56 protein-coding genes and 1 pseudogene (2 of these 57 cut by a window edge) are annotated in these 55,873 nt (G+C 60.1%); 27 read left to right on the top strand and 30 right to left on the bottom strand.

Annotated features, from left to right (window positions below):
• From BLU71_RS06010 to BLU71_RS05980, 7 genes are all read right to left on the bottom strand, one after another.
• Positions 1–32: the beginning of a T6SS phospholipase effector Tle1-like catalytic domain-containing protein gene (locus BLU71_RS06010; RefSeq protein WP_083352544.1), read on the bottom strand. 1,510 nt of this gene lie to the left of the window's left edge; only the first 32 of its 1,542 coding nucleotides appear in the window; the start codon lies at positions 30–32; its stop codon lies off the left edge, out of view.
• A gap of 356 nt (positions 33–388) precedes the next feature.
• Positions 389–910 (bottom strand): GNAT family N-acetyltransferase, encoded by a 522-nt coding sequence (locus BLU71_RS06005; RefSeq protein WP_064363497.1) that lies wholly within the window; start codon positions 908–910, stop codon positions 389–391.
• Positions 911–1,068: 158 nt separating this feature from the next.
• On the bottom strand, positions 1,069–1,980 hold the full coding sequence (locus BLU71_RS06000; RefSeq protein ID WP_083352543.1) for an SEL1-like repeat protein: 912 nt from the start codon (positions 1,978–1,980) through the stop codon (positions 1,069–1,071).
• A 181-nt stretch (positions 1,981–2,161) separates the two neighbouring features.
• A complete protein-coding gene (gene arsH / locus BLU71_RS05995) occupies positions 2,162–2,860 on the bottom strand; it encodes an arsenical resistance protein ArsH (RefSeq protein WP_083352542.1) in 699 nt (232 codons plus the stop codon).
• A gap of 9 nt (positions 2,861–2,869) precedes the next feature.
• Positions 2,870–3,340: an arsenate reductase ArsC gene (locus tag BLU71_RS05990; RefSeq protein ID WP_064363500.1), complete on the bottom strand. Its 471-nt coding sequence runs from the start codon at positions 3,338–3,340 to the stop codon at positions 2,870–2,872.
• A gap of 26 nt (positions 3,341–3,366) precedes the next feature.
• On the bottom strand, positions 3,367–3,714 hold the full coding sequence (locus tag BLU71_RS05985; protein ID WP_042606695.1) for a metalloregulator ArsR/SmtB family transcription factor: 348 nt from the start codon (positions 3,712–3,714) through the stop codon (positions 3,367–3,369).
• A 185-nt stretch (positions 3,715–3,899) separates the two neighbouring features.
• Entirely contained in the window at positions 3,900–4,784 is an 885-nt protein-coding gene (locus BLU71_RS05980) for a LysR family transcriptional regulator (RefSeq protein ID WP_083352541.1), read from the bottom strand.
• 133 nt (positions 4,785–4,917) lie between these two features.
• Between BLU71_RS05980 and BLU71_RS05975 the strand changes: the two genes are divergently transcribed.
• Positions 4,918–6,570 carry a GMC family oxidoreductase gene (locus BLU71_RS05975; RefSeq protein WP_083352540.1) on the top strand — a complete coding sequence of 551 codons (1,653 nt, stop codon included), beginning with the start codon at positions 4,918–4,920 and terminating at the stop codon, positions 6,568–6,570.
• A gap of 129 nt (positions 6,571–6,699) precedes the next feature.
• Complete coding sequence (locus BLU71_RS05970) at positions 6,700–8,322, top strand: MFS transporter (protein WP_042609387.1); 1,623 nt, start codon at positions 6,700–6,702, stop codon at positions 8,320–8,322.
• 57 nt (positions 8,323–8,379) lie between these two features.
• Here the strand turns inward: BLU71_RS05970 and BLU71_RS05965 are convergent, their stop codons facing one another.
• Complete coding sequence (locus BLU71_RS05965; RefSeq protein WP_042609386.1) at positions 8,380–8,742, bottom strand: DUF427 domain-containing protein; 363 nt, start codon at positions 8,740–8,742, stop codon at positions 8,380–8,382.
• 192 nt (positions 8,743–8,934) lie between these two features.
• On the opposite strand from BLU71_RS05965, the gene BLU71_RS05960 reads away from it, so the two are divergent.
• Both BLU71_RS05960 and BLU71_RS05955 read left to right on the top strand, forming a co-directional pair.
• Complete coding sequence (locus BLU71_RS05960) at positions 8,935–10,878, top strand: DNA topoisomerase III (protein ID WP_083352539.1); 1,944 nt, start codon at positions 8,935–8,937, stop codon at positions 10,876–10,878.
• A 543-nt stretch (positions 10,879–11,421) separates the two neighbouring features.
• Positions 11,422–11,751, top strand: coding sequence for a hypothetical protein (locus tag BLU71_RS05955; protein WP_042609383.1), 330 nt, complete (start codon positions 11,422–11,424; stop codon positions 11,749–11,751).
• Between the two features lie 189 nt (positions 11,752–11,940).
• Here the strand turns inward: BLU71_RS05955 and cynR are convergent, their stop codons facing one another.
• Positions 11,941–12,813, bottom strand: a complete 873-nt coding sequence (cynR, locus tag BLU71_RS05950; RefSeq protein WP_083352538.1) for a transcriptional regulator CynR — start codon at positions 12,811–12,813, stop codon at positions 11,941–11,943.
• Between the two features lie 121 nt (positions 12,814–12,934).
• Here cynR and cynS point away from each other — a divergent pair, with 121 nt between their 5' ends.
• Both cynS and BLU71_RS05940 read left to right on the top strand, forming a co-directional pair.
• Positions 12,935–13,402, top strand: a complete 468-nt coding sequence (cynS, locus tag BLU71_RS05945) for a cyanase (protein WP_064363505.1) — start codon at positions 12,935–12,937, stop codon at positions 13,400–13,402.
• A 56-nt stretch (positions 13,403–13,458) separates the two neighbouring features.
• Positions 13,459–14,118, top strand: a complete 660-nt coding sequence (locus tag BLU71_RS05940; RefSeq protein WP_083352537.1) for a carbonic anhydrase — start codon at positions 13,459–13,461, stop codon at positions 14,116–14,118.
• 111 nt (positions 14,119–14,229) lie between these two features.
• Here the strand turns inward: BLU71_RS05940 and BLU71_RS05935 are convergent, their stop codons facing one another.
• Both BLU71_RS05935 and glsB read right to left on the bottom strand, forming a co-directional pair.
• Entirely contained in the window at positions 14,230–15,732 is a 1,503-nt protein-coding gene (locus tag BLU71_RS05935; RefSeq protein WP_083352536.1) for an aldehyde dehydrogenase family protein, read from the bottom strand.
• Positions 15,733–15,924: 192 nt separating this feature from the next.
• On the bottom strand, positions 15,925–16,833 hold the full coding sequence (gene glsB / locus BLU71_RS05930) for a glutaminase B (RefSeq protein WP_042609378.1): 909 nt from the start codon (positions 16,831–16,833) through the stop codon (positions 15,925–15,927).
• A gap of 139 nt (positions 16,834–16,972) precedes the next feature.
• On the opposite strand from glsB, the gene BLU71_RS05925 reads away from it, so the two are divergent.
• Positions 16,973–17,461 (top strand): GFA family protein, encoded by a 489-nt coding sequence (locus BLU71_RS05925; protein WP_065616126.1) that lies wholly within the window; start codon positions 16,973–16,975, stop codon positions 17,459–17,461.
• Positions 17,462–17,584: 123 nt separating this feature from the next.
• On the opposite strand, the gene BLU71_RS05920 is transcribed toward BLU71_RS05925, so the two are convergent.
• The 3 genes from BLU71_RS05920 to BLU71_RS05910 all read right to left on the bottom strand — a co-directional run bounded on the left by BLU71_RS05920 (position 17,585) and on the right by BLU71_RS05910 (position 20,364).
• The gene (locus BLU71_RS05920) at positions 17,585–18,871 is read right to left on the bottom strand and encodes an ATP-binding protein (RefSeq protein WP_083352535.1); all 1,287 of its coding nucleotides are present in this window, start codon (positions 18,869–18,871) and stop codon (positions 17,585–17,587) included.
• Entirely contained in the window at positions 18,872–19,579 is a 708-nt protein-coding gene (locus BLU71_RS05915; protein ID WP_065616125.1) for a response regulator, read from the bottom strand.
• Between the two features lie 176 nt (positions 19,580–19,755).
• Positions 19,756–20,364, bottom strand: a complete 609-nt coding sequence (locus BLU71_RS05910; RefSeq protein ID WP_083352534.1) for a tRNA-(ms[2]io[6]A)-hydroxylase — start codon at positions 20,362–20,364, stop codon at positions 19,756–19,758.
• 159 nt (positions 20,365–20,523) lie between these two features.
• Here BLU71_RS05910 and BLU71_RS05905 point away from each other — a divergent pair, with 159 nt between their 5' ends.
• Positions 20,524–21,387, top strand: coding sequence for a universal stress protein (locus BLU71_RS05905; protein WP_042609373.1), 864 nt, complete (start codon positions 20,524–20,526; stop codon positions 21,385–21,387).
• A 103-nt stretch (positions 21,388–21,490) separates the two neighbouring features.
• Here BLU71_RS05905 and BLU71_RS05900 read toward each other — a convergent pair whose 3' ends face one another.
• Positions 21,491–21,961 (bottom strand): DUF1289 domain-containing protein, encoded by a 471-nt coding sequence (locus BLU71_RS05900; RefSeq protein ID WP_042609372.1) that lies wholly within the window; start codon positions 21,959–21,961, stop codon positions 21,491–21,493.
• 467 nt (positions 21,962–22,428) lie between these two features.
• Here BLU71_RS05900 and acnB point away from each other — a divergent pair, with 467 nt between their 5' ends.
• A complete protein-coding gene (acnB, locus tag BLU71_RS05895; protein WP_039763151.1) occupies positions 22,429–25,038 on the top strand; it encodes a bifunctional aconitate hydratase 2/2-methylisocitrate dehydratase in 2,610 nt (869 codons plus the stop codon).
• Positions 25,039–25,172: 134 nt separating this feature from the next.
• Here acnB and BLU71_RS05890 read toward each other — a convergent pair whose 3' ends face one another.
• The 3 genes from BLU71_RS05890 to BLU71_RS05885 form a co-directional block, all read right to left on the bottom strand.
• The gene (locus tag BLU71_RS05890; protein WP_083352533.1) at positions 25,173–26,453 is read right to left on the bottom strand and encodes an HAAAP family serine/threonine permease; all 1,281 of its coding nucleotides are present in this window, start codon (positions 26,451–26,453) and stop codon (positions 25,173–25,175) included.
• 249 nt (positions 26,454–26,702) lie between these two features.
• Entirely contained in the window at positions 26,703–26,873 is a 171-nt protein-coding gene (locus BLU71_RS27455) for a hypothetical protein (protein ID WP_173867313.1), read from the bottom strand.
• A 113-nt stretch (positions 26,874–26,986) separates the two neighbouring features.
• Positions 26,987–27,121, bottom strand: coding sequence for a hypothetical protein (locus BLU71_RS05885; RefSeq protein ID WP_419198355.1), 135 nt, complete (start codon positions 27,119–27,121; stop codon positions 26,987–26,989).
• Positions 27,122–27,347: 226 nt separating this feature from the next.
• Here BLU71_RS05885 and BLU71_RS05880 point away from each other — a divergent pair, with 226 nt between their 5' ends.
• From BLU71_RS05880 to BLU71_RS05855, 6 genes are all read left to right on the top strand, one after another.
• On the top strand, positions 27,348–27,731 hold the full coding sequence (locus BLU71_RS05880) for a tautomerase family protein (RefSeq protein WP_083352532.1): 384 nt from the start codon (positions 27,348–27,350) through the stop codon (positions 27,729–27,731).
• Between the two features lie 330 nt (positions 27,732–28,061).
• Positions 28,062–28,544 carry a DUF4822 domain-containing protein gene (locus tag BLU71_RS05875; protein ID WP_083352531.1) on the top strand — a complete coding sequence of 161 codons (483 nt, stop codon included), beginning with the start codon at positions 28,062–28,064 and terminating at the stop codon, positions 28,542–28,544.
• A gap of 16 nt (positions 28,545–28,560) precedes the next feature.
• A complete protein-coding gene (locus tag BLU71_RS05870; protein ID WP_064363515.1) occupies positions 28,561–28,983 on the top strand; it encodes a hypothetical protein in 423 nt (140 codons plus the stop codon).
• 169 nt (positions 28,984–29,152) lie between these two features.
• Positions 29,153–30,121: a 2-hydroxyacid dehydrogenase gene (locus BLU71_RS05865; protein WP_083352530.1), complete on the top strand. Its 969-nt coding sequence runs from the start codon at positions 29,153–29,155 to the stop codon at positions 30,119–30,121.
• 198 nt (positions 30,122–30,319) lie between these two features.
• A complete protein-coding gene (locus tag BLU71_RS05860; protein ID WP_083352529.1) occupies positions 30,320–31,387 on the top strand; it encodes a phosphotransferase family protein in 1,068 nt (355 codons plus the stop codon).
• Between the two features lie 37 nt (positions 31,388–31,424).
• On the top strand, positions 31,425–32,192 hold the full coding sequence (locus tag BLU71_RS05855) for an SDR family oxidoreductase (RefSeq protein ID WP_024013283.1): 768 nt from the start codon (positions 31,425–31,427) through the stop codon (positions 32,190–32,192).
• Between the two features lie 1,097 nt (positions 32,193–33,289).
• On the opposite strand, the gene BLU71_RS05850 is transcribed toward BLU71_RS05855, so the two are convergent.
• The 4 genes from BLU71_RS05850 to BLU71_RS05835 all read right to left on the bottom strand — a co-directional run bounded on the left by BLU71_RS05850 (position 33,290) and on the right by BLU71_RS05835 (position 36,764).
• Entirely contained in the window at positions 33,290–33,547 is a 258-nt protein-coding gene (locus BLU71_RS05850; protein WP_042609364.1) for a DUF1652 domain-containing protein, read from the bottom strand.
• 139 nt (positions 33,548–33,686) lie between these two features.
• Positions 33,687–35,183, bottom strand: a complete 1,497-nt coding sequence (locus BLU71_RS05845; protein ID WP_083352528.1) for a helix-turn-helix transcriptional regulator — start codon at positions 35,181–35,183, stop codon at positions 33,687–33,689.
• A 124-nt stretch (positions 35,184–35,307) separates the two neighbouring features.
• Positions 35,308–35,679 (bottom strand): DUF1428 domain-containing protein, encoded by a 372-nt coding sequence (locus BLU71_RS05840; RefSeq protein WP_083352527.1) that lies wholly within the window; start codon positions 35,677–35,679, stop codon positions 35,308–35,310.
• A gap of 2 nt (positions 35,680–35,681) precedes the next feature.
• Positions 35,682–36,764, bottom strand: coding sequence for a hypothetical protein (locus BLU71_RS05835; protein WP_083352526.1), 1,083 nt, complete (start codon positions 36,762–36,764; stop codon positions 35,682–35,684).
• 277 nt (positions 36,765–37,041) lie between these two features.
• On the opposite strand from BLU71_RS05835, the gene BLU71_RS05830 reads away from it, so the two are divergent.
• Positions 37,042–37,317, top strand: a complete 276-nt coding sequence (locus tag BLU71_RS05830) for a hypothetical protein (RefSeq protein ID WP_065616116.1) — start codon at positions 37,042–37,044, stop codon at positions 37,315–37,317.
• Positions 37,318–37,415: 98 nt separating this feature from the next.
• Here BLU71_RS05830 and BLU71_RS05825 read toward each other — a convergent pair whose 3' ends face one another.
• Both BLU71_RS05825 and BLU71_RS05820 read right to left on the bottom strand, forming a co-directional pair.
• Positions 37,416–38,480, bottom strand: a complete 1,065-nt coding sequence (locus BLU71_RS05825; RefSeq protein ID WP_042609359.1) for a hypothetical protein — start codon at positions 38,478–38,480, stop codon at positions 37,416–37,418.
• Positions 38,481–38,584: 104 nt separating this feature from the next.
• Positions 38,585–38,791 carry a hypothetical protein gene (locus BLU71_RS05820; protein WP_083352525.1) on the bottom strand — a complete coding sequence of 69 codons (207 nt, stop codon included), beginning with the start codon at positions 38,789–38,791 and terminating at the stop codon, positions 38,585–38,587.
• Between the two features lie 243 nt (positions 38,792–39,034).
• On the opposite strand from BLU71_RS05820, the gene BLU71_RS05815 reads away from it, so the two are divergent.
• The 4 genes from BLU71_RS05815 (at position 39,035) to paoC (ending at position 44,848) form a co-directional block, all read left to right on the top strand.
• On the top strand, positions 39,035–40,789 hold the full coding sequence (locus BLU71_RS05815; RefSeq protein ID WP_083352524.1) for an L-lactate permease: 1,755 nt from the start codon (positions 39,035–39,037) through the stop codon (positions 40,787–40,789).
• Between the two features lie 287 nt (positions 40,790–41,076).
• Positions 41,077–41,700 (top strand): aldehyde dehydrogenase iron-sulfur subunit PaoA, encoded by a 624-nt coding sequence (gene paoA, locus BLU71_RS05810; protein WP_016775137.1) that lies wholly within the window; start codon positions 41,077–41,079, stop codon positions 41,698–41,700.
• Positions 41,697–42,653 (top strand): FAD binding domain-containing protein, encoded by a 957-nt coding sequence (locus BLU71_RS05805; protein ID WP_065616112.1) that lies wholly within the window; start codon positions 41,697–41,699, stop codon positions 42,651–42,653. The genes paoA and BLU71_RS05805 overlap by 4 nt, the downstream gene beginning before the upstream one ends.
• A complete protein-coding gene (gene paoC / locus BLU71_RS05800) occupies positions 42,650–44,848 on the top strand; it encodes an aldehyde oxidoreductase molybdenum-binding subunit PaoC (protein WP_083352523.1) in 2,199 nt (732 codons plus the stop codon). The genes BLU71_RS05805 and paoC overlap by 4 nt, the downstream gene beginning before the upstream one ends.
• 63 nt (positions 44,849–44,911) lie before the next feature.
• Here paoC and BLU71_RS05795 read toward each other — a convergent pair whose 3' ends face one another.
• Entirely contained in the window at positions 44,912–45,388 is a 477-nt protein-coding gene (locus BLU71_RS05795) for a cupin domain-containing protein (protein ID WP_083352522.1), read from the bottom strand.
• A 97-nt stretch (positions 45,389–45,485) separates the two neighbouring features.
• Between BLU71_RS05795 and BLU71_RS05790 the strand changes: the two genes are divergently transcribed.
• Positions 45,486–46,379, top strand: coding sequence for a LysR family transcriptional regulator (locus BLU71_RS05790; protein WP_083352521.1), 894 nt, complete (start codon positions 45,486–45,488; stop codon positions 46,377–46,379).
• 6 nt (positions 46,380–46,385) lie between these two features.
• Here the strand turns inward: BLU71_RS05790 and BLU71_RS05785 are convergent, their stop codons facing one another.
• On the bottom strand, positions 46,386–47,345 hold the full coding sequence (locus BLU71_RS05785; RefSeq protein ID WP_173867311.1) for an aldo/keto reductase: 960 nt from the start codon (positions 47,343–47,345) through the stop codon (positions 46,386–46,388).
• A 111-nt stretch (positions 47,346–47,456) separates the two neighbouring features.
• On the opposite strand from BLU71_RS05785, the gene BLU71_RS05780 reads away from it, so the two are divergent.
• A complete protein-coding gene (locus BLU71_RS05780) occupies positions 47,457–48,227 on the top strand; it encodes an alpha/beta hydrolase (protein WP_083352520.1) in 771 nt (256 codons plus the stop codon).
• A 133-nt stretch (positions 48,228–48,360) separates the two neighbouring features.
• Here the strand turns inward: BLU71_RS05780 and BLU71_RS05775 are convergent, their stop codons facing one another.
• A complete protein-coding gene (locus tag BLU71_RS05775) occupies positions 48,361–49,170 on the bottom strand; it encodes an OBAP family protein (RefSeq protein WP_064363527.1) in 810 nt (269 codons plus the stop codon).
• 440 nt (positions 49,171–49,610) lie between these two features.
• Here BLU71_RS05775 and BLU71_RS05765 point away from each other — a divergent pair, with 440 nt between their 5' ends.
• Positions 49,611–50,039, top strand: a complete 429-nt coding sequence (locus BLU71_RS05765) for a nuclear transport factor 2 family protein (protein ID WP_083352519.1) — start codon at positions 49,611–49,613, stop codon at positions 50,037–50,039.
• A gap of 90 nt (positions 50,040–50,129) precedes the next feature.
• Here the strand turns inward: BLU71_RS05765 and mqo are convergent, their stop codons facing one another.
• The gene (gene mqo, locus BLU71_RS05760) at positions 50,130–51,776 is read right to left on the bottom strand and encodes a malate dehydrogenase (quinone) (protein ID WP_064363529.1); all 1,647 of its coding nucleotides are present in this window, start codon (positions 51,774–51,776) and stop codon (positions 50,130–50,132) included.
• Between the two features lie 529 nt (positions 51,777–52,305).
• Here mqo and BLU71_RS05755 point away from each other — a divergent pair.
• The gene (locus BLU71_RS05755; RefSeq protein WP_064363530.1) at positions 52,306–52,737 is read left to right on the top strand and encodes a nuclear transport factor 2 family protein; all 432 of its coding nucleotides are present in this window, start codon (positions 52,306–52,308) and stop codon (positions 52,735–52,737) included.
• Positions 52,738–52,910: 173 nt separating this feature from the next.
• Here BLU71_RS05755 and BLU71_RS28085 read toward each other — a convergent pair whose 3' ends face one another.
• Together BLU71_RS28085 and BLU71_RS28080 are read right to left on the bottom strand one after the other, a co-directional pair.
• Complete coding sequence (locus BLU71_RS28085) at positions 52,911–53,636, bottom strand: methyl-accepting chemotaxis protein (RefSeq protein ID WP_419198350.1); 726 nt, start codon at positions 53,634–53,636, stop codon at positions 52,911–52,913.
• Between the two features lie 132 nt (positions 53,637–53,768).
• Positions 53,769–54,587 (bottom strand): annotated as a pseudogene (locus tag BLU71_RS28080) (HAMP domain-containing protein); the annotation flags it as partial.
• A 180-nt stretch (positions 54,588–54,767) separates the two neighbouring features.
• On the opposite strand from BLU71_RS28080, the gene sodC reads away from it, so the two are divergent.
• From sodC to BLU71_RS05735, 3 genes are all read left to right on the top strand, one after another.
• Entirely contained in the window at positions 54,768–55,289 is a 522-nt protein-coding gene (gene sodC, locus BLU71_RS05745; RefSeq protein WP_083352517.1) for a superoxide dismutase family protein, read from the top strand.
• 126 nt (positions 55,290–55,415) lie between these two features.
• Positions 55,416–55,730, top strand: a complete 315-nt coding sequence (locus tag BLU71_RS05740) for a DUF2388 domain-containing protein (protein ID WP_016775151.1) — start codon at positions 55,416–55,418, stop codon at positions 55,728–55,730.
• Between the two features lie 80 nt (positions 55,731–55,810).
• A protein-coding gene (locus BLU71_RS05735) for a hypothetical protein (RefSeq protein ID WP_173867309.1) crosses the window boundary here: on the top strand, positions 55,811–55,873 show its 5' portion. 339 nt of this gene lie beyond the right edge of the window; the window shows 63 of its 402 coding nt (coding positions 1–63); it begins with the start codon at positions 55,811–55,813; its stop codon lies off the right edge, out of view.

Raw genomic sequence — 55,873 nt, 5'->3', positions numbered from 1 at the left:
TTTTTCGGGGGGTTGGGTACGTAGCCACTCATCCGTGATTCCTGGTTCTGATCCTTGAGAACGGCCCGAAGGGTGACAGCCGAGACTGGGAGACGCAAGCTGTGGCCGTGTGCCAGCCAGGGTGTGCCCCCTCGTCGGGGTGGGGGTTAGCTGGCGATTTCGCCGAGCACCTTCGCCACCAACGAAGGTGGTGGCCATACGCGGGTGGGTAGACCTGTAACTAGGACCCGCCTCCCCCGAAGGTGTACTGCGCATGAGGGGTGACTGGGCGGACGCTTTCGCGAGCAAGCTCGCTCCCACAGTTTTTTTGTCTGGTTTAGATAGAGGGTGATTGGGCTGGCGTCATCGCGAGCAGGCTCACTCCTACAGGTTTGCGTCTGGCTTTGGATCAGGCGTCTTGTCGTTGGATACGGAATACGAGGCTTGGGGCTTTGCCGGGGACGTCGTCGAGATCGCCGAAGCGGTGCATGCCGATCTTTTCCAGTACGCGAATTGAGGCGACATGGTCGGGCCTGACCAGTCCGAATACTTCAGGTAAACCGAGGTAGTGGAACGCGTGGGTCAGCGCGGTTTGGGCGGCTTCTGTTGCGTAACCGTGACCCCAGGCTTCGACGGCGAAGCGGTAGCCGAGGTTGATGACCGGTTTGCCCAAATAGTCATGGGTAGCGATGCCGGCGAATCCGAGGATGTTGTCGGGGGCCTGGGTGCTGCTGATTGCCCACCATCCGTAGCCGTGGGTTGCCCAATGTTGCAGCCAGCGACTCAGTAGGGCTTGGGCTTGGGCGATGTCGGTCATTGGACCGGCGGGATTGAACTGGTTGGTTTTGGGGTCGCCGAAAATCGCGAACACGCTGGGCAGGTCTGCTGGTTGTGGGCGTCTGTAGATCAGGCGTGGTGGCATGTCTGACATGATCAGAACCTTTGAAAGGTGGCAAAACCGGGCTGGAGCACGAATCAGCATTCAAAAATAATACAAGAACAGCTTTCGTTCGCCTTGAAGAAAGCTGCCGATCGTTTTGCCATCGTCGGCAGCCGGCCCGGCTCGTCCGGTTTGCGCAGGGAGAAGGCTTACTTTTTTCTGCTCTCGTTGAGCCTCTGCAGTGGGCTCTTGCCGTCTGTCCTGACGACCGGGATCGCCTGATAACTCTTTTGGCCCGGGGGCATGATCGGGTCGCCGGGGAAGCGATAGTCGCTAAAGGCTTGCATGACTCTCTGATCGAGGGCGGAATCGCCTGAGCTTTGTAGTATCGAAAGCACCGGTGCCAACGCGCCGGGGGTGTACTCCAGCTGCACTTGCACCGGTTTGCTCGCAGACGTCGAACTGACGTTGCTCTCCAGAGACTTCTCTATGACTTCAACGCGTTTTCTGAGGCCGCTCTGCACACTGGCGACAAAAATTTTATTGTAGCGCTGTTGCTGCTCGATCGTCAGAGTCAAGCCTTTACCGCGCAGGCGTTCGATGCCTTGCCATGAGGCATCGCCGAGGTACCGCGTTGCATTGAAGTAGTGCGTCAGCGCGCCTTGCAGATCCTGCGGGCCGCCTCGCCCTTCCTCCATGTATTTGGCCAGTTTAGCTTCACTGCGATGCTGTTCGGGTTTGCTCACAGCACGCTGATAAAACTGCCGTGCATCAAAGTCATTGACCGGCCCGCCGATGCCTTCTTCGGCCATCCGCCCAAGTTGGCCGTAGGCGCCGGGGTCTTTATCGGCTACGGACTGATACAGGGCTTTGGCTTTGGTAGTGTCCTGAGGCACACCGCGCCCTTTCTCGTACAGGTCGCCCAGCATGATCGTGCACGGCAGGTTACCGCTCTTGCTCATATCGCGGATGTAGCTGACTTCCAGCGAGCTAATGGATTTATCGTCCCAGTAAGCGAAGCAGCGCAGATTGGAGAGATCTGCGGTCTGGGTATCGGAACTGCTGCTTTTGCAGCCAGCAACGAGTGCAGTAAGCACCAGTACAGCAACAACCTTGTTCATGGATGGCATCCGTTGAAATCGTGCAGATTTCATCGGCAGGCAGGTGCGAAACCTGAAGTGTCGGTTATTCGAAAACACCAGAAAAACTCGTCGACACCATCGCCACGCAGCATTCGTCAGCTGCAGGCGGAATAAGCCTGTTGGCAACTTGAACGCAGCCGTTACTCGCCGCGGGACGAGGTCAGATCGATCGCTGATTCACCCGCGCCATCAACTGTTCAGCACTCTCCTTGCGCTCGGAATAGCGATCCACCAGATGCGCCTGCTGGCCGCGCAGCAGCACGGTGAATTTCACCAATTCCTCCATCACATCCACCACGCGATCGTAGAACGGCGAGGGTTTCATCCGCCCGGCGTCGTCGAATTCCATGTAGGCCTTCGGCACCGAGGATTGGTTGGGGATGGTGAACATGCGCATCCAGCGGCCGAGGACGCGTAGTTGGTTGACCACGTTGAACGACTGCGAGCCGCCGCAGACTTGCATCACCGCGAGGGTTTTGCCTTGGGTCGGGCGGACGGCGCCGAGTTCGAGGGGGATCCAGTCGATCTGTGCTTTGAACACCGCGGACATGGCGCCGTGGCGTTCTGGCGAGCACCAGACCTGGCCTTCCGACCACAGCACCAGATCGCGCAGCTCCTGAACCTTCGGGTGGTCGACCGGGACGTCGTCGGGCAGTGGCATGCCGGACGGATTGAACACGCGGGTTTCGGCGCCGAAATGTTCGAGCAGGCGTGCGGCCTCCTCGACCAGCAAGCGACTGAAAGAACGTTCACGGGTCGAGCCGTAGAGCAAGAGGATGCGCGGTTTGTGTTCGCCCATTAACGATGGCTCGTCTGCGTCGAACAAGGTTGCGTCGAGGTTGGGCAGATGATCTGACATGGGGCCTCCTTACAGCGCGCCGATGCGGTCGAGTTCAGCCTTCAGTTGTTCGCGAGTGAGCGAGTGAAACGGCAGATCGAGGAAGGCCTGACAGCGTTCGCCGATGCGCATGAGGGTGGCCTGGAACGCCGCGTCGATTGCAGCTTCGTCGCCCTGCACTTCGGACGGATCTTCCAGCCCCCAATGTGCTTTCAATGCCGGGCCGAAATACACCGGGCAGGTTTCCCCGGCGGCTTTGTCGCAGACGGTGATGACAATATCCGGTGGATCATTTTCGAAAGCGTCGTTGCCTTTGCTGTGCAACCCGTCGGTGGCGATACCGTACTTTTGCAACGTCGTCAGGCTGCGGGGCAGCACTTGGCCTTTGGGGAAACTGCCAGCACTCACCGCTGTGAAGCTGCCGGTCGCCAAGTGATTGAACATGCCTTCGGAAAGAATGCTGCGGCAGCTGTTGGCCGTGCACATGAACAGGACTCGCATCGATGCGCTCCGTAAAAGTTGAAGATTCAGCAGCAGGCGCGTTCGCGCACGGGACGGCCATCCATGTACTGCAGGCGCGCGGCGTTGTCCTTGAGCCACTCGACATTGGCTTTCGCGGTCACCTGGAGGATTTCGCCGATCCATGCCGGCAGCTCAGGGTTCAGCCGGTAATACACCCACTGGCCCTGACGGCGGTCGAGCAACAAACCATTGCTGCGCAGTTGCGCGAGGTGGCGGCTGATTTTCGGCTGGCTGTCGTCCAGCGCACACATCAGCTCGCAAACGCAGAGTTCACCTTGCTCGGCGATGAGCAGAATGGCGCGGACGCGGGTCTCGTCAGCGAGGCTTTTGAAGACTTCGGTGGGGGTGATCATGGTGATCGGCTCGCCATATGCGGGAAACCGAATATACGGATATCCATATATTTATCAACTTGAAATGCGATTCCTTGTAGGAGAGAGCCTGCTCGCGATAGCGGTGTATGAGTCAAAGCTAGCTTCATAGACACACCGCTATCGCGAGCAGGCTCACTCCTACAGGAGATTTGTGTGATGCAGGACTAACCGCGCAATAGACCCTGCTCTGCTTCGCACAATCCCACTACATAATCCCAGACCACCCGCAGCCGCACCGATTTGTGCAACTCCCGCCGCGTGCTGATCCAGTAGCTGCGCTCGATGCTTTCATCCGGCAGCAGCGCCACCAGATCCGGGTCGGACGCGGCCATGTAACACGGCAGCACGGCGATGCCCAATCCCGAGCGCGCCGCTTCCTGCTGAGCGATGACGCTGGTGCTGTGAAACACCACGCGCGGGCTGCGGCAGAAGCTGTTGAGGAACATCAGTTCCTGGCTGAACAACAGATCGTCGACGTAGCCGATCCACGCGTGTCGACCCAGATCTTCGCGGCTGTGCAGCGGCGGTGCCTTGTCGAGGTAGCTTTGGCTGGCGTAAAGCGCCAACCGATAATCAGTGAGTTTGCGCGTGACCAGCATGTCAGCGGACGGTCGTTCGAGGTGGATGCTGATTTCCGCTTCACGGTTGAGGATGCTGACGAAGCGCGGCACCGCGACCAGTTCCACCTCAAGGCCGGGGTAGCGCTCGAACAGACCGATCATGCGACTGGCAAGAAATTTGATGCCGAGGCCTTCGGTGACGCCAACGCGGATCTTGCCCAGCGGCGCCGTGGACTGGGTAATTTCCTCCTGCGCCAGCAGCGCGACATTTTCCATCGCTTCGGCGTGCTTGAGCAGCGCCTCCCCCGACGGGGTCATTTCATAGCCTTGGGCATGCTGAACGAACAGCGCAGTGCCGAGGCTTTTCTCGATCGATTCGATATGCCGTGCCACGGTGGCGTGGGTGGTGTTGAGCCGGCGCGCGGCGGTGAGCAAGCGGCCGCTGCGTTGCAATTCGAGAAAAAAACGCAGGTCGTTCCAGTCGAACATGGCGGGTCCTTGTCGGCTATCGTCGCTGAACGCTGTTTGAAAACGCACAGCGGCTGCGCAAAAACTAACATTCTTTTAACGAAAGCTAACAACTAGAGTGTCCGACAATAAAAACAAAAAGCGAGGTCAGGGCATGCAGACGTCCCTCGATGAATTCGACTACATCGTGGTCGGCGCCGGCCCCGCCGGGTGCCTGCTGGCCAACCGGCTATCCGCAGACCCTCAGCATCGGGTGTTGCTGCTCGAAGCCGGCGGACGCGACAACTACGCCTGGATTCACATTCCTGTGGGTTACCTGTTCTGCATCGGTAATCCGCGCACCGACTGGTGCTTCAAAACCGAAGAGCAACCGGGTCTCAATGGCCGTGCGCTGAGTTATCCGCGCGGCAAGGTGCTGGGCGGCTGTTCATCGATCAACGGCATGATCTACATGCGCGGCCAGGCCAGCGACTATGACGGTTGGGCGGCGGCCGGCAATCCGGGCTGGGCGTGGAAGGAGGTGCTGCCGCTGTTCAAGCAGAGCGAAAACCACTTTGCCGGCGGCGCCGAGTTTCATGGCGATCAGGGTGAGTGGCGGGTCGAACAGCAGCGCCTGTCGTGGCCGATTCTGGATGCCTTTCGCAGCGCTGCCGAGCAAAGCGGCATCGCCAGCATCAATGACTTCAACCAGGGCGACAACGAAGGCTGCGGCTACTTTCAGGTCAACCAGAGAGCCGGGGTGCGCTGGAACGCGGCCAAGGCCTTTTTGAAACCGCTGCGAGGCCGGGCGAACCTGACTGTGCTGACCGGCGTAGAAGTTGATCGTGTCTTGCTGGAGGATGGCCGCGCGACGAAAGTCAGCGCGCGTCATGAGGGCCAGATCAAACGATTCAAGGCGCGCAAGGAGATTGTCCTGTGCGCGGGTTCGATCGGCTCACCGATTATTCTGCAGCGCTCCGGGATCGGTCCGCGGCCGCTGCTCGAGCGTTTGGGTATCGGCGTGATTCATGAGCTGCCGGGGGTTGGCGGCAACCTGCAGGATCACCTGCAACTGCGCCTGATCTACAAGCTGGAAAACGCCCGAACCCTGAACCAGATCGCCGGCAGCATGTGGGGCAGGATGGGCATGGGTCTGCGTTATCTGTACGACCGCAGCGGCCCGCTGTCGATGGCGCCGAGTCAGTTGGGCGCGTTTGCGCGATCCGGTCCCGAGCAGACTTCGGCGAACCTGCAATATCACGTGCAACCGCTGTCGCTGGAGCGCTTTGGCGAACCGTTGCACAGTTTCCCGGCGTTCACCGCTTCGGTGTGCGACCTGCGCCCGCAGAGCCGTGGGCGCGTCGAGATTCGCTCGGCCGATGCACAAGCGGCGCCGCTGATTCAGCCCAATTACCTCAGCCATCCGCAAGACCTGCGTGTCGCCGCCGATGCGATTCGCCTGACCCGACGCATCGTCAGCGCCCCTGCCCTGCAGGCCTTCAAACCGGTGGAATACCTGCCCGGCGCCAACCTGCAAAGCGAAGAACAACTGCACGAAGCGGCGGCGAAAATCGGCACGACGATTTTCCATCCGGTCGGCACGTGCCGCATGGGCAACGACGGCGACGCGGTAGTCGATGCGCAACTGCGCGTGCACGGCGTGCCGGGGTTGCGGGTTGCCGACGCCTCGATCATGCCGAAAATCACCTCGGGCAACACCTGTTCGCCTACGCTGATGATTGCCGAGAAGGCGGCACAACTCATGCTCAAACGTAATGTTGTAAACACCGACCCTGTAGGAGTGAGCCTGCTCGCGATGACGGAGTAACATTCGACATTTTCGTTGGCTGACACACCGCCATCGCGAGCAGGCTCACTCCTACAAGGGACCGCGTTTGATTCAAGGACATCGAGCACCAGTGGAACAACAAAAACAATCACTGTGAGGGATACCGATATGTCAGACCACGCTCAGCCGCTGGACGCTGCGGGCAGCGCCGAGACCAGCAACGCAACGCAGAAAGTCATCTTCGCCTCATCACTCGGGACAGTGTTCGAGTGGTATGACTTCTTCCTCTACGGCGCCCTCGCGGCGGTGATCAGCAAGCAGTTTTTTGCCGGGGTCAACGACACCACGGCGTTCATCTTCGCGCTGATGGCGTTCGCCGCCGGCTTCATTGTGCGGCCGTTCGGCGCGCTGGTGTTCGGCCGATTGGGCGACATGATCGGGCGCAAATACACCTTTCTCGCAACGATCATTCTGATGGGCGTGGCGACGTTCTGCGTGGGCCTGCTGCCGACTTACGCCAGCATCGGCATCGCCGCACCGATCATTCTGGTGGTGCTGCGCATGCTCCAGGGCTTGGCGCTCGGTGGGGAGTATGGCGGTGCGGCAACTTACGTGGCCGAGCACGCGCCGATCGGCAAACGCGGTTTCCACACCAGTTGGATTCAATCCACCGCCACCCTTGGCCTGTTGCTGTCGCTGCTGGTGGTGCTCGGTTGCCGCTATTTTACCGGCGATCAGTTTGAGGTGTGGGGGTGGCGCATTCCGTTCCTGCTGTCGATCGTGCTGCTGGGCATCTCCACCTGGATTCGCCTGAGCCTGCACGAGTCACCGGCCTACCTGAAAATGAAGGAAGAAGGCAAAACCTCAAAGGCGCCGATCCGCGAATCGTTCGGCAAGTGGGAAAACCTCAAAGTCGTGCTGATCGCCCTGTTCAGCATCAACGCCGGGCAAGCGGTGACGTTCTACGCCGCGCAGTTCTACGTGCTGTTCTTCCTCACCCAGTTCCTGAAAATGGACCCGGCGGTGGCCAACAGTCTGTTGATCATCAGCGTGGTGATCGGCGCGCCGTTCTTCATCTTTTTCGGCTGGCTGTCGGACAAGGTCGGGCGCAAACCGGTGCTGATGCTCGGCCTGCTGCTGGCGACAGCGCTGTACTTTCCGATCTTCAAATCCCTGGCCCACTACGCCAACCCCGCGATCGATCTGGCCAGCCGCCAGGCACCGATTACCGTCCTCGCCGATCCGGCCACTTGCACCTTCCAGTTCGATCCAGTGGGCAAGGCCAAATTCGACAGCCCGTGCGACAAGGTCAAAACCTTTCTGGTCAAGCAAGGCCTGCCCTACACCAGCGTCGCTGCGCCTGCGGGTAGCGCCGTGCAAGTGAGTGTCGGCGACGTGAAACTGGACGGTTTCGATGAGGCGGCACTGCGCGGCGCAATCACCCTCGCCGGTTATCCGCAACAGGCCGATATGCAGCAGATCAACAAACCGATGATCGTCGCCCTGATCGTTGCGCTGATCATTATCTCGGCCATGTGCTACGGCCCGCTGGCGGCGCTGATGGTCGAACTGTTCCCGACGCGCATTCGCTACACCTCCATGTCGCTGCCGTATCACATCGGCAACGGCTGGTTTGGTGGCTTCCTGCCAACCGTGTCGTTTGCGCTGGTGGTGTATACCGGGGACATTTTCTATGGGCTGTGGTATCCGGTGCTGATCACCGGAGTGAGTCTGGTGGTGGGAATGATCTGCTTGCGTGAGACGAAGAATATCGATCTCGACAAGAACTGAACCCTGGACAACGCTGTTTCTGTGGCGAGTGAGCTTGCTCCCTCGCCACAGTTATATTCAGACATCTCCTTTGATCACTTCGAATTTCACCTGGTCCGGATAAAACGCCACGTAGTCGCGGATCGGTGCGACGGAGACCTTTGGATTTTCGTACGTCCATACCGCGTTCGCGCCCTCATGTCCGGGCACCTGAAGGCTGAAGTAATTGGCGTCGCCCTTGTATGGGCAATAGCTGGTGTGGTCGGTACGGGCGAAATATTTCTCGTCGATGTCTTCGCGGGGAATGTAGTAGACCGGCGGGTAGTTGGCCTCCTGGAGGATCAGCGCGTGGGAGGACGCAGCGACCTGGATGCCGTGGAATTTCACCAGCAGGCAGCCCGGCAGTTGTTCGAGGCTGATTACGGGACTGGGGCTTTTCATGAGGTTCTCCTGAACACAGCGAAGAGACCGGTTCAGGTATAGCTGATGGGCCCGGGCACGGCCGGCCGTGCAGCCGAACGGTACAAACCTTCAGCAACGCTTTATCTGTATATCCATACAGATAAAAGTTGCCGCGGCCGCAAACTCCGGCCATCCTGTGCCCACTCCACACACCAACCAGCGATGGCAGATATGCGGCTGTACCTCTGTGAAAAACCTTCCCAGGCCAAAGACATTGCGGCCGTGCTCGGCGCCAGGCGTCGTGGCGACGGCTGCTGGCTGGGGACAGACGTCACAGTGACCTGGTGCATCGGCCACTTGCTCGAAACCGCGCCGCCGGACGCCTACGACGCGCGCTACAAACGCTGGGTACTGGCGGATCTGCCGATCATTCCCGAAAAATGGAAAATGACCGTCAAGCCGCGCACCGCCAGCCAGTACAAAGCGGTGAAGCGCCTGCTCGGCGAAGCCAGCGAACTGATCATTGCCACCGACGCTGACCGTGAGGGCGAGATGATCGCCCGGGAACTGGTCGAACACTGCCGCTATCGCGGGCCGATCCGCCGCTTGTGGCTGTCGGCACTCGACGAGGCGTCGATTCGCAAGGCGCTGGCAGCGCTGAAGCCGGGAGCCGAAACGTTCAGCCTGTATCACTCGGCGCTGGGACGTTCGCGGGCGGACTGGCTGATCGGCATGAACATGAGTCGACTGTTCACCCTGCTCGGGCGTCAATCCGGTTATCAGGGCGTGTTGCCGGTAGGTCGAGTACAGACGCCGACGCTGCGACTGGTAGTCGACCGCGACCGCAGCATCGCCGACTTCGTGCCGGTGCCGTTCTGGGCGATCGACGTGGAACTGCTGCACGACGGCACAGCGTTTACCGCGCAATGGCGCGCCCCGGCGGACGTTTGTGATGATCAGGATCGCTGCCTGAATCAGGCGTTGGCCCAACAGGCAGCAGCGGCGATCAACAGTGCCGCCAGCGCCCAAGTCATCAAGCTGAAAACCGAGCGCATGCGCGAAGTGGCGCCCCTGCCCTTCGACCTCGGCACCTTGCAGGAAGTCTGCTCGAAGAAGCTCGGCCTCGGCGCCCAGGAAACCCTCGATATTGCCCAGGCGCTCTACGAAACCTACAAAGTCATCACCTACCCGCGCAGTGATTGTGGCTTCCTCCCCTCGAGCCAGCACAGCGAGGCACCGGCGATTCTCGCAGCGTTGCGTCAAGCCGATCCGAGCCTTGAAGCCTTGCAGGGTTTTCTCGAACCACAGCGGCGCTCGCGGGCGTGGAATGATGCCAAAGTCAGCGCTCACCACGGCATCATCCCCACCATCGCCGCGAAGAACCTCGAACGCCTGACCGGCAAGCATCGCGCGGTGTACACGCTGATTCGCGCGCGCTACCTGGCGCAGTTCCTGCTCAATCACGAGTACGATCGCACCCAGGCTGATTTCGATTGCAACGGGCAGGCGTTACGCGCAGTGGGCAAGCAGATCATCGAACCGGGCTGGAAGCGCGCACTGCCCGAGGCATTGGCCCCAGCGAAAGGCCGCGAAGCGCCCGCGCCGCAAACCTTGCCGGCCCTGAGCCAGGGCGTCGAATGCGCGGTGTCGCGGGTAAATCTCAAGGATCTGTGGACGCAACCACCCAAACCCTACACCGAAGGCGATCTGATCAAGGCCATGAAGAACGTTGCCAAACTGGTCGAGGATCCGCTGCTCAAACAGAAACTCAAGGACACCACCGGCATCGGCACCGAAGCCACCCGCGCGTCGATCATCCAAGGCTTGCTTGATCGCGGGTATCTGGTGAAGAACGGCAAGGCACTGGCGGCGACACCTGCCGCGTTCAGCCTGATCGACGCGGTGCCACGCGCAATCGCCGATCCTGGCACCACAGCGATCTGGGAGCAGGCGCTCGACATGGTGCAAAGCGGCGAGATGAGTCTGGAAGAGTTCGTCACCAAACAGGCCGCGTGGATGAGCAAGCAAGTCACCCGCTGCTCTGCCCTCAGTCTGACCATCAGCGGCCCGCCTCCCGCCGGCAAAGCCGCAGCGCCGTGGAAGAAAAAACGCAAATCCACTGCCAGCAAAACCACTGGCACGCGTAAACGCACGGCGCGGCCAGCGACCCGCTGAATCCATCGCGGTTCCTGTCTCTACGTTGCTTGAACGGTTGTTTTCTCATTCCAAAATGGCTTTGTCCGACAATATGTAGTGCTTGAAAATAATCACTACAAAACCGTTGACGGCATCGTTTTGCTTTTGCATGATGAAGACGTTCCCCGATCGGGAGCACTGGTAACACGCTTGAGCAAACTCGTCTGACCGCCGAGTTGTTTTTTCCGGATACACGCTGCCCACAAGGCAGATTGAAGAAGCTGACCTGGCCTGAACGTCCAGTACAAGGACGAGAAGCGCTGGCGAAAATTCTCAAGACGCTTGTGGCCGACACTGGATATGTCGTCAAGGAGCCTCCCGGTTTTCGCTGCTTCTCCTCGTTGTGACGCTATTGCGTAGCAGTTATTCAACACGACTACATGCAACAGATGCACGACCCCGTACTCCACACGGGCGAGCGCTGACGTCCTGGTTTCGGTGCCAGGGATCAACTAACCGATGGGCTACCTGTATTAGCGAATCAACTTTGAAAGATCACCAGACTGGTCAAGGGGCATAACAATGAATCTGAACAATCAACCCACCATCGAAGAACTGGCTCGTATGTTCGCGGCGCAGAAAGACAGCCACGACAGCCATATTCTCTGGATCAGCAAATCGGGCCAGGTGCACATCGACTGCCTGTCGCCCCACGCTGGCGAAGAAGAATTCGACCGCAACCACCAGAACCTGCTGGCCCGCCTGAAGATGTACCGCCGCGGCCATGGTTATGTCGGCAAGAAGGCTGCGGCCGACAAGGACTTCATTGGCAATGTACTGCAGACGCTGAAACAGGCGTGGGACTCGATGCAGAACAACAATGAAGTTCGGGTGATTGATCGGTTTTATTGAGTTGTAGATTATTTGACTGAAGGGCCTGCTTCCGATTTGGAGCAGGCCCTTTTTTACATCCCGAATTCAGCGCATAGCCCTGTAGGAGTGAGCCTGCTCGCGATAGCGGTTATTCAGACACGCCTTCTAACTGACACACCGCTATCGCGAGCAGGCTCACTCCTACAGGGATAGCGTTGCCTTGTGCCCCTATAGTTCCAGCACCAATTCCACAAACGCCAGCGCCGCCGCACTGTGGTAATTATTCCTGCGCCGCAACAACGCCGCGCCCCGCTGTGGCGCCTCCCCTTCGACACGCAACCGGCGCAGTGCGCGGTCTTCGCTGGCAATCGCTTCCGGCAACATCGTGGCCAGCGGGGAATGCCGCACCACTTCCAGCAAAGTACTCACCGAATTCACCTCGATCCGCACCTGCGGCGTAATCCCGTGCTGATGGAAATACTCATCCACCGATAACCGCGTGATGAAGCCCGGGGCCAGCAAGGCGAAATCCAGTGAAGCGACGTCCGTCGGCGTCATCGCCGAAGGGCTGTCGTACAGCGGATGCCCAGGCCCGACCATGATCCCCAGCGTCTCGGTAAATGCCGGCAGGCATTCAATCTCGGCATTGCGCACCGGCGTAAACGCGATCGCGACATCCAGCGAGTCATCGGCGAGGCCGGCCTCGATGTCATCCATCGACAGTTCGAAGATTTCCAGATGAATTCCGGGAAACCGTGCCCGGTAATCACGCACCAACGGCCCGACCAGATACGCCATGAACGTCGGCGTCATCGCCAGGCGCAGGGTGCCCCGGGACAAATCCTTCACATCGTGCAACGCGCGCTGCCCAGCCTCCAGCTCCACCATCACGCGCCGCGCGCATTCGATGTAGGCCGCACCGGCATCCGTCGGCTTCACTGTGCGCGAGGTGCGATCGAACAGACTCACCCCGAGGGTCTCTTCCAATTGGCGTATCTGCTGCGACAGCGTCGGCTGCGAGACATGCAGCGCTTCGGCGGCGCGGGTGAAACCACCGTGATCGGCTACTGCCAGCAGATAACGCAAATGTCGCAACAGCATGGGCACACCATCTATAGGCAGGGCTTATGCGCAGCATTGTATATGGGTCTTGGACGCTATGGATGGGCCGGCGCAAGATTGCCCCCACACAGCAAGCCAACCCCTTGAAAGGAGTGACACCATGCAACAGTCCCACGCCTACAACGACAACAGCCTGGCCCTGACTACTCGCGTTCTCGACGCCAAGGCGAAAAAAGATCTGTCGTGGCAGGATCTCGCCGACGACACCGGCCTCAGCCTGGCCTACGTCACAGCGGCCCTCCTCGGTCAGCATCCGCTGCCGCAAAGCGCTGCCCAAGTGGTGGGTGACAAGCTCGAACTGACCGCTGATGACATTGCCGCTCTGCAGATCATTCCTCTGCGTGGCAGCCTCAGCGGCGTGCCCACCGACCCGACCATCTACCGTTTTTACGAGATGATCCAGATCTACGGCACCACGCTCAAGGCGCTGGTGCATGAGCAATTCGGCGACGGCATCATCAGCGCGATCAACTTCAAACTGGACATCAAGAAAGTCGAAGACCCGGAAGGCGGCTCCCGCGCCGTGGTCACCCTCGACGGCAAGTTCCTGCCACTGCGTCCGTTCTGACGCGCCCGGCCCGCACCTTGTGCGGGCCATCCGATTTCTGCCAAGAGGACACGCCCATGAAAGCCCTGATCGACGGCTTCCTGAAATTCCAGAACGAAGCTTTCCCGCAACGCAGCGAACTGTTCAAACACCTGGCGACCACGCAACAACCCGGCACGCTGTTCATCACCTGTTCCGACAGCCGTGTGGTGCCGGAGCTGCTGACCCAGCAAGAGCCCGGCGAACTGTTCGTGATCCGCAACGCCGGCAATATCGTGCCCTCCTACAGCCCGCACCCAGGCGGCGTCTCGGCGACGGTGGAGTATGCAGTGGCGGTGCTGGGTGTGAGCGATATCGTGATTTGCGGCCACTCCGATTGCGGCGCAATGACGGCGATTGCCCAGTGCAAATGCATGGATCACCTGCCCGCCGTCAGCGGTTGGTTGCAGCATGCCGAGTCGGCGAAGGTAATGAACGAAGCGCGCACGCATGGCAGCGATGCGGCGAAGTTGAGTTCGATGGTGCGCGAGAACGTCATCGCGCAACTGGCGAACATCCAGACCCATCCGAGCGTGCGCCTGGCCCAGGAGCAAGGTCGGCTGAATCTGCATGGCTGGGTGTATGACATCGAGACCGGTTCGATTGACGCATTGACATCGGATCGCCGCACCTTTGTGCCGCTGGCGGAGCAACCCACGACTTGCGCGATCAGCGCGCAAGCCAGCCACGCTGCCTGACCCGCCCCTGTAGGAGCTGCCGAAGGCTGCGATCCTTTGATCTTGATTTCTACCCAAAATCAAAAGATCGCAACCTTCGGCAGCTCCTACACGGCGCGGTCCGGATTTCAGTCAGCGTTTCACCGTGAGATCAATCTGAGTCATCCGGCTGCGCACTGTAAACACGCCATCACCGGAAAGAATCGCACTGCGCGCAAACAGCCTGCCGCTCTCCCAATTCGAAAGGCCCAGTTCCGGCTTGTTCAGTGCGTACTGGCCATCCACCCAACGAGTGATGCCGTTGCCCACGAACGGCGCGTTCACTGCGTTGTAGAAGCGTTCCTGAACCGCCGCATCCTCGCTGATCAAGGACACGGTGAATTGCGGGCTGTAGCGGTTGAACAGCGTAATGGCCTGATTCAGATCCTCGACGATCATCAGGCTGACCTCCGGAGTTTCTTCCCATTCCCACTCACGGCCCAGGTCCGATTCAGGCAAGGATTCGGCCAGTGCCTCGGTCCGGTAACCCTCGGCGCGATAAACCTCGACCGTCGCGTTTTGCCATTCGCCTCGCAAGCAGCTTTCACTGCCCTCGACGATGTGCAACTTGCAGCCTTGACCGCGCGCAGTGCCGGCATCTTTCAAGGCATCGAGAAACAGCGGCACCAGTTCGGCGGCACGTTCACGCTGGATCAGGCAGACGTTCAAGGTGTTGCAGACCTTGCGGTCCAGCGAGTTGCGCACCACTGCCGCGAAGCGCGTGGCGTCGGCATCACGGTCGGCAATCAGCCATGCACCGCCGGTGCCGTGCAGGCTGACGGCGGTGCCGGCCTGCTGGGCGATGCTGCCCAACTGACTGACCGCCCGGCCCGAACCGCGCGCCACGGCCAACGACAGACGCCGATCGGCGAACATCGCCCAACCGGCGGCATGATTGACGCTTTCCACCAATGACACCGCGCCAACCGGTAAGCCGGCTTCGGCCAGTGCTGGATTCAGCGCGTGAGTGACGATGGCTTGTGCAGTGCCCAATGCATCGCTGCCGATGCGCAGTACTGCGGTGTTGCCGGTGCGCAGCACCCCGGCGGCGTCGGCAAATACGTTGGGCCGGCCTTCGAAGACAAACGCGACGATGCCCAGCGGCGAGACCACCTGTTCGACCTTCCAGCCGTCATGTTCGACGCTGCTGATCACCTTGCCGCGCGTCGGTGGCGCATCACGCCAGGCGCGCAGGCCGGCGATCATGTCGCGGCGCATCCGCTCATCAGCGAGCAAGCGAGTGGTCGAGCGACCGCGTGCCTTGGCCCGTTCGATGTCGGCGCGATTGGCGGCTTCGATCTGCGTCCAGCACTCAGGATTTTCCAGGCGCTGGGCAAACAGGTCGAAAAACTGGCTGATGGCTTCATCGGACACCGCCGACAACGCAGTGAATGCCGCTGCCGCACGCTCGATTGCCACAGAAGCGGCCTGTTGATCGGCCACGGGGATCAGCAACAACTCGCCACTCACCTGCTCGACCAGCAAATGGTCACCGGGCTGAAACCGCGCAGCCAGTTCGGGGCTGACCACGGTGACGCGGTTACCAGCGAAAGGGATCGGCGTGCCAGCGACTAGACGTTCGAGCGCAAGAGACATGAAGCGGATTCACCATGCAGAGGGCGGCCGGAAAATGTAGCGGATTACTGGCTGAAATACACCTCTTCAATCCACCGAAAAAACCTTGTAGGAGTGAGCCTGCTCGCGATAGCGGTAGACAAGTCGACATTATTTTGTCTGGCATACCGCTATCGCGAGCAGGCTCACTCCTACAAGGGGACTGTGTGAGTTTCAGAAGACGGACCAGCCAATCCTTGAGCTCAGCAACTCCAGCGCCGCCATCCCCGCCAGCGAATTGCCGGCCGCATTCAATTCCGGCGACCACACGCATACCGTAAATTGCCCCGGCACTACCGCGACGATCCCGCCGCCCACCCCGCTCTTGCCCGGCAGACCGACGCGATAGGCGAAGTTGCCCGCTTCGTCATACAAACCGCTGGTAGCCATGATCGAGTTGACCTGCTGGGTCTGGCGGCGCGTGAGGATCTGCTCGCCGCTGTGTTTGCAGAAACCGTCATTGGCCAGAAAGCAGAACGCCCGGGCCAGATCGATGCAATTCATCCGCAGCGCGCAGTGGCTGAAATAGCTGCGCAACACCGCTTCGACGTCGTTGTGAAAATTGCCGAACGACTGCATCAGATAGGCCATCGCCGCATTGCGCGCGCGGTGCTGGTATTCGGAGTCGGCGACCTTGCCGTCGATCATGATTTGCGGATTGCCGGACAGACGCCGGACAAAATCACGCATCGACAACGTCGGCGCGGCGAAGCGCGACTGATTGATGTCGCAGATCACCAGCGCCCCGGCATTGATGAACGGATTGCGCGGGCGGCCGCGCTCGAATTCCAGTTGCACCAGCGAGTTGAACGGCTGGCCGGAAGGCTCATGACCAAGCCGTTCCCAGATCGCCTCGCCGGAATGATCGATGGCCTGCACCAGGCTGAAGACCTTGGAAATACTCTGCACCGAGAACGGCGTTTCAGCGTCCCCAGCAAAGTACATTTCGCCGTCATTGCCGTACACGGCGATGCCCAATTGGTTGGCCGGCACCGTGCCGAGGGCGGGAATATAGTCAGCGACCTTGCCCTGCCCGATCAGGGGCCGGACGGCGTCAAGGATCTCGTTCAACAGCGCTTGCATGCCGGGTTCCGAAAGTCTCGCCCCATGGGATCGCGGGGACACTGGGGCTAGACGCTGCGCCCGCCGGTCGCATCACACCGGCAAGCGCTGCGCAAAGTGTTCTAGGCTGAACCGGACCATTCAGACACGGGAGAGCACCATGCACCTCGAAGGCTCCTGCCATTGCGGCGAAGTCACGTTCAGCCTCGACAGCGTCCACCCCTACCCTTATCAACGCTGCTACTGCTCGATCTGCCGCAAGACCCAGGGCGGCGGCGGTTATGCGATCAACCTCGGCGGCGACGCGACCAGCCTCAAGGTTCGCGGGCGCAAAAACATCAGCATCTATCACGCGAAGATGAAAGCCGAAGGCGACAACCGCGCCCATCGCAGCAGCGCCGAGCGCCACTTCTGTTCGCTGTGCGGCAGCGGTTTGTGGCTGTTCAGTCCGGAATGGCCAGAGTTGATTCATCCATTCGCCTCGGCGATCGATACGCCGCTGCCGGTGCCGCCGGAACACACGCACCTGATGCTTGGTTCGAAAGCGCCATGGGTTGAGGTCGAGGCCAAGGCTAAGGATCAGCAGTTCGATGAGTATCCCGAAGAGTCCATTGCCCAGTGGCATGAGCGGCTCGGCCTGACTAGCTGAACACCGCCCCTTGTAGGAGTGAGCCTGCTCGCGATAGCGTTGTGTCAGTCGACTCATCATTGAATGACCTAGCGCTATCGCGAGCAGGCTCACTCCTACAAGGGGCCAGCTCAGGCACATCACTCAATCCGGATGCGCCCAGGTCATCCTGAACAACGCCCCACCCCACGCCGAGTCACCCACCTCAACCTGCCCGCCATGGGACTGCGACACCCGCCGCACCAAGGCCAGGCCCAAGCCAAATCCACCCGTACGTCGATCCCGGCTGGCATCCAGACGCGAAAACGGTTCGAAGATTTTCTCCCGCCCTTGCAGCGGCACGCCCGGCCCGTCATCGCTGACCCGCACTTCATAGTCATCGCCGTTCCGCAGCAGGGACACCTCTACGCGCTGCTCGGCGTAGCGGATGGCGTTGCGCAGCAGGTTGATCACCGCCCGCGCCATGAACCGCGGTTCGATGCTCACGGTGTCGACCCGGCAATCGCCGATCGACAACTGCACCCCCGCCGCTTCGGCCTCCAGCGCCACACTGCCGACAACGCTGTCGAGCCAGTCGGCCGCGTGAACATTCTCCCGTTTGATCACCGTCGCGCCGTGTTCCAGGCTGGCGTAGGTCAGCAACTCCGAGACCATTTCCTCCAGTTCACCGAGGTCGGCATACATGTCGGCGATCAGTTCGCGATTCTGGCTCGCGCCCGGTTGCTGTTTGAGCTGATCGAGTTCGAACGACAGCCGCGCGATCGGTGTGCGTAATTCGTGGGAAACGGCATTGGTCAGTTCGCGCTGATTGGCGATCAGCCCCTCGATGCGCGCCGCCATCAAATTGAAGTGCTCGGCCAGATCACGGATATTCGAGCGCCGCGATAACTGGATGCGCACCGACAGGTCGTTGTCGCCGAAACGCTCGGCGGCCAGCCGCAGCTTTTCCAGATCGCGCCAGTGCGGCCGCACCCAGAAAAACAGCACGATGCCGATCAACACCGCCAGCATCATGTACGCCGCCGTGATATAGAACGGCATCAGACTCGGCTCGGGCGGCAACTTGATGCTGAGCAACTGCGAGCCGCCATCGATGTTGCTGATGAACTGCGTGTAATCGTCGCGGATCACCAACAGATTCCGCGCCAGTTCGGCTTTTTCCTGCGGCGTCAGGGCCAGTTGATCGGCCTCGACCAGACTCAGCGACAGACCGTAATGGGCGCGCAATGAATCGAGTTTCTGCTCACGCTCGGCACCCTGGCGGCCTTGCAGATGATCCACCAGCGACCACGCCTGACCGCGCACGGCTTCACGGTTGTAGTCCTGCATCTGGCTGTCGAGCAACGCGTTGAAGGTGTGTTCGACGGTCTGCAAAGCCAGTACCAGCCCCACCGTCATTACCAGAAACAGTCCGAGGAACAAGCGCAGCATCTACAACTCCCACGCGAACGGATTGAACAGATAGCCTTTGCCCCACACGGTCTTGATGCACACGGGCTCGCGGGGATTGTCCTTGAGTTTGTTGCGCAATTTGCTGATGTAGACGTCGACGCTGCGATTGAGGCCGTCGAAAGCGATGCCGCGCATGCGGTTGAGAATGTCATCGCGCGAGAGAATCTTGCCCGCCGCGCTGGCGAGCAACCAGAGCAATTCGAACTCCATGGTCGTCAGTTCGATCAGCTCACCGGCCAGGCGCACTTCACGGCAACTGCGGTCAATGCCCAATTGCCCGAACTCAAGAAAACTGACCACGCTGGTGTCCGGCATCTGCCGCCGTTGCAACGCACGCAGCCGGGCGAGCAGTACCGGCGGTTTGATCGGTTTGATCAGGTAATCATCGGCACCGGACTCCAGCCCGAGGATATGATCAAGGTCGTCTTCCTTGGCGGTGAGCATCACGATCGGCGTCTCCGACACACTGCGAATTTCGCGGCACACCTGCAAACCACTCTGCCCCGGCAACATCAGGTCGAGCACCACTACCTTCGGCTTGAATTCGAGGAACGCGGCCACGGCCAGATCGCCGCGATGCACCGTGCGCACCTCGTAGCCGTGTTGTTCAAGAAAGTGCGCGATCAGTGCGGCCAGACGCTCATCGTCTTCGACCAGCAGGACTTTGCCAAAACCCAGGTTATCCATAACGACCGTTGCCAAGCCAAACGTGGAAGGGCCGATATTATGCGGGCAATCGTCGTTCAGGCGATGACGCCAGACAGCAAAAACCGGCCACGCGGGCCGGTTTTCGGTGATGTTTCATACTCTTAAGAATTTTTTACAATCAGACGATGATGGCCGTTTTCGTAGGAGCTGCCCGGTCATGCGGCGACCGGCACACCGCTGTGGAAGCGGAATTCCTCGTCCGGTGACTCTATCAGTGCTTGCTCGGCTGCACGGACGCGCTCGATCACCTGCGCGACATCCTTGGCATCACCATACTGACAGGCCAGTTTCAGATAACCCTGAAAATGCCGCGCCTCGCTTTTCAGCAGACCGAAATAGAACTTGCCCAGCTCTTCGTCCAGATGCGGCACCAGGGCTTCGAAGCGTTCGCAACTGCGTGCTTCGATGAACGCGCCGACCACCAGCGTGTCGACCAGTTTCACCGGCTCGTGACTGCGCACCACTTTGCGCAGGCCCGAGGCGTAACGGCCGGCGTGCAGCTGACGCAGCTCGATCTTGCGCCGCTTCATGATGCGCATGACTTGCTCGTGGTGCACCAGTTCTTCCCGGGCCAGGCGCGACATCATGTTGATCAGGTCGACGTGGGCGTGGTACTTGGCAATCAGGCTCAGCGCAGTGCTGGCGGCCTTGAACTCGCAGTTCTTGTGGTCGATCAGCAGGATGTCCTGATTGGCCAGTGCCGCCTGGACCCAGGCGTCGGGCGTGCGGCAGCCAAGGAATTCGTGGATTTCGGGAAGGATCATGGGGCTCACGGTAAAAGGTGTTCGAGCGAAGGGCGCCGATTATACCGGCCTGCCCGCAGACCACCAGCGGCGGCTGTTGATATGCATCAAGTCGCAGACGTTCGGACAGCAACTATAGTTGTGCAACGCCGTGCCTTTTCTTTGCTGGAGACTCCGCTCATGCAAGCCATTCGCAGCATTCTGGTGGTCATTGAACCTGAACATGCAGAGAGCCTGGCGCTCAAGCGCGCCAAGCTGATCGCCGGTGTGACCCAGGCCCATCTGCATCTATTGGTGTGCGACAAGAAGCATGACCACGCCGGCCTGCTCAGCGTGCTCAAGGCTGCGTTGCTCGCCGAAGGTTACAGCGTGACCACCGAACAGGCATGGAACGAGAGCCTGCATGAAACCATCATCGATGTGCAGCAGGCCGAGGGTTGCGGCCTGGTGATCAAGCAGCATTTCCCCGACAGCTCGCTGAAAAAAGCCCTGCTGACCCCGGCCGACTGGAAGCTGCTGCGCCACTGCCCTACCCCGGTGCTGCTGGTCAAAACCGCCGGTACGTGGAAGGACAAAGTGATTCTCGCCGCCGTCGATGTCGGCAATGCCGACGGTGAGCACCGGCATTTGCACAGCACCATCATTGATCACGGCTACGACATCGCCAGCCTGGCCAAGGCGCATTTGCATGTGATCACCGCGCACCCGTCGCCGATGCTCTCGGCGGCAGATCCGACGTTTCAGCTCAAATCCACCATAGAAGCCAGATATCGCGAGCAATGCCGGGCGTTTCAGGCGGAGTTCGATGTCGATGATGAGCACCTGCACGTCGAGGAAGGCCCGGCAGATGTGCTGATTCCGTTCATGGCGCACAAGCTGCAGGCAGCGGTAACGGTGATTGGCACGGTGGCGCGCAGTGGCTTGTCAGGTGCGTTGATCGGCAATACCGCTGAAGCAGTGCTGGATACGCTGGAAAGCGATGTGCTGGTGCTCAAGCCGCAGGAGGTTGAGGATCATCTGGTGGAGTTGGCGGTGAAACACTAAACATTTGCAATGCGGCCCCTTGTAGGAGTGAGCCTGCTCGCGATAGCGGTGGATCATTGAAAATGCGTTGACTGACACAACGCCATCGCGAGCAGGCTAACTCCTACAATTGAAAGGCGTCTTTGAGAAAGCCGGGGGCGATATAGCGCTGATAATGCGCTTCCGACAGCAGGAAGAATTCCCGATCGATGGCATCGCGCAGTTCCGGCAGGTTCCAGTCACGAAACTCCGGCAGCAATACCATCCCGTATGCCTCAAGATTAATGATCACTCGCGCGCCCCGGGCAATCAGCTGATAGGCCCAGCAATATTCCGACTGATGCGGGACGAAGCGGATCTTGCGTTGTTCCAGCTGTTCGCGCAGACGAACCGGGTCGAAGATCTCGACCTTGCTCGCCATCACTTGTGACAGCAATTGCTCCAGACGCAGCCAGACCGCACGCTTTTCCTCCTCGTTGTATCCGTTCCAGTGGATCACTTCGTGGTGGAAACGCTTGCAGCCACGGCACACCAGGTCACCGTAAACGGTGGAGCAGAGGCCGACGCAGGGAGTCTTGATGGTCTGATTGGGCATAAATGGGCAGAACACTGAAACGCGGAACAGGCCGGCATGTTAGCCCTTTGTCGGGCATTGATCACCCCTCAAACAGCAGGGTTTCGCCAGCGTCGCAGGTTTGCCCCGGCCACGCTGGTTGCCACGAAAGTCCAATAGAGCGCGACTTACCTTTAAATTTTTTTTGCCGTAGAATCAGCCAGCCTTTTAAGGCGCCAATGTCCGTTAGAAGCTGTTTTCAAAGCGTCACGAGCACAGTCGTTCCTTCAGAGCGGTGTTGGCGAAGGGTTTTTCCAGCGGGGAAAAGCCCGACGCCAACCCTCATCAGCTCCCCGTTCTGCAGGCGTAAAACTTTGAAAGCAGCTTCTGTAAGGAATGCTCGGTAATTCTGGCCAAGCGGCCCACAACGCCGCGCAGCGCATGAGTACGAGCATTTCGCGACGAGCGTCCCGGACACCCATTTGGGACCACTGATGAGGGTAATAACTGTGCTTGAAGCCTACCGCAAACATATCGAAGAGCGTGCAGCCCTGGGTATCGTTCCCCAGCCGCTTAACGCCGAACAAACAGCAGGCCTGATCGAGCTGCTGAAGAACCCTCCGGCTGGCGAAGAAGCTTTCCTCGTTGACCTGATCACCAATCGCGTACCGCCTGGGGTGGACGAAGCCGCCTACGTCAAGGCCGGTTTCCTGTCCGCCCTGGCCAAGGGCGAAGCCACCTCCCCTCTGCTGGACAAGAAACGCGCTGTCGAACTGCTCGGCACCATGCAGGGCGGCTACAACATCGTCACCCTGGTCGAGCTGCTGGATGACGCCGAACTGGCTCCAGTCGCCGCCGAAGAACTCAAGCACACCCTGCTGATGTTCGATGCCTTCCACGACGTCGCGGAAAAAGCCAAGAACGGCAACGTTCACGCCAAGGCCGTGCTGCAATCCTGGGCTGACGGCGAGTGGTTCAAGAAGCGTCCGGTGCTGGCCGACAAGATCAGCCTGCGCGTTTTCAAAGTGACCGGCGAAACCAACACCGACGACCTGTCGCCTGCACCAGACGCGTGGTCGCGTCCTGATATCCCGCTGCACGCCCTGGCCATGCTGAAAATGGCCCGTGACGGCATCGTTCCGGACGAGCAAGGCAAGACCGGCCCGATGAAGCAGATCGAAGAAATGCGCGGCCAGGGCTTCCCGATCGCCTACGTCGGTGACGTGGTCGGTACCGGCTCCTCGCGTAAATCGGCCACCAACTCGGTGCTGTGGTTCTTCGGCGACGACATCCCGTACGTGCCGAACAAGCGCGCTGGCGGTTTCTGCTTCGGCAGCAAGATCGCTCCGATCTTCTACAACACCATGGAAGATGCCGGCGCCCTGCCGATCGAGTTCGACGTGTCGAACATGAACATGGGCGACGTGATCGATCTGTACCCGCACGCTGGCAAGGTCTGCAAGCACGGTACCGACGAAGTCATCACCACTTTCGAAATGAAAACCCCGGTGCTGCTGGACGAAGTCCGTGCCGGCGGTCGTATTCCGTTGATCATCGGCCGTGGCCTGACCGAAAAGGCTCGTGCCGAGCTGGGTCTGCCACCGTTCGACCTGTTCAAGAAGCCTGAAGCGCCGGCTGAAAGCACCAAGGGCTTCACCCTGGCGCAGAAAATGGTCGGCAAGGCTTGCGGTCTGGCAGAAGGCCAGGGCGTTCGTCCTGGCACCTACTGCGAGCCGAAGATGACCACCGTGGGTTCTCAGGACACCACCGGTCCAATGACCCGTGACGAACTGAAAGACCTGGCGTGCCTGGGCTTCTCCGCTGATCTGGTGATGCAGTCGTTCTGCCACACCGCGGCTTATCCAAAGCCGATCGACGTGACCACCCACCACACCCTGCCTGACTTCATCATGACCCGCGGCGGCGTATCCCTGCGTCCGGGCGATGGCATCATCCACTCGTGGCTGAACCGCATGCTGCTGCCGGACACCGTCGGTACCGGTGGTGACTCGCACACCCGCTTCCCGATGGGCATCTCGTTCCCGGCCGGTTCCGGTCTGGTCGCGTTCGCCGCAGCCACCGGCGTCATGCCGCTGGACATGCCGGAATCGATCCTGGTGCGTTTCAAAGGCAAGATGAAACCTGGCATCACCCTGCGTGACCTGGTTCATGCCATTCCGTACTTCGCTATCCAGAACGGTCTGCTGACGGTTGAGAAGAAGGGCAAGAAAAACGCCTTCTCCGGCCGCATCCTGGAAATCGAAGGCCTGGAAGGTCTGACCCTCGAGCAGGCGTTCGAACTGTCCGACGCCTCGGCCGAACGTTCGGCTGCCGGTTGCACCATCAAGCTGTCGAAAGAATCGATCACCGAGTACCTGCAGTCCAACATCACCCTGCTGCGCTGGATGATCGGCGAAGGCTACGGCGATGCGCGTACCCTGGAACGCCGTGCTCAGGCGATGGAGGCCTGGATTGCCAACCCTGAGCTGATGGAAGCCGATGCCGACGCGGAATACGCCGAAGTCATCGAAATCGATCTGGCCGAGATCAACGAGCCTGTGCTCTGCGCGCCGAACGATCCGGACGACGCCCGTCTGCTGTCCAGCGTCGCTGGCGAGAAGATCGACGAAGTGTTCATCGGTTCGTGCATGACCAACATCGGTCACTTCCGCGCTGCCGGCAAACTGCTGGATCAGGTCAAGGGTCAGCTGCCAACCCGTCTGTGGCTGTCGCCGCCGACCAAGATGGACGCTCACCAACTGACCGAAGAAGGCTACTACGGCATCTACGGCAAGGCTGGCGCACGCATGGAAATGCCAGGCTGCTCGCTGTGCATGGGTAACCAGGCACGCGTTGAGCCGAACAGCACCGTGGTGTCGACTTCGACCCGTAACTTCCCGAACCGTCTGGGCGACGGCGCGAACGTCTACCTGGCCTCGGCCGAGCTGGCGTCCGTTGCTTCGATCCTGGGTCGCCTGCCGACCGTCGAGGAGTACATGGAATACGCTGGCAAGATCGACAGCATGGCGGCCGATGTCTACCGCTACCTGTCCTTCGACCAGATCGCCGAGTTCCGTGAAGCTGCTGCGAACGCGAAGATCCCGGTCGTTCAAGCCTAACGCTGCAAGGCAATAAAAAACGCCGCCCATCGTGAGATGAGCGGCGTTTTTTTATGCCTGCCGGGCAAGCATCACGCAAAACCTTGTGGGAGCGAGCCTGCTCGCGATGGCAGGCTCGCAATCGCACAGATCGGTCAGACAGCCAGCTTGTAAACCAGTGCTGTAATCGCTACCAGCCCAACTGCCGTAACAAACACGTTCGATGCCTGATCGCGATAACGCGCCATCGCCGGCACCTTGCGAATCGCGTACATCGGCATCAGGAACAGAATCGCGGCAATCACCGGCCCCCCGATGGTTTCGATCATGCCCAGGATGCTCGGGTTCAGGGTGGCGACGATCCAGCAGACCACCAACATCAACGCCGCAACGATGCGATCCAGCGCCTTGGCGCCCGGACGCTTGCCGCTCTTGACGATCAAACCCTTGAGACCTTCACTGGCACCAATGTAATGGCCGAGGAACGACTTGGAAATCGCCACAAAGGCGATCAAAGGCGCCGCGAAGGCGATGGTCGGATTGCTGAAGTGGTTAGCGAGGTACGAGAGGATCGACAGGTTCTGTTCCTTCGCCTCAGCCAGTTGCTCCGGCGACAGGGTCAGTACGCAACTGAATACGAAGAACAGCACCATCACTACCATCAGTGCATGAGCGCGCGCGAGGATCTGCGAGCTGCGCTCTTCAGCGTGTACGCCATAACGACGCTTCTGATCCACCGCAAACGCGGAGATGATCGGCGAATGGTTGAACGAGAACACCATCACCGGAATTGCCAGCCAAAGGGTATGCAGCAGCGCTGACGGCGCCGGTACTTGCGAGGCAGTGGCGAGGATGCCGCCGTTCCAGTGCGGAATCAGGTACACGGCAAGGAACAGCAGCGCGACGATAAATGGATAGACCATCAGGCTCATGGCCTTGACGATCGCCTGTTCACCGCACCGCACCACCGCCAACAGGCCGAGAATCAGCACGAATGACAACAGCGCGCGCGGTGGCGGCGTGATGTGCAGTTGATGTTCGGTGAAACTGGCGACCGTGTTGGTCAGGCCGACGCTGTAGATCAGCAGGATCGGGAAAATGGCGAAGAAGTACAACAACGTGATCAACGCGCCGGCCTTGATGCCGAAATGCTGCTCGACCACTTCCGTGATATCGGCGCCTTCGCGACCGGACAGCACAAAGCGGGTCAGGCCACGGTGAGCGTAAAACGTCATCGGGAACGCCAATAGCGCGAGGATCACCAGCGGCCAGAAGCCCCCCAGCCCTGCGTTGATCGGCAAAAACAGGGTGCCGGCGCCAATGGCCGTCCCAAACAGTCCCAGCATCCAGGTGGTGTCCTGGCGATTCCAGCTCGAAAGTTCAGCGGGTGCTGCTGCGTCGAAACGCTTTTCGAGGCTATTGGCCTGATCATTCATCCGGTCGGATCTCCGCATTCCGGTCACTTGCCACTCGGTCGGGACGCGTCGGAAAAAACCGACACACATGCTCCGGCCGAAACAGGGGCGCGATTCTCCGTGATAAATCAACGCAAGCAAAGACTTAGCTGAGGAATGGTTGTCCGGAGCAGATGGATGGGTGGTCGTTTTCGGAATGTTTTTTGCCGTTAAAAGCTACGTCGAATGTCGTTTTTCGACGTTTTTCCTGCACCCTGCCCAGCCGAAGGCTCAGATCAATCGAGCGACCAGGAAGCCAAACGACATGCAAAGTATTGCCAGACTCAGTAATCCCAGGATAGGAACGAGGTCACCTCTCTGTTTGATGCGTAATTTTTCCAAATACTCGTCGTGCTCTCGATCGGATCGATCAATCATGGCCTGGCGGTCGAATGTACTCATGGTGAATTTCCTACTCGCGGGTGATGGGTTAGATATGGTGAAGCTCGAACATTCATAACTTGAGTGAAAGGCCTATCAAGGCCGCTGGTGCAGTCAATACCCCGGCTATTACCTCAACCGGGTAGAAACAGGTTTCCCCATTTCATCTTTTTTTCTTCCGCTACAAGCTTTTTCCTCTCAGCCACAAGCTTGCGTATTTCATTCATCAGCTTGTCAAGTTCGAGGTTTTCCCGGTCGTTTTGAAGCATTCGCCTTCCTTGGCTAGTGGCAGCTCTCGCGCAAGCTGCTCTGTGGCGTGATGATTTCGCATCCATAGGGTGCTGGCTAGCAGACGCATCTGCCGTCCCCGTAGGCAAAATCCGCGCGCCGCGTAAGCTCTCTCATACACCGAACCCACGATATTCCAGACCATTCACCTGCCAGGACACTGCTTTTGATCTAGCGTGAGAGAAGCCACCACTCAAGGAGACTCCCATGCCACTGGTTCGCGTCGATATCCAGCAAAACCCCGATCCCACGTTCGCCAGGCGCATCGGTGAACAGGTCTATGCCGCTCTGCGCACCTGTATCGATGTGCCCGAGCACGACAACTTCCAGATTCTCAACGAGCACGACAGCCAGCACTTCGTGTATGACGCGCAATACCTCGGCATCCAGCGCAGCGATGGCGTGGTGTTCATTCAGATCACCATCAGCGAAGGGCGCACCGTGGAGAAGAAACAATTGCTGTTCAAGACCATCGCCGAGGGCCTGCATGCGCAATTGGGCATACGCCTGGAAGATGTCTTCATCAATCTGGTTGAGGTAAAAAAAGAGAACTGGTCATTTGGCAATGGCGTCGCCCAATACGTCACCTGACGTCGTCGGTGTTTCGAGTCGGGACTGACTCCCACAACCTGTCTGATTTTAATTGTTACATGTTCTTCAGATCGAATTAGAAAACCGGGTAGACCGTCCTGGCGACTATCAACTGACACGCGACACCTGTGTTAACACTGTAACTTTGAAGAATTTCAGACCCAAACTTTCAGATTAATCCTACAAATAAAAACGAAATTAAAATAACACCGAACAATACCGGGAATTCAAAACAAGCGAATTTGTTACAAGCAACTTCCCTGGCCTTGAATAACTTCCCGATGCCTGACTATATTTTCTCCGTCACCTTTCAGACAGCGAGAATCGGGCATGCAAAAATACAACAGGATTCATTTACTGTGGGCGGCGCTGCTCTTGCCGATTGCGGGCGCGCAGGCTGACATTCGCGATTTGGCCTCGTCACCGCGGTGGCTGACGACCAAGGTCTACATCAAGGGCGCTCCGCAGAATGACGTGAAGGCCAAATATCCCGGCGTCGTCGGAATATCGACCTGGGACCCGGAAACCAACCGCTACGAGTTTTTCTACACCGATACCGGTGAGTCCAAATACAACAATGGCGGCGGCGGTTACTTCTTCGTCACCGGTGATCAACGACAACATGTGCTGGTGCCGGACATCGGACCGAACAAAACGATCGTCAGGCGTCTGGAGACACTGAATAAAAACGAGTTCACTTATTCCCGTGAAGTACCTCGCGACATGATTGAAAGCAATCCGCCCGTACGCATTCACGTAGTTCACGCGCCCTATACCGGAAGTGTGGTCACCAAGTCTGCCGCACCACAATAAAAGCCTGGAGTTCGACATGAAAAAGACACTGAAGTCCCTGTTGTTATCAGCATCCCTGATGTCCGCCGCGTTGCTCGGATTCAGCAACGCGCACGCCACGGCGGCTCCAACAAAGGCCGCCGTCACGGACAACACCATGATGCTCACCGTGTTCCTCAAGCATGATCAATCCCGTCCGCTCAGCGAACTCAAAGCCCAGCTTGCCCAGCAAGGTTTCTATAAAACCTTCCCGCCCGCCGGGGTCGAAGTGGTGAGCTGGAATATCATGATGGGCATCGGCCAGGTCGTTACAGTGCGTTTTCCCGCGTCTCGACTGGCGGAAGTGAACCTGGCGCTGGAAAACACAGCCTGGGGCAGCTATCGCACCGAGTTCTACCCCACCTATGATTTCAAACCGATCGCGCTGGCCGAACAGAGCAAAGCGCACGCAGCCCAATGACATCGCCCGCCCACCGGTTCACCGGTGGGCGGGCGCCCTTGCTTCTGGCGTGAAGCGGTCCAGAATCAAAGCACCACTGCGCGAATGCAACGATTGCCAAGCCGCTGCGGATTCAGCACTCTGAGTCGACTTTCGCGACCCACCCGCCGCCAATCACAGGAGCCGCGCAATGCCCGCAACCGTTCTGGTACTGGTTGAAACGATCAACGACTATCTGCCGATTCTCGAACATCAGGGATTCCACCTGATCCTTGCACCGACGCCAGCCGAACGTACGCAAGCCATCCTCACCCATGGCAGTCGTATCGACGCCGTGCTCACTCGCGGCCCGCTGGGCCTGACAGGCGACGAAATCAACGCCCTCCCCGCCTTGAAAATCATCACGGTGATCGGTGCGGGGTACGAGCAGGTCGACCTGCAAGCAGCGAGTAATCGAGGCATCACCGTCACCAACGGTGCCGGGGTCAACGCTTCATCGGTGGCGGATCATGCAATGGCACTGCTGCTGGCATTGGTGCGTGATATCCCGCGCTGCGATGCCGCAGTACGCCGGGGTGAATGGCCAAAAATCATGCGGCCCTCCCTGGCGGGCAAACGTCTGGGCATTCTCGGGCTGGGCGCGGTGGGCATGGCGATTGCCAAACGCGCCGAGCTGGGTTTCGACATGCAGATCAGCTACCACAATCGCCAGGTGCGCAGCGATGTGCCCTACGCATTCTGCTCAACGCCGACGGAACTGGCCCGGGCCTCGGACTTCCTGGTCGTTGCCACGCCCGGTGGCATTGGTACTCAACATCTGGTGACGCGAGCAGTGCTTGATGCGCTGGGCCCAAACGGATTCATCGTCAATATCGCGCGAGCCAGTGTGATCAGCACGGCGGAACTGGTTTCCGCACTGGAACAACGTCGCATCGCCGGAGCTGCGCTGGACGTTTTCGATCACGAACCCGAGGTGCCCGACACGCTGAAAAACCTCAGCAATGTGGTGCTGACGCCTCATGTCGCCGGGCTGTCTCCCGAGGCCACTCAGGGCACCGTGGAACTGGTAGGCAAGAACCTCATGGCGTTTTTCTCCGGTCAACCAGTGTTGACCCCCGTCGCCCTGCCGCCCAGATTCAGCAACCAGCGCGTGCACTGAAGTATGCCGCGAGCCTCGGATTCACTGCCGTCAAGCGGATCCGGCCCGTTCTGTCTGCACGCCCGTTGTACCCATTTCCAAAGGTGATCATTCAGCAACACGCGAACCTATAAGACCGACCCGCGCTTGTGACCGACCCCGCGCGCCATTAGATTAGCCAATGATGTCTGGCCTCCAAAATAAGCAGAAGGGATAAGCATGGCGCTTACTGACCAGTCCACCCGGATCCGCGCGGGCGAAGAACTCGATGCCGGCCTGATCGATCCGTATCTCAAGGCGCACATTCCCGGCCTGACCGGCAGCCCCAGGATCAGCCAGTTTCCCGGCGGCGCCTCGAACCTGACCTACCTGCTGGAATACCCGGAACAGGAGTTCGTCCTGCGCCGCCCGCCGTTCGGCCACAAGGCCAAGTCCGCCCATGACATGGGCCGTGAGTTCCGCATCCTCAATCAACTGCGCGAAGGTTTCCCGTACTGCCCGAAGGCCTACGTGCACTGCACCGACGAAGCCGTCATCGGCGCCGAGTTCTATGTGATGGAACGGGTCAAGGGCATCATCCTGCGCGCCGAACTGCCGCCGGAACTGGGCCTCGATTCGGCGAAGACCGAAGCACTGTGCAAAAGCTTCATCGACCGTTTCGTTGAACTGCACCGGGTCGATTACAACGCCTGTGGCCTCGGCGATCTGGGCAAGCCCGAAGGCTACGTCGCGCGGCAGATCAAAGGCTGGAGCGAGCGTTACGAGAAAGCCCTGACCCCGGACGCCCCGCATTGGGAAACAGTGAAAGCCTGGCTCAACGACAAGATGCCGGCCGACCACCCGACGTCGAGCATCGTCCACAACGACTACCGTTTCGACAACGTCATCCTCGACCCGGACAACCCGATGCAGATCATCGGTGTACTCGACTGGGAACTGACCACCCTCGGCGACCCGCTGATGGATCTTGGCAACACCCTTGCCTACTGGATCGAAGCCGGCGACCCGGCACCGGTGCAATTGATGCGTCGCCAGCCGAGCCATGCGCCGGGCATGCTGACGCGCCGCGAATTCGTCGACTACTACGCCGAGCGCTCAGGGATCCGCATCGACAACTTTGACTTCTACTACACCTACGGCCTGTTTCGCCTGGCCGGCATCGTGCAGCAGATCTACTACCGCTTCTACCATGGCCAGACCCAGGACAAACGCTTCGCGCAGTTCATTCACATGAACAAACTGCTGGAGCAGATGAGCCTGCAGGTCATCCAGAAATCCAGCCTCTGATCCGGGCCAATAACAAGACTTTTCACAAGGGAATCCCATGTCCAAGACTCAGTTGTTCGACCTCGACGGCAAAATCGCTTTCGTCTCCGGCGCCAGCCGCGGCATCGGTGAAGCCATCGCCAAACTGCTGGCCCAACAAGGCGCCCACGTGATCGTCTCGAGCCGCAAGCTCGAAGGGTGCCAACACGTCGCCGACGCCATCACCGCCGCCGGCGGCAAGGCAACCGCCGTAGCCTGCCACATCGGTGAAATGGAGCAGATCAGTCAGGTCTTCGCCGGGATCAAGGAACAGTTCGGCCGCCTCGACATCCTGGTCAACAACGCCGCGACCAACCCGCAATTCTGCAACGTGCTCGACACCGATCTCGGTGCGTTCCAGAAGACCGTCGACGTGAATATTCGCGGCTACTTCTTCATGTCGGTGGAAGCGGGCAAGCTGATGCGCGAAAACGGCGGCGGCAGCATCATCAACGTCGCCTCGATCAACGGCATCTCGCCGGGGATTTTCCAGGGCATTTATTCGGTGACCAAAGCCGCGGTCATCAACATGACCAAGGTCTTCGCCAAGGAATGCGCGCAATTCGGCATCCGCTGCAACGCCCTGCTGCCCGGCCTGACCGACACCAAATTTGCCTCCGCACTGGTGAAAAACGACGCAATCCTGAAGCAAGCCCTGACCCAGATCCCACTCAAACGCGTGGCCGATCCGAGCGAAATGGCGGGCGCGGTGTTGTACCTCGCCAGCGACGCGTCGAGCTACACCACCGGTGTGGCGCTGAATGTGGACGGCGGCTTCCTGTCCTGATTTCCCCGGCAAATTGCTAGCCCGTGTGGGAGCGAGCCTGCTCGCGAAAGCGTCGTGTCAGTCAGCTGTGTTTCGACTGATACCCCGCCTTCGCGAGCAGGCTCGCTCCCACAGAGTCACTGCTGCATTCCAGGCCTCGTGCAATCGAGCAATCGCGAGTCTTATTGTGTGATGCAACGGGTAGTCGTGATCTGGCGCGTCACCTGCCCATCCACGTACATGTCCCCAACCACCTCAGTATTCTCCAACACCTCGCAGCGGCGCTCCGGCGGTGGCGGCGGCGCTACCGGCGCAGGGGGTGGTGGACTGGCACAACCCGCCACCAACACGACAAGAAAAGCCAACGGCAATACGCGTTTCCCAGGATTAGTCATCGGACGACCCGCGATAAAGGGAGACAACCTCCCGCCGCCCAAACGGCCGCGGAAGACCTGACCACTCATTCTTTATAGCTGAGCACATTGTTCGCGCCAGTGGATTGGGGCGATTGAATAGTTTGGGCTGTCGGTTTTGCGCGAATTGTCCAGAAGAGGTCTGGACTGAGATCATCGTAATCGGCGAGGGCCTCATCGCGAGCAGGCTCACTCCTACATGGATTGCGTACAACCTAAAGAACAGGTCGGCTGTCAGGCCGCCTTCGCGAGCAGGCTCGCTCCCACAGAAAATCAAAAGCAAAATCAAAAGATCGTCCGATCGCGCCCCGAGCCTTCGGCAGCGCCTACCCACGATGAGCGCAAGCTCGAGTTCCGCTTTTGATCCTGGAGCCCGTCGGCAGGCTGAGTGGAGGGATTGATCCGGGCGTGGGAGCGCAGCGACCGTACGACGCAGTCGGACACAGCGAGTGTAGGTGCAGCGAAGCAAACCGGAGCCGCTGCGCCAGGATCGATCCCGTAGCGAAGGAACCCCGAGCCCCAGCGAGCGGGCCGAACGTCAGGGCGAAGACCTTTTGGTTCCTTTTGGGGCGTTTGCCAAAAGGGACTCGCCGTAAGGGCGAAACCGCCATCCGCGACACCCCAAAAAACGGATATACACCCCCCCCCAAAGCATGGTCGGCCCAAAGGCCGCCAAGCCCCAAAGGCCGCCAAGCCCAAAAATCGCTAAGCCAAATCCGGATCCCGCGACGAGCGCAAAGAATTGCTCTCAAGCTCATACCGCAACTCACCCACCAACGCCTCAACCGCCTCCGGCGTACGCAGCGAAGCCAGATCCAGGCCACTGATCACCAGATCCACCTGCCCCGAATCCGGGTGATACAACTTGACCGTCAGCGAATGATCACCATCCACCGAACACTCACAAGCAAGCGGCGCAAAACTGTGCTCGAGCCGAGCGCGCAACTGCGCAAGATTCATCATGGACATGTTCCTATGGCTGTTTCGAAAGGGGGCGCGATCGCAAGACGCAAATGGTCCGCACCGCACCCCACAAGCCTAAGAACACAACGCCTGCGCCAATACATGAATTTGCACCCTTGTAACTAGTGCATTTGCACCCTCAGCGCTGGCCTTTGGTGCCCCACTCTCCTGAGAACAAGCCGCGCTCCCGCGCCCAGACAATCGCCTCGCTGCGGCTGTGCACATCCAGCTTCGAATACACCGTGGCCACGTGATTGCGCACGGTATTGGGCGCCAGTTTCAGTCGGCCGGCGATCTCCTTGTCTGCCAGCCCTTCGCAGATCAGACCCAGTACATCGCGCTCGCGCGCCGTCAGATCAGTGAACGAGGCGCTGGGCAACTGCGGCGAATTGATCTTCTTTACGTTGGCGAGCTTTTCGATCAACGTCCGACTGAACCACGAAGCATCCTTCATCACCTCTTCAATCGCCGCGACCAGTTCAAGCTCCGTGCGCTTGCGTTCGGTCATGTCCATCAACACCAGCAGATAGCACGAGGTGTCATGGATGTTCACCGTGTCGGCGGACACTGCGCATTCGAGCAGTTCCTCGTCCTTCTTGCGCACCGGCACGTCGACCCGATCCACCCGACCGTGCTTGGCGAGCGCCGACAACAACCGCGTGCGCGCACCGTCATCGTGGATAAAGCTCAACTGCGTCACCGTCTTGCCGAGCACCTCATCGCTGTCATAGGCCAGGGTATCGAGAAACGCCTGATTGACGTCGATGACCTCCTGCTTGTCCGCGGTGCAGATGAGAATCGGCACGGGGGTCAGGCGAAAGGCTTTAGCGAACCGTTCTTCGCTCTGACGCAGCGCCAACTCGACCCGGCGCCGCGGCTCCATGTCGACGAAGGAAAACAGCATGCAATTCTCGTCATTGAGCAGCAGCGGCTGGCCGGCAACGATCACCTGTTTGCTGCCGCCGTCAGGCAGGCGCAGTTCCGCCTGCATCTGCGGAATGGTCGCGACATCGCGCAAGCGCTGGATAGCCAGATCGCGTTTATCGGCCTGCTCGAAGATATCGATTTCGTATGCCGAGGTACCGATCACCTGATCGCGGGTATAGCCGGTCATTTCCAGAAAACCCGGATTGACCTTGATGTAACGCAAATCGCTGAGCCGGCAGATCACCGCCGGCGCGGGGTTGGCGTTGAAGGTTTTTTCGAAGCGCAGCTCGGCGTTGGCCCAGTCGGTGACATCGCTCATGATCAGCACCAGCGACTCGGGCTGACCCACACGGTCGGTCAGCACCATGCTGCGCACACTGTGCACCCAGACACGCTCCGGGTCGTCCACGGGCGAGATCTCGATCAGCACGTCACTGAACGCCTCGCAACGCGCCACGCGGCTGATCGGGTAGTTCTCGGGCGACAACACATGGTTATTGCGATAGCGCAGGACGAAGCGCTTGGCGTACTCGTCAGCGTTGGTGCCCAGGTCACCGATGGTGCTGACGCCATGCATGGTCAGCGCCGCTTCGTTGGCCCAGAGGATGCTTTTGTCGAGTTCCAGCAGAATCACCCCGTCCGACAGCCCGGCAATGATCTGCTGCAACTGGCGACGGTTGGTTTCGGTGGTCAGGACTTCCTGGCTCATTGGATCTCCACACTGTGATGCGGCTAGGTGAAGAGTACGACCGCGACGACTCGGGATCGTGCCACGCCTTGAAAATCGCCGAAAAGCCCTCTGTGGGAGTGCGTGAGCTGTAATCTGTGCCAGTTCACTTGTCCCACGGCCCAACGCCGTCAAAAAGATTTTTGAACCCACCAAAAATCATCCGCTGCCCGTCAAAGCCCATGGGATTGACGTCCGGTTGCATGCGCGGGTCTTCCATCATTTTCGCCATGCCTGCGTCGCGGGTGGCTTTGTCGGGCCAGATCAGCCAGCCGGATGACACCGTCTCGCCTTCCTTGAGTTTGACCGCCAACGGGAAAGAGGTGAGTTTGCCCTCCGGCACGTCGTCACCCCAGCACTGGACGACCTCGACGGCGCCATATTCCTTGAACAGCCTGGCGGCGATCTCACAGTGTTTGTTGTACTGTTCACGATTGGCGTCAGGCACGGGTGCCACGAAGATATCGATGTAGGCCATGGTCATTCTCCTTGCAGGATGGGTTCGATCTGCTGACTGGTCGATTGCGGCGGACGCCATTCGACACGATTCACGCCAGGCCCGACCGACGGTTCGCCAATCGCCCCCAGATTGCCCTCGACCTGCCCGGCCATGTGCAGTGTTCCCGCCATCACCCCGGTGGTCGGGTTTTGCAGCAGCTTCATCCAGGCCTTGTCGAAGGTGTTGCCCAGACTGCTACGGATCAGCGCTTCGCTGTCGGGGCGGTCGTTGGCCTGGATGATCGCGCGAATGCCGGCCACGCCGACTGAAATCATCGCCCCGGCCAGTTTCCCCGCTGCTGCCGCCACCGCACTGGCGGCGCCGCGCGGGGCCATTTCCGCTTCAATGCGCTGGCTGGCACGTTTGGCCACCGGGGCCATGGCGGCGTCGGTGGAAGAAATGCCCCTGGCGCCGCCGTCGGTGTGAACCTTGTCGATCAGCGCGGCGTACGCCGGCAGCGTGTTCAGCGGTTCGGTGCTGATGACGGTGAACAGCGAGGCATCCCGCGCCGGCGGGGGCCCGAGGGCGATGGCCGGGATCTTATGCAAGCGCCCGTTGAGCTGCGCAATAGGCACACCATGACGCTGGGCGATGAGTGGCATCTGTTGCGCCATCAACTGCGCGTAGAACGCCGTGGCCTGAGCCAGGATCGCGTCCGGATCTATCTCTACTGCGACCGGCGCCAGGACCTTTTCCTGATATTGCTCAAGCAGATACGCCGCCAGCCGTTTCGCCGAAGCTTCCTGCTCGCCGCCAGCGCTGATCGTGTACCAACTGACCTTCATCGACAGCCATTCCTGGGTCCAGTAGCTGCTGAACCAAGGGATGAAATTTTCTTCAGTTTGCTGATAGACGCGAGTGCGCCAATGTTCCATTGAACCGCGGGCGAACAGCTTGACCTGTTCGGTGGCCTGCTGCGAAGCGCTGAGGATTTCGCGGTCGATTTGCTGCCAGGTCTGCGCCGACACGACCACGGCTTGCGGCGCGGTCACCGGTGCCCGGACCGAAGTAGCACAGCCGGCCAGCAGAAACAGTGCGGCAACGACCAGCGCGCGCGGGTTCACGGTGGTGGTGTCCTTTGGCTGAGGGAGGTGCAGGTTTGAGTATAGGCAGGGGAGTAAGAGGGGTGCCGCTTGTTCTGGCCTCTTCGCGAGCAGGCTCACTCCTGCATTTGAAATGCGTTCTCCCTGTAGGAGTGACCTCTCGCGAAGGGGCCATCAGCAGCACCACAAACCTCAACCATCACCACCGTCGATAACCACCATCGCCACGATTGCCTTCCGCCCATCCCTCACCAAAGGCACGATTGACTCATCCGACACACAACGAGGCGTTCACATCATGATCCATACCCAAGTCACCCTCTCCGTGAGTTTCCCGGTGTTCGGCAGCAACTACTACCAACAGCACGTCGTACCGCGCAAAGCGCAGACGCTGGTGTTCAACAAGGATTTCGACGATCTGCTGATGCCCGCCGCCAGCAACCATTTCAGCAATGAAGTGGTCGGCCTCAACGATCAGTTCCGTTTTCTGAGCGACATTCTCGCCACCCATTTGCTCGATCACGAGGCCTCGGTGCCTGCGCGATCCCGCGTCCGGGCGAGCGCTCATTTTTAATCCCTCAAAGGCTTGCCCGCGAAGCGGACGATCATGAAAAAGCCCACTGGCCGGTTCGGCTCAGTGGGCTTTTCCGTGGCATCCGCTGACTCGGTCGATCAACGCTTCCAGCAGTCGGCAAAGCGCGAACAGACTTCATATTTCGCGTCCATGGCGGCCATCCGATCGAGGTGATGATCGATGGCTTCCGCCATCACGCGGTTCGACGCCTGGAAATAGAACATGAACATGGCCTTTTCTTCCGCGTCCGGCGCCGCGTTGCCACGCTTGCCGTCTTTGTCATCCACGCGCGCCCACTCGCCCAGGCGCTTGTCATCGACGCTACGCAAACGCTGGCGATATTCGTCTTTGGTGCGCTGCATCGCCTGATCCTTTGTGGTCGCGCTTTCCTTGTCGAACTCGATCAGATTCTGGCGATACAGCGCCCAGTAATCGTCCGGCAACGTAAAACCCAGTTTGGCCTTGCGGTCGTTGATCAGCGAGTCGAGCTTCTCTGGAGAAAAACTGGCCGCAGGCTCTTTGCCCGCATCCGGTTTCATGAAAACGAAAAGGCTGCCTTCGATGATACGGTCGATCAGTGCCGTGCGTTGCGGCGTGTCGGGCAGCAGCGCCGGTGGCTTGGGAAAGATCGGGTTGCGCCCCACGCACGCCGCCAGCGCAGTGCGGTCCAGTGGCATCACGGTGCGCAGATCTTTACCGTCGTGCCGCTCCAGATGCCGCAACGTGGTGATGCACTGGGTCTTGGTGACGTTCAGTGTCACTTCATATTCATTTCCACGCTTGGGCGTAAAGGAAAAACCAGAGCCGCAGGTGGCGTAACCGACCTGCGTGTTGACACGCAGATACGCCGGCTGCTCGGGCTTGATCTTGAATTCAAGGTAACCGCGCGCCTGTTCCGGCGGCGCAACCATCATCCCCGCCCGGCGCTTGCTGTCGCCGATCAACACATTGTTGAGCATGCCGGTGGTCAAGCCATCGCAATGCTCGGCGTCGAAATAATCGATCGTGGCGTTATCGGTATTGGCGACGAACCTTACCTTGGCGGCGTCTGGATCGGTCGCATCCTGATAGGTGCCGGTGATGTTGCAACCTGTCAGCAGGCTGCATGACAGTACTGCACCAGCCAGCGACAGGGCCAGGCGCAGCGGGGAAACAATGGACATGATCTTCCTTGGCAGCGTGAAAAGCGCGCATGCTACTGAATTGCCACTACGGCGTCCATTTCTTCGCTCCCTCACGTGAGCCCGTCCCTGGGACTCTCGATCAATCAGTCATCATCGCGATCACGGTAATAACGACGGCCATCGCGGCGGTCGCCATCGCGGTCGTCCCAGCGCCGGTCATCATCGTGATAGCGGCCATGGTCGCGGTCGTAATGCCCGCCATGCCGGTGATCATCATCAAAATCCGCAATACAGCCGCTGAGCAATACCGCGGCGGTCACAGTGAGCAGCATCGTTGTTGCGTGCTTCATTCAATACTTTCCTAAACCCAAGGTCTTGACGATGAAATCGCCACGCTGCCGGCCTCTTCAAGAGGCAGTGCGCGCAGCCGCAGATACGACCGGGCAAAAACCCGTTGATTCACTGGCCACCATTGACCGTTTGTCGGCCCGTTCGCCGCAACCGAGCGGCGGCGTAATGCCACCTATACTGCTTGCAACCAATCCCCAAGCAATGGATCTGCACCCTCAAATAACAACAAGCAGAGGTGGACCATGGTCTGGCAGCAAATCTATGACCCGTTCGGCAATCCGGTGCTCTCCACGCTGATGGCTGCGGTGCCGGTGGTGGTGATGCTCGCGGCGCTGGCGTTCTTTCACGTCAAGGCGCATCTGGCGGCGCTGCTGGCACTGGCGTCCGCCCTGCTGATCTCGATCTTCGCCTTCGACATGCCGGCGGGCATGGCCGGCTCGGCGGCATTGTTCGGCGCGGCGAATGGCTTGCTGCCGATCGGCTGGATCGTCCTCAACATCATCTTCCTGCATCGCCTGACCACTGAGAACGGCTCGTTCAAAGTGCTGCAGGATTCCCTCGCGCGCATCACTGACGACCGACGCTTGCAACTGCTACTGATCGCCTTCTGCTTCGGTGCGTTCTTCGAAGGCGCGGCAGGCTTCGGCACGCCGGTGGCGGTGACCGGGGCGATCCTGATTGGTCTGGGTTTTTCGCCATTGGCCGCATCCGGTCTGGCACTGATCGCCAACACCGCCCCCGTGGCATTTGGCGCCCTGGGCACGCCGATCATCACCCTCGCCAAAGTCACCGGGCTCGATGAGATGGAGCTGTCGATGATGGTTGGCCGGCAGTTGCCGTTTTTCTCGGTGCTGGTGCCGTTCTGGTTGATCTGGGCCTTTGCCGGATGGCGCAAGATGCTCGAGGTGTGGCCGGCGATTCTGGTGGCCGGAGTCAGTTTCGCCATCCCGCAATTTCTCGTCTCGAACTACCACGGGCCGATGCTGGTAGACGTGATCGCCGCGCTGATTTCAATGGCCTGCCTGACACTGTTCCTCAAGGTGTGGAAACCGGCCACCATTCATACTTCGGCAGCGCTGTCCGGCCGCGTCGACAACTCCAAAGTCGATGAAGAAAAAGTCACCGCCAGCGCCGCCTTCAGCGATCAGGCGCGCCCGGCAGTGATGCGCGCGTGGATGCCGTGGATCATTCTCACAGTGTTCGTGTTTGCCTGGGGCACGCAGGGCTTCAAGAACATGTTCGATACGCGGCCGATGATCGACCCGGTCACGCAATCGGCCAAGCTTGATCCGCAAGGCAAACCGGTGCGTGAGGCCAATCCGATCTTCGCCCCGGCAGTGACTTTCACCAGCCTGCACTTGCAGATCGAAAAAGTCCCGCCAGTTGTTGCGGCGCCGAAAGCCGAGGAAGCGGTGTACAAGTTCACCTGGCTGACCGCGACCGGCAGCGGCATTCTGCTGGCGGCGATTGTCGGCGGTCTGTTGATGGGCTATTCGATCCCGCAACTGATCAAGCAGTACTTGCGCACGCTGTGGGTGGTGCGGTTTTCGCTGATCACCATTGCGGCAATGCTGGCGCTGGGGTTCCTCACGCGCTATTCCGGACTGGATGCGACGATGGGGCTGGCGTTCGCGGCGACGGGAATTTTCTATCCGATGTTCGGCACGCTGCTCGGTTGGCTGGGGGTGGCACTGACCGGCTCGGACACCGCGTCGAACGTGTTGTTTGGCGGCTTGCAGCGGGTGACTTCGGAACAACTGGGCATCAGTCCCGTCCTGATGGCGGCGGCGAACAGTTCCGGTGGGGTGATGGGCAAAATGGTCGACGCGCAGTCGATCGTCGTCGCCTCCACCGCGACCCGTTGGTATGGGCATGAGGGCGAGATCCTGCGTTACGTGTTTTTCCACTCGATCGTGCTGGCGATCCTGGTCGGCGGGCTAGTGACGTTGCAGGCGTATGTCGCGCCGTTTACCTCGATGGTGGTAGGTGGGCCCTAACTGAAGAAACACAACTCCACTGTAGGAGTGAGCCTGCTCGCGATAGCGGTCTGTCAGTTGATAGTGTGTTGGCTGACACACCGCTATCGCGAGCAGGCTCACTCCTACAGGGTTTTTGTGCTGCCTTGGAGATTGATGAGCAGAGCACATAACTCTTTAGCGCAAATCCGACAAAACCTTTTCCTCCCTCCTGCGGTCACTCCTTTTACGAGACTGGCATGCATGCCGGCGCGCCCTTTTGGGCCTTTTGCAATCCTGCCGCCCGATGAGAGAAAAGGAATCGAACCATGCCGATTTCCCGACGCAACTTCATGATCCTCGGCGCCGTAACCGCGACGGCGTTCGCTATGCCCCCCTTTATCAGCCTCAAGGCCTACGCGGCCAGTCTGGAGCAACCGGCCATGAGCAAAGTCACCCTGCAAGTCAACGGAAAACCGCAAACCCTGGAAGTCGACACCCGCACCACCCTGCTCGACGCCCTGCGCGAACACCTGCACCTGACCGGCACCAAGAAAGGCTGCGACCACGGCCAGTGCGGCGCCTGCACGGTGATCGCCGACGGGCGGCGGATCAACTCCTGCCTGACCCTGGCGGTCATGCACGACGGCAGCGAAGTCACCACCATCGAAGGCCTCGGCATGCCGGACAAGCTGCACCCGATGCAGGCCGCGTTCATCAAGCACGACGGCTATCAGTGCGGCTACTGCACGCCGGGGCAGATCTGCTCCGCAGTCGCGGTGCTCAAGGAAATCCGCGACGGTATTCCCAGCCACGTCAGCCCGAGCCTGACCGAGCCGCCGAAACTGATCGCCGCCGAATTGCAGGAGCGCATGAGCGGCAATATCTGCCGCTGCGGCGCGTACTCGAACATCATCGAAGCCATCACTGAAGTTGCGGAGGTCCCGGCATGAGAGCCTTCAACTACAGCCGCGCCGACTCGCCTGCCGCAGCCGCCTCCCAGGCTGCACAAGCCGAAGGCGCCAAGTTCATCGCCGGCGGCACCAACCTGCTCGACCTGATGAAACTCGACATTGAGACCCCGGTGCATCTGATCGACGTCAACCACCTCGGTCTGGATCAGATCGAAGCTACGCCTGAGGGCGGACTGCGTATCGGCGCCTTGGTGCGCAATACCGATCTGGCCGCCGACGCCCGCGTACGCAAGGACTACGCCCTGCTCTCCCGCGCGCTTCTGGCCGGAGCGTCCGGGCAGTTACGCAACATGGCGACCACCGCCGGCAACCTGCTGCAACGCACCCGCTGCCCATACTTTTACGACACCCATCAGGCCTGCAATAAACGCAATCCGGGCAGCGGCTGCGCGGCGATCGGCGGGGTCACTCGACAACTGGGGATCATCGGCGTCAGCGACGCCTGCATCGCCACCCACCCGAGCGACATGGCCATCGCCATGCGTGCGCTTGATGCGCAGATCGAAACGGTCAAGCCTGACGGCAGCACCCGCAGCATTGCCATGGCCGATTTTCATCTATTGCCCGGCAATACGCCGAACATCGAAACCAGCCTCACACCCGGTGAGTTCATCACCGCCGTGACCCTGCCGGCGCCGGTCGGTGGCACGCACATTTATCACAAGGTTCGCGATCGTTCGTCCTACGCGTTTGCCCTGGTCTCGGTGGGTCTGATCCTGCAAAAGGACGGCACCGGCCGCGTCGCCGTTGGCGGCATTGCGCCGAAACCGTGGCGGGTCGAAGCCGCTGAAGCGCTGCTGCCCAAGGGCGCCAAAGCGGTCAGCGAGCGCCTGCTCGAAGGCGCGACCCCCACCGATGACAACCAATTCAAACTGACACTGGTCGAGCGCACGCTGGCTTCGGTGTTGGCGCAAGCGAGGGAAACCGCATGAAATTCGACACGCCCGCCACCACCAATCCCATTGACCGCTTGAAGGTCGTTGGCAAGCCCACCGAGCGCATCGAAGGCCCGTTGAAAACCAGCGGCCAGGCGACCTACGCCTACGAGCAACATGAAGCGGCGGCCAATCAGGCCTACGGTTTCATGGTTGATTCGGCGATCGCCAAAGGGCGGATCAAAGCTATTCATCTCGACGAGGCCAAAGCCGCACCCGGCGTACTGGCGATCGTCACCGCCGAGAATGCCGGCAAGCTCGACAAAGGTGATTACAACGCCGCCCATTTGCTCGCCGGTCCCGACGTGCAGCATTACCAGCAAGCCGTTGCGCTGGTGGTCGCCGAGACCTTCGAACAGGCCCGCGCCGCCGCGCAACTGGTCAAGGTCGACTACGAAACCACCGAAGGCAAGTTCGACCTGGCCAGCGTCAAAGACCTCGGCGTCGAGCCGAAAGACGAGCTGCCGGACGTCAATCACGGCGACTTCGACAAAGCCTTCGCCGCCGCCCCGGTGCAGTTCGATCAGACCTACACCACGCCGGACCAGTCCCACGCGATGATGGAACCCCATGCGACATTGGCCGCGTGGAAAGGCGACCAACTGACGCTGTGGACGTCGAACCAGATGGTCGCCTGGAGCGTCGGCGACATTGCGAAGACCCTCGGCCTGCCGAAGGAAAAAGTCCGCCTGGTCTCGCCGTACATTGGCGGTGGGTTCGGCGGCAAGCTGTTCATTCGTGCCGACGCGATCCTCGCCGCTCTAGGCGCGCGCATGGCCGGCCGGCCAGTTAAAGTCGCCCTCGCCCGCCCGCAGATGGCCAATAACACCACCCATCGCCCGGCAACGATTCAGCGTATCCGCATGGGCGCCACGGCCGACGGCAAGCTGACCGCCATTGCCCATGAAGGCTGGTCGGGCAACCTCGCCGACGGCAAGGTCGAACTGGCCGCGCAACCGAGTCAATTGTTGTACGCCGCGGAAAACCGCCGCGTCAGCATGCGCCTCGCCCCGCTCGACCTGCCCGAAGGCAACGCCATGCGCGCACCGGGTGAAGCGCCGGGCCTGATGGTGCTGGAAATTGCCATGGATGAAATGGCCGAACAGCTGAAAATGGACCCGGTGCTGTTCCGCATTGCCAATGACACCCAGGTCGATCCGGTGAAGACCGAGCGGCCGTTTTCCCAGCGTCAACTGGTCAAATGCCTGCAGATCGGCGCGGAGAAATTCGGCTGGGATCAGCGCAAAGCGCAGCCCGGCACACGTCGTGAAGGCCGTTGGCTGATCGGCATGGGCGTGGCGGCGGCGTTCCGCAATAACCTGCTGGTCAAGTCCGGCGCGCGCGTGCGCCTGGAGCGTGACGGCAAGGTGATCGTCGAAACCGACATGACCGACATCGGCACCGGCAGCTACACGATCATCGCGCAGACAGCCGCGGAGATGATGGGCGTCGGCCTGAATGATGTGGTGGTACGTCTGGGCGATTCGGACTTCCCGGTCTCGGCCGGTTCCGGCGGCCAGTTCGGCGGCAACTGCTCGACTTCAGGGGTTTATGCCGCCTGCATGAAACTGCGCGAAGCGGTGGCGCAGAAGCTGGGACTCGCGGCGGATCAGGCCGAGTTCGTCGATGGTCAGGTGCGCGTCGGCAGCAAGAGCCTGCCCCTGCGCAATGCCGCTGAGGGCGGCGCGCTGGTCGGCGAAGACAGCATCGAATTCGGCGATCTGGCCGAGAAGTATCAGCAATCGACCTTCGGCGCGCACTTCGCTGAAGTTGCCGTCGACGCCGCCACCGGTGAAGTCCGCGTGCGGCGCATGCTCGCGGTGTGCGCGGCCGGACGGATTCTCAACCCTATTTCGGCCCGCAGCCAGGTGATCGGCGCAATGACCATGGGCGTCGGCGCGGCATTGATGGAAGAGCTGGCCGTGGACAAGCGTCTGGGCTATTTCGTCAACCATGACCTGGCGGGATACGAAGTGCCGGTGCACGCCGACATTCCGCATCAGGAAGTGATTTTTCTCGAAGAGACTGACCCGATTTCTTCGCCGATGAAGGCCAAGGGCGTGGGTGAATTGGGGATTTGCGGCGTGAGTGCGGCGGTAGCGAATGCGATCTACAACGCTACCGGCGCGAGGGTGCGGGAGTATCCGATCACGCTGGACAAGATTCTGGATTCATTGCCGGAGATGATCTGAAGCGAAAAGCCCCTCACCCTGGCGCTCTCCCAAAGGGAGAGGGCCAGGGTGAGGGGCGCGGTTTCACTCGGTCCTTGGATATTGCTCAGCACTGACCTGCTCCATCCAGTCCACCACCTTGCCATCCAGCACTTCCGCAATTGCGATATGACTCATCGCCGTTGTCGGCGCCGCCCCGTGCCAATGTTTGGCACCCGGGGCAATCCAGACGGTATCGCCCGGACGGATTTCACGAACCGGCTGGCCCCATTCCTGGACGAACCCTACTCCTGCGGTGACGATCAATGTCTGTCCTAACGGATGGGTGTGCCACGCAGTTCTCGCGCCCGGCTCGAACGTTACGGTCGCGCCGCTGACGCGGGCCTCGTCGGTACCCTTGAACGGCGCATCCACCCGCACCGTGCCGGTAAACCAGTCAGTGGGCCCTTTGGCCGAGGGTTGAGAGCCATTCGGCGTGACCGTGACACGCGGGTTTTCAGTGGCCTGCACTTCACCGGCCAGCAGCGAGAGCGTCAGCGCAGAAGCAGCGATCGGGTTCATGGCGGTTCCTCCGGATGAATAATGCAACCACTGTAGCGATCGGCACTCTTTAGATAATCGTCTAGAATCCGAAAAAACTTATGCAGGACAATCATCAATGCTCCGGGAAAACGCCACCGACCTGCTCGCCTTCCTCGCCGTTGCCCGTGAACGCAGTTTCACCAAGGCCGCCGCCAAACTCGGCGTTTCGCAATCGGCGCTCAGCCACACCATTCGCAGTCTCGAGGCACGTCTCGGCCTGCGCCTGCTGACCCGCACCACGCGCAGTGTTTCGCCGACCGAGGCCGGCGAACATCTGCTGCAGACCATCGGCCCGCGCTTCGAAGAGATCGAGGTGGAACTGGCCGCCCTGAGCAACCTGCGCGAGACCCCGGCAGGGAAGATCCGCATCAGCGCCACCGACCACTCGCTGAACTGGATCCTGCGTCCGGTGTTGCAGGAGTTCCTGCCGAAGTACCCTGACGTCACCGTCGAAGTCTGCTGCGACTATGGCTTCGTCGACATCGCCGGCCAGGGTTTCGATGCCGGCGTGCGCCTGGGCGAAGACGTTGCGCAGGGCATGATCGCCACGCGCATCGGCCCGGACATGCGCATGGCCGTGGTCGGCTCGCCTGCCTACTTCGCCCGTCGCGCTGCGCCGCAGACCCCGCGCGACCTGACCGACCACGCCTGCAACAACCTGCGTCTGCCAACCAATGGCGGACTGTATTCGTGGGAGTTCGAAAAGGACGGTGAAAGCCTCAAGGTTCGTGTCTCCGGCCAGGTCACCCTGAACGGCGTGTACCCGTTGCTCGACGCCGCGCTGGACGGTTTCGGTCTGAGCTACATCCCGGAAAATGTCGTTGCACCGTTTCTGGCCGACGGCCGCTTGATCCAGGTGCTCGGAGACTGGTGCCCGGCGTTTTCCGGCTATCACCTGTACTACCCGAGCCGACGCCAGGCAGCGCCGGCGTTTGCCTTGTTGCTGGAAGCGTTGCGCTATCGGGTTTGACCCGGTTCAACCCAGCAACGCAATCAACTGATGCCGCTGCGCATCGGTGAGCATCGGCCCAAAACCGGCTCCGGCGTTGTCGGCCATGTAGCGCGGATTGCTGGTCCCCGGAATCACGCAGGTCACTGCCGGATGCGCCAGCAGAAACTTCAGGGCCAGTTGCGGCCAGCTGTTGACCTGCACGTCCGAGACCCATGCCGGCAACGGCTTGCCCTTGAGCCGGGCGAGCAAATCGCCGCCGCCAAATGGCCGGTTACAGATCACAGCCACCCCGCGCTCGCGGCACAGCGGCAGGATGCGTTTCTCGACAGCGCGGTCATCAAGGGCGTAGTTGATTTGCAGGAAATCCAGCCTCTCGGCTTTCAACACCGCTTCGACCTCGTCATAGGCAGACGAGGTGTAATGGGTGATGCCGATGTAGCGAATCCGCCCCTGCTCTTTCCATTCGCGCAGGATCGGCAAGTGGGTTTGCCAGTCGAGCAGATTGTGAATCTGCATCAGGTCGATGCGCTCGGTTTGCAGCAGGCTGAACGACTGCTCCATCTGCGCGATCCCCTCCTTGCGCCCGCGCGTCCACACCTTGGTGGCGAGAAAGGCCGGCGAGCGCGGTTCGTGGATCGACAGCAATTCACCGGTCGTCTGCTCGGCGCGGCCGTACATCGGCGAGCTGTCGATCAGCGTGCCGCCCTTCCTGAACAGCGCTTCGAGCACGGCGGGCAATTGCCGATAAACCGGATCACCCGGGCCGACGTCGAAACCGCGATAGGTGCCCAATCCGACCATGGGCAGTGCCTCGGAGCTTGAAGGGATGGCGCGGGTCTGCATGGTCTGGTCTCCTGCCGTGTGCGGCGCAGTGACGGGCGGCGGCGTGCCGCTGGCCAACGCCCGATCAATCGTCAACACCGCCGCAACCTCGGCAGCCAGCGTAAGCAAGCGGCGACGGGAATAACCCTCAGTGTGGCGCATGCGGGCCCTCCTGCTGCGCGGATCTGTTGCATGTTGTGTGTGCAGGCTGTCAGGCGCAGTCGCTGAACTACACTTCGACAGCCCACCTCTTACCCCGTTAAAAGTAGCCGAATGTCCCGAACCCTGATGTCACTCGTCGTTTTCATTGTTGCCGTGTACCTGGTGCTGTGTGCCGCGCTGTTCGTATTTCAGCGCTCGCTCATCTGGTTTCCCCAGCCTGCGGCCGTGGTTGCAGCGGATTCGCGGTTGAAACTGTCGATGCCGGACGCCGAAATCTGGACGACTACTCGAGAGCGCAGCGGAACACGGGCGCTGATCTATTTCGGCGGGAATGCCGAGGACGTCTCGCGCAACCTGCCGGAGTTCGCTGAGGCGTTCCCCGATTACGCGCTGTATTTTCTGCATTACCGGGGTTTTGGTGGCAGTTCAGGCTCACCATCGGAAGCGGCGATTGCCGAAGATGCGCTGGCGTTGTTCGATCAGGTCTACGCCAGCCATCCGCAGATTGCGGTGATCGGGCGCAGCCTCGGCTCGGGGGTGGCGATACGCCTGGCCAGCCAGCGGCCGGTGCAGAAGCTGATCCTGGTCACGCCGTTCAACAGCCTCGAAGAAATCGCCGAACGGCAATATCCGTGGGTGCCGGTGAAGTGGTTGCTCAAGGATCGATTCGAATCGGGCAAGTACGCCGCGCACGTTCGCGTGCCGACCTTGCTGTTGGCGGCGAGTGATGACGAGGTGATTGGACGCAAGAGCACGCAGCGGTTGTTGGAGAGTTTTCCTGCGGGGGTGGCGACGCTCAAGGTGGTGCCGGAATCGGCGCATAACTCGATTTCCGAGCGAGGGGAGTACTTGCGGTGGATGGGTGATGTGTTGAATCGCTGACAGGTGTAGCGATCAGGCGGATGCCTTCGCGAGCAGGCTCGCTCCTACAGGGGTAAAGCATTTCAAATGTAGGAGTGAGCCTGCTCGCGATGAAGTCGGTACCGACATCACCATTTACAGCTACTGTCCAATGCTAAGGCTGACGGCCGCTCCGGGCATTTTCGTCGCCAGAGGTGGCCGGGCGCGGCATGACGTGTTGATGGCCGGTCGGGTCGTTGAGTTGCACGGCATTACCCTTCTGCCACGCATCAGCTCCTGGCGCGACCGGTGCCGGTTTGATCTCGGCGCGGGCCTTTTTCTTCTCGGCGCTATCAATGCCCAGACGCTGGTCGCGCTGGCGGACCATTTGCGCGTCGGCCTGACCGTCGGCAGTAAAGCCCATCATCAACTGCGGCACGCCCAAGGGCAGTTGCTTGTCCTGATCGGTGTGCCAGGTGTGCCAGGTCTTGCCATAGGTGTTGGCAAGTTTTTCCATCAAACGCGTCTCCGCCACTTGCGGGATGCCCGGCGCGACCAACTGGCCGGAAGTGACTTCGTGAGCGTGGCTATGCCACAAGGCCTTTTCTTTTGCCGGCAATTGCGTGAACAGGCGCTGGCTGATGATGTATTCCACGCCCATCAGCTTCGCTTCAGCGGTGTTGCCGTCGTAGATCACACACTGGAACACTTCCTCGTTGAGCGCCGAGCAGTAGTGATGCGCTTCCATCTGTGCGCCGGGATGGCCGTTGTAGAAATGGAAGCCATCGAGGTACATGTTCAACGCGCGAATCGGCGGTTTGTCCTGCAACCATTGCGCGCCGACTTCGAGCATTTCAGTGTCGGAGGCTTTGGCCTGGCCTGGTGTCTGCACCGGTGACTCGGTGTTGCTCATCGCACAACCGGTCAGCGCGGCGACCATCAAACCGACGGGAACCCAACGTCCCTGCAAGGTTTTATTACGCATGTTTCGCTCCTCGGACATTCAGTAACGGGCGCGTGCTGGCCCTGTTATGCAACTGAAAGCAGGAGAACGGCAGAGTTCGAAAAAGCTGCGTGCGGATCACACTGGAGAGATCGTTGCCAGTACGCCGATCAGGATGGTCAAGGTCAGAAAGCCGCCGAGGAAAATTGCCATCTTGTACATGTTGCGCTCCTTGATGCTGAGTGTGCGGTGCACCGGACGCTTCGGGATGAGGTCGGAGGGTGAATGTCCGCACTGCCCGGGCATTCTGAGGCTGTGGCTGTACTGAATACAGAGGCAGATGAAACAGAAAAATACGGATCAGATGCGCATCTGATCCGCTTCGGGCATGGACCGGTATTCAGCCCGAAACTTGACGACCCACTCTGCGCCGGGTTGATCTACAGTCATTGCCGCCAACCATAATAAAAACCGGAGTGACCATGCCCGACCTCGCCCTGCAGCCCAACGTCGCCGCATCCCTCGCGCGCTGGCACGAGATGATCCGCAGCGGCAATCTCAAAGCCCTGCCCGAATTGCTCGATGCCCAAGCCGTATTTCGCTCGCCGATGGCCCACACGCCCTACCCAGGCGCGCCGGTGGTGGCGATGATCCTCAACACAGTGTTCGAAGTTTTTGAGGATTTCGCCTATCACCGCGAACTGGCGACGGCGGATGGCTTGAATGTGATCCTGGAATTCAGTGCCAAGGTCGGCACCAAGGAACTGAAAGGCATCGACATGATTCGCTTCGACGCCAGCGGCAAGATCGTCGAGTTCGAAGTGATGGTTCGGCCGCTGAGCGGATTGCAGGCACTGGGCGAAGAAATGGGCCGGCGCCTGGGGGCCTATCTCGCGTCTGCAAAAGCCTGACCGTACCGACCATAGGAGCGTAGGAGCCAGGCCACAAAAAAACCCACTGACCGTCGCCGGTTCAGTGGGTTTTGTGTGTCAGGGTTCTGGTTACAGAGCCATGTCACGTGCAGCGTTTTCCTTCGGTGCTACGGCTTTATCAGCCGCAGGTGCCGCTGGAGCAGCTACCTGACCGATCACCGGAGGGGTCGGCAGTTCGAGGATTTTCGCGGTGTAAGCCCACTCGGCAGCCACTTTGGCCGGATCGCTGTTCAGCTGGGTGCCATAGCTCGGCACGATCTGGTGCAGCTTGGTCTGCCACTCAGGGGTTGCGACTTTGTCCTTGAAGACTTTCTGCAGCACGCTCAGCATGATCGGTGCAGCAGTCGACGCGCCTGGCGATGCGCCCAGCAGGCCGGCGATCGAGCCGTCTTGCGAAGCCACGATCTCGGTGCCCAGTTTCAGCACGCCGCCAGCGGCTTCATCACGCTTGATGATTTGCACGCGCTGGCCGGCTTGCCACAGGCGCCAGTCTTCGGCCTTGGCGTTCGGGAAGTATTCCTTCAGCGCGTTCAGACGGTCTTCATCCGACAGCATCAGTTGACCGGCAAGGTACTCGACCAGCGGGTATTCCTTGATGCCGACCTTGGTCATTGGCCAGATGTTGTGGGTGGTGGTGCTGGTCAGCAGGTCAAAGTACGAACCTTCCTTGAGGAACTTGGTGCTGAAGGTCGCGAACGGGCCAAACAGAATGACGCGCTTGCCGTCCAGAACACGGGTGTCCAGGTGCGGAACCGACATCGGTGGCGCGCCAACCGAAGCCTTGCCGTAGGCCTTGGCCAGATGCTGCTCGGCAATGCTTGGGTTGTCGGTTACCAGGAACGAGCCGCCAACCGGGAAGCCTGCGTATTCCTTGGCTTCAGGAATGCCCGACTTCTGCAGCAGGTGCAAGGCACCGCCGCCAGCGCCGATGAACACGAACTTGGCGTCGGTTTCGGTTTTGCTGCCGTCTTTCAGGTTTTTGTAGCTGACACGCCAAGTGCCATCGGCGTTCTTGGTGATGTCTTCGACTTCGCTCGACAGTTTCAGATCGAAGTTGGGCTTGGTCTGCAGGTGAGCGGCGAACTGGCGGGTGATTTCGCCGAAGTTCATGTCCGTACCCAGCGGGCTCCAGGTGGCCGCGATTTTCTGGTTCGGGTCACGCCCTTCCATCATCAGCGGCACCCACTTCTTGATCACCGCCGGATCTTCGGAGTACTGCATGCCGGCAAACAGCGGGCTCGCCTGCAGGGCTTCGTAGCGCTTTTTCAGGAACTTGATGTTGTCATCGCCCCACACGAAGCTCATGTGCGGTGTGGTGTTGATGAACGAGCGAGGGTTTTTCAGCACGCCCTGTTGAACCTGCCACGCCCAGAACTGACGGGAGACCTGGAACGCTTCGTTGATCTCGACGGCTTTCGGGATCGTGACGTTGCCCTTGTCGTCTTCCGGGGTGTAGTTCAGCTCGGCGAGGGCCGAGTGACCGGTACCGGCGTTGTTCCAGCCGTTGGAGCTTTCCAGGGCGACGCCGTCGAGGCGCTCGACCATTTCCATCGACCAGCTCGGTTCCAGCTCATTGATCCACACACCCAGGGTGGTGCTCATGATGCCGCCGCCGATCAGCAGGACGTCAACTTTCTTCGCTTCGGCAGCATTGGCAGACGACATCCCCATCGCCAAAGCCAGCCCCAGCAAGGCTGTGTTCACTTTCTTAAACATCTGTTGCACCTATGATAAAACGCCTTCCGCCCGTCGTTGTTATCAGTCTGCGTTGCGCTGTATTGACGCTCAGGCTGGCGTCGCGCGATCCGGCACACTGCAATATTGACGGGTGGGCACACAAGGCCGATATGTGGCATCGACCTCAGTTAATGTCCCTTCTGAACTGACTTCTTATCGTTATTGGCTTCAGCTGCTTGAGCGACAGGGATCCCGTCGGCCCGCCCGAAAGGCAAGCCAACCGAATTAGGTCAAAGCAAATTGGCGCGGAGAATATCACGTCAGGGCGAACCCGCGCGTCTGTTCCCGACTTGAAAGTCTTTTTCCGCTCTGAAGCTTATCGGCCACAGCGCGCGGAACATGACGCCACTGCGGTGGGTACCGTCAGTTTTTTTGCGCGATGCGCATCGCAACTCAGCGATCCAGTGCACACGCCCCGTTGCTCCTGAAGAAAATAACCTGCTACGTTGTACGATGACTGATGAATTCAACTTCAGTCATTTCCATCCAATAACAACAAGGAAACAACATGACCAAGTCCCGCCTCCTCATCGGTTTGTTCTGCGCCTTCAGCGCCTGCGCCATGGCCGCCCCTGCCCCAGCGGAAAAACAAGTGGCGCAAGCGGTCGATCATCTGACCCAGGCGATGCTGCACAAAGACATCGCCGAACTGAACGCCCTCACCGCGCCGAACCTGACCTACGGCCATTCCAGCGGCAAGATTCAGGACAAGCAGGAATTCATCGCCGACATCGAAACCGGTCGCAGCGCATTCAAGACCCTCGAAATGCAAAAGCAGACCATCACCCTGTCCGGCGATACCGCGCTGGTACGCCACCACTTTTCCGCGCAGGCGTTGAAGGGGACCGAGGTCATTCCCACCGAGATCGAGAACTTCCAGATCTGGCAGAAACAGGGCGGGAAATGGTTGTTGGTGGGGCGACAGGCGTTCAAATTTTGATTGAAGTAAGTCTCTGAGATAGATGTAGCCTGAACTGGCCTCATCGCGAGCAGGCTCACTCCTACAAGGGGCGGCGGCGTAACGCAGATCGCATTCACACCGCCAATCCCCTGTAGGAGTGAGCCTGCTCGCGATAGCGCCAGTCCAGACAACCAAAAACCCTCACCTGAAAATCACAACCGAAACCGATCCACCGACCGTGACAACTGCCCCGCCAGGTCCGACAACTCATCCGTAGTCGTTGCCGTCTGCCCGATCACCCGGCTATTCCCTTCGGACATCCCGGCAATCATCTCCACCTGATGGGCGATTTCGTTGCTGGCCATACTCTGTTCGCCAATCGTGCGAGTGATGTCATTGACCAGTTGCGTGGTGCTGAGCGTCGCATCGAGGATTTCGCGAATCGCCCGCTCGACTTCCGCCGTCACCGCCATGCCCTTGTCGACCTGCGCCACGCCCGCCTCCATGCTGCTGACCGCCTCGCGCGTGCTGTTCTGAATGCGCGCGACCATCGTGGCGATCTCCTGGGTCGAGGCGCTGGTGCGCGCGGCCAGACTGCGCACTTCATCGGCGACCACGGCAAAACCACGGCCCTGCTCACCCGCCCGTGCTGCCTCGATCGCCGCGTTGAGCGCCAGCAGATTGGTCTGGTCGGCGATGCTCTTGATCACCTGAATGATGTTGAAGATTGCCTCGGATTCCTGATCCAGCGTGCGGATCACTTGCGCCGACTGCTGCGCCGAGCGGGCGATGTCGTCCATGTCGCTGACCACTTGGTGAATCACCCCGCCGCCCTGCTTGGCCAGAGTCTCAGCCTGATTGGCCATGCTCAGGGCACGTTCGGCGTGGCGGGTGATTTCTTCGATACTGGCGGTCATCTGGCTGGCAGCGGCGGCCATGGTCCCGGCGGCAACGCTTTGTTGCTGGCTGCTGTCGGCGACCTGATGGCAGCCGTGGCTGAGTTGCTCGCTCATGCCACTGACACCGTGGGCGTTGCGCCGGACCACGTCGATCATGTTGCGCAGGTCACGCTGCATGATTGCCAGGGTGCGGATCAACGCACTGGCTTCGTCCTTGCCGCCAGGCTCGACAATCGGCTCGCTGAGATTGCCATGGGCGATGCTTTCGGCGATGCGACTGGCGGATTTCAGCGGCCCAAGGATGCTGCGCATCACCCAGCGGCCCTGAATCAGCAGCAACAACAGACTGGCGATCAGGACGACGCCGAGGGCGAGATTGGCATTGCGAATGGCCGCTTCAGTGCCTTCGCTGGTTTGCCGGGTGTTGCTTTCAATCAACTCGCTGAGCGTCGCCATCTGTTCTTCGAGCTGGCTGAACGCGGTGCTGAATCGACCGAGTTGCTGTTGCGCGGCGTCGGGGTTGTCCAGCGCCACGGCGACAATCTGCTCGGCGGATTTGATATAGGTGTCGAGGCTCGGTTTGATCTGCTCCAGCGCCGTGCGCAGCGGCGGGCTGATCGGCAGTTTCAGGTTGTCATCCAGCACTTCACGAAAATGCCCGGCGTGCTCGGCCAGCGAATCACGCACTTCCGTCGCGGCGCCGGTGCCTTTGCCCAGGCCGACCAACATCGCCGAATACACGTCGGCGCGCAGGGCGTCGTGCATCATGTCGGCTTCCATGTGATTGCGCAGTGCGCTCATGCTCACCGTGTTATCGCCGACCGCCGTGGCCATCCGCAGGTTGCCGACGTAACTGACCAGACTCACGATCAGCGCTGTCAGCAGGCTGGTCGCAATCAGCAACACCAAACGCAGTTTGATCGACACCTTGGAATCTCCCGTGGGCACGCTGGATTGCGCTTGTCGGATTTCAGTTAAGCCTATTGGCATGGAACTGCCGACACAGAGCGTATCGGCTGATGTCAGCGGCGACTTGAATCCGGCAAAACTTTTGGATCGAGCGGCCAGTCACACCTTGCACCACCGCTGGATAACGCCTTCATCGCCGGTTAACCCCGGCAGGCTATCAATCCAGCGCTTCGAACATTCATGCAGCTGAAGGAAACGCTTATGAAACGCGCACTGTGGTTTGGTCTGCTCGGCACCCTGGCAATCGGCACCGCACAGGCGGCAACGGAGAAAGTCGCGATCAATCTGGTCAGCGCCGACGGTGCGCCGCAGGCGATCGGTTCGGTCACGGTCAGCGAAACGCCTTACGGTCTGCTGTTCACGCCCGAGCTGAAATCATTGCCGGCCGGCATTCACGGTTTCCATGTTCATGAAAACGGCAGCTGCGAAGCGGGCACCAAGGACGGGGTCAAAGGCGCGGCACTGGCCGCTGGCGGACACTTCGATCCGGCGAAAACCGGCAAGCATCTTGGCCCGTACGCCGATGGGCATCTGGGTGACCTGCCGGCGGTGTATGTCACGGCCGAGGGTGTCGCCAACTACCCGGTGCTGGCGCCGCGTCTGAAGAAAATCTCCGAGATCAAGGGCCACGCCCTGATGATTCACGCCGGCGGCGATAACCATTCCGACATGCCCAAGCCACTGGGCGGTGGCGGCGATCGCATGGCGTGCGGGGTGATCTGATCCGAATGAGCGGGATAATGCCCTGCCCCAAGGCTTTTTTCCGCTCACGGAACTCCGGCGCGCCGATTATCTCTGAAGCTATGTAGTCCCTTCTCTTTTTGCTTCGCGCTTGTGGAGGAACACGTCATGCGCAAGTTAGTCCTGATTTCTTCTCTAATGCTTTGCCTGCCGGTCGGTTCGGCGCTGGCCCGTGTTGATGCGGGTGACGTCGCCACTTCGGCAGGTGTCTCCGCGTCGCTGTACTCGACCTTCAAGGATGACAAAATGGTGATTCCGGCCCGTGACGACGTGTCTGCCTTTGTCGCCAGCGGTGGAGCCATTCGTGGGGTTTATCTTGAGTCGGTACTGCAACAGGTGCGTCAGGCCAACCCTGGCTTGAACGCCAGCGACGAAGACCTGGCCAACGCCATTCTGGTGCAATACGAAGGCGTGCAGCAGTAGTCACGAGGGATACAGCGGCCGATGGACGGCCGCTGAGTGCGCATAGGCAAAAACGTCCGACGGCCTCTATGATGGAGGCCATGACGACCACCGTGCCCTTGCGCTCACCCTGCCCACCCGGCGCCTGCATCTGCGGGCGCGAT

It is taken from the genome of Pseudomonas moraviensis (assembly GCF_900105805.1).
Lineage (GTDB): Bacteria > Pseudomonadota > Gammaproteobacteria > Pseudomonadales > Pseudomonadaceae > Aquipseudomonas > Aquipseudomonas moraviensis_A.
The sequence above is the reverse complement of the archived record's forward strand: the minus strand, read 5'-3'. Positions and strand labels throughout refer to the sequence as shown.

Bases quoted from the DNA above. Each gene is read 5' to 3' on its own strand.
- BLU71_RS05830 (WP_065616116.1), top strand. From the start codon at position 37,042: ATGATCCATACCCAAGTCACCCTCTCCGTGAGTTTCCCGGTGTTCGGC.
- BLU71_RS05940 (WP_083352537.1), top strand. From the start codon at position 13,459: ATGAAAGCCCTGATCGACGGCTTCCTGAAATTCCAGAACGAAGCTTTC.
- BLU71_RS05855 (WP_024013283.1), top strand. From the start codon at position 31,425: ATGTCCAAGACTCAGTTGTTCGACCTCGACGGCAAAATCGCTTTCGTC.
- sodC (WP_083352517.1), top strand. From the start codon at position 54,768: ATGAAACGCGCACTGTGGTTTGGTCTGCTCGGCACCCTGGCAATCGGC.
- BLU71_RS05865 (WP_083352530.1), top strand. From the start codon at position 29,153: ATGCCCGCAACCGTTCTGGTACTGGTTGAAACGATCAACGACTATCTG.
- glsB (WP_042609378.1), bottom strand. From the start codon at position 16,833: ATGCAAGCGCTGTTGAACGAGATCCTTGACGCCGTCCGGCCCCTGATC.
- BLU71_RS05990 (WP_064363500.1), bottom strand. From the start codon at position 3,340: ATGCGAGTCCTGTTCATGTGCACGGCCAACAGCTGCCGCAGCATTCTT.
- BLU71_RS05875 (WP_083352531.1), top strand. From the start codon at position 28,062: ATGCAAAAATACAACAGGATTCATTTACTGTGGGCGGCGCTGCTCTTG.
- BLU71_RS05925 (WP_065616126.1), top strand. From the start codon at position 16,973: ATGCACCTCGAAGGCTCCTGCCATTGCGGCGAAGTCACGTTCAGCCTC.
- BLU71_RS05890 (WP_083352533.1), bottom strand. From the start codon at position 26,453: ATGAATGATCAGGCCAATAGCCTCGAAAAGCGTTTCGACGCAGCAGCA.
- BLU71_RS05880 (WP_083352532.1), top strand. From the start codon at position 27,348: ATGCCACTGGTTCGCGTCGATATCCAGCAAAACCCCGATCCCACGTTC.
- BLU71_RS05935 (WP_083352536.1), bottom strand. From the start codon at position 15,732: ATGTCTCTTGCGCTCGAACGTCTAGTCGCTGGCACGCCGATCCCTTTC.
- BLU71_RS05960 (WP_083352539.1), top strand. From the start codon at position 8,935: ATGCGGCTGTACCTCTGTGAAAAACCTTCCCAGGCCAAAGACATTGCG.
- BLU71_RS05905 (WP_042609373.1), top strand. From the start codon at position 20,524: ATGCAAGCCATTCGCAGCATTCTGGTGGTCATTGAACCTGAACATGCA.
- BLU71_RS05965 (WP_042609386.1), bottom strand. From the start codon at position 8,742: ATGAAAAGCCCCAGTCCCGTAATCAGCCTCGAACAACTGCCGGGCTGC.
- BLU71_RS05850 (WP_042609364.1), bottom strand. From the start codon at position 33,547: ATGATGAATCTTGCGCAGTTGCGCGCTCGGCTCGAGCACAGTTTTGCG.
- BLU71_RS05915 (WP_065616125.1), bottom strand. From the start codon at position 19,579: ATGGATAACCTGGGTTTTGGCAAAGTCCTGCTGGTCGAAGACGATGAG.
- BLU71_RS28085 (WP_419198350.1), bottom strand. From the start codon at position 53,636: ATGGCCGCCGCTGCCAGCCAGATGACCGCCAGTATCGAAGAAATCACC.
- paoA (WP_016775137.1), top strand. From the start codon at position 41,077: ATGCCGATTTCCCGACGCAACTTCATGATCCTCGGCGCCGTAACCGCG.
- BLU71_RS05885 (WP_419198355.1), bottom strand. From the start codon at position 27,121: ATGCTTCAAAACGACCGGGAAAACCTCGAACTTGACAAGCTGATGAAT.
- cynS (WP_064363505.1), top strand. From the start codon at position 12,935: ATGCAACAGTCCCACGCCTACAACGACAACAGCCTGGCCCTGACTACT.
- BLU71_RS05870 (WP_064363515.1), top strand. From the start codon at position 28,561: ATGAAAAAGACACTGAAGTCCCTGTTGTTATCAGCATCCCTGATGTCC.
- BLU71_RS05985 (WP_042606695.1), bottom strand. From the start codon at position 3,714: ATGATCACCCCCACCGAAGTCTTCAAAAGCCTCGCTGACGAGACCCGC.
- BLU71_RS05920 (WP_083352535.1), bottom strand. From the start codon at position 18,871: ATGCTGCGCTTGTTCCTCGGACTGTTTCTGGTAATGACGGTGGGGCTG.
- BLU71_RS05840 (WP_083352527.1), bottom strand. From the start codon at position 35,679: ATGGCCTACATCGATATCTTCGTGGCACCCGTGCCTGACGCCAATCGT.
- BLU71_RS05845 (WP_083352528.1), bottom strand. From the start codon at position 35,183: ATGAGCCAGGAAGTCCTGACCACCGAAACCAACCGTCGCCAGTTGCAG.
- BLU71_RS05775 (WP_064363527.1), bottom strand. From the start codon at position 49,170: ATGCGTAATAAAACCTTGCAGGGACGTTGGGTTCCCGTCGGTTTGATG.
- BLU71_RS05970 (WP_042609387.1), top strand. From the start codon at position 6,700: ATGTCAGACCACGCTCAGCCGCTGGACGCTGCGGGCAGCGCCGAGACC.
- arsH (WP_083352542.1), bottom strand. From the start codon at position 2,860: ATGTCAGATCATCTGCCCAACCTCGACGCAACCTTGTTCGACGCAGAC.
- paoC (WP_083352523.1), top strand. From the start codon at position 42,650: ATGAAATTCGACACGCCCGCCACCACCAATCCCATTGACCGCTTGAAG.
- BLU71_RS05900 (WP_042609372.1), bottom strand. From the start codon at position 21,961: ATGCCCAATCAGACCATCAAGACTCCCTGCGTCGGCCTCTGCTCCACC.
- BLU71_RS27455 (WP_173867313.1), bottom strand. From the start codon at position 26,873: ATGAGTACATTCGACCGCCAGGCCATGATTGATCGATCCGATCGAGAG.
- BLU71_RS05740 (WP_016775151.1), top strand. From the start codon at position 55,416: ATGCGCAAGTTAGTCCTGATTTCTTCTCTAATGCTTTGCCTGCCGGTC.
- BLU71_RS05785 (WP_173867311.1), bottom strand. From the start codon at position 47,345: ATGCGCCACACTGAGGGTTATTCCCGTCGCCGCTTGCTTACGCTGGCT.
- BLU71_RS05790 (WP_083352521.1), top strand. From the start codon at position 45,486: ATGCTCCGGGAAAACGCCACCGACCTGCTCGCCTTCCTCGCCGTTGCC.
- BLU71_RS05980 (WP_083352541.1), bottom strand. From the start codon at position 4,784: ATGTTCGACTGGAACGACCTGCGTTTTTTTCTCGAATTGCAACGCAGC.
- mqo (WP_064363529.1), bottom strand. From the start codon at position 51,776: ATGTTTAAGAAAGTGAACACAGCCTTGCTGGGGCTGGCTTTGGCGATG.
- BLU71_RS05815 (WP_083352524.1), top strand. From the start codon at position 39,035: ATGGTCTGGCAGCAAATCTATGACCCGTTCGGCAATCCGGTGCTCTCC.
- BLU71_RS05820 (WP_083352525.1), bottom strand. From the start codon at position 38,791: ATGAAGCACGCAACAACGATGCTGCTCACTGTGACCGCCGCGGTATTG.
- BLU71_RS05765 (WP_083352519.1), top strand. From the start codon at position 49,611: ATGCCCGACCTCGCCCTGCAGCCCAACGTCGCCGCATCCCTCGCGCGC.
- BLU71_RS06000 (WP_083352543.1), bottom strand. From the start codon at position 1,980: ATGAACAAGGTTGTTGCTGTACTGGTGCTTACTGCACTCGTTGCTGGC.
- BLU71_RS05825 (WP_042609359.1), bottom strand. From the start codon at position 38,480: ATGTCCATTGTTTCCCCGCTGCGCCTGGCCCTGTCGCTGGCTGGTGCA.
- BLU71_RS05975 (WP_083352540.1), top strand. From the start codon at position 4,918: ATGCAGACGTCCCTCGATGAATTCGACTACATCGTGGTCGGCGCCGGC.
- cynR (WP_083352538.1), bottom strand. From the start codon at position 12,813: ATGCTGTTGCGACATTTGCGTTATCTGCTGGCAGTAGCCGATCACGGT.
- BLU71_RS06005 (WP_064363497.1), bottom strand. From the start codon at position 910: ATGTCAGACATGCCACCACGCCTGATCTACAGACGCCCACAACCAGCA.
- BLU71_RS05755 (WP_064363530.1), top strand. From the start codon at position 52,306: ATGACCAAGTCCCGCCTCCTCATCGGTTTGTTCTGCGCCTTCAGCGCC.
- BLU71_RS05805 (WP_065616112.1), top strand. From the start codon at position 41,697: ATGAGAGCCTTCAACTACAGCCGCGCCGACTCGCCTGCCGCAGCCGCC.
- BLU71_RS05910 (WP_083352534.1), bottom strand. From the start codon at position 20,364: ATGATCCTTCCCGAAATCCACGAATTCCTTGGCTGCCGCACGCCCGAC.
- BLU71_RS05795 (WP_083352522.1), bottom strand. From the start codon at position 45,388: ATGAACCCGATCGCTGCTTCTGCGCTGACGCTCTCGCTGCTGGCCGGT.
- BLU71_RS05860 (WP_083352529.1), top strand. From the start codon at position 30,320: ATGGCGCTTACTGACCAGTCCACCCGGATCCGCGCGGGCGAAGAACTC.
- BLU71_RS05955 (WP_042609383.1), top strand. From the start codon at position 11,422: ATGAATCTGAACAATCAACCCACCATCGAAGAACTGGCTCGTATGTTC.
- BLU71_RS05780 (WP_083352520.1), top strand. From the start codon at position 47,457: ATGTCCCGAACCCTGATGTCACTCGTCGTTTTCATTGTTGCCGTGTAC.